The sequence below is a fragment of the Marinomonas pollencensis genome (assembly GCF_003387375.1).
GTDB lineage: Bacteria > Pseudomonadota > Gammaproteobacteria > Pseudomonadales > Marinomonadaceae > Marinomonas > Marinomonas pollencensis.
In genome coordinates, this window is sequence record NZ_QUNG01000001.1 from 266,181 (window position 1) to 323,851 (window position 57,671).

Below are 57,671 nucleotides of genomic sequence, written 5' to 3' on the forward strand. Positions count from 1 at the left end.
CACATGACGTATAAATTGCTGCACCTCAAACGGGGTTAGGTCGAGCTTGTATTCCCAAATATCACGGCTTTCAAGAAAGTTGTATTCTTTTACTTTTTGGTAATAAGGCATCACAGACACCACACCAGGATAGCCACCTGTCAGCCCTTTGTAACTAAATACCAACTGGTTATCATCAGGATCCGCATTGGCAGCATAATTTACTGCATAATCTAATAAAGGGGCATCGTTGCCTTTCTTTTTGACGCGAAACAGAGTGTGCCCATACATGGATGAAGGGCTATTCAAATAGGCTGCTGGAAAAATCAAATAAACACTTTCACCATTAATTTGAGCAAACCAAGGGTCGAAATCTGGGCATTCAATTTGCTGCAACGGCAAATCTGGCCTTTGTTTTTTCAACCAAAAAAAACGTGCTGGGTATCGGCATTGGGCGGCTTGATTAGTATCCGCCAACGTTGGCCCTTGGATAAACCCGGCTAACGTTGCCTTAAGCTCTGCCGCTGGGCTTTGGTTGCCCTGTTGTGACATAAAGAAATTTGGGTCATCGATCTGACTACCGCTTCCTTTAATCGCACCTACACCATGGTAGTGCAATAAGTCTCGCCATTCTTTTTTACCAGCAAGAGCATCGATTTCACTATCAGACAAGGGCAAAGCAATGGCTGCAAACAAAGAGGATGATAGGGAAGAAAGTACTAAAAAGATTAAAAAGCGCATATAAATAAAAGCTACCAACAAAAAATGAGGGCAATGGATGCCCTCATTTGGTCAAGGTCAATTAGGGATTAACCTAGGTATTTAGACAACTCTTTTGAGTCAGACATAACGGACATGATTCCGTCATACGCTGTTGTTGGAGTGGCTTGAGCATCAGCAAAAACCGTGTCGAAATGAGACTGCATTTGCTCATTAAAGATGGCTTTATCCGCCCCTTCAACGCCCATTAGATCAGCCAATGCATTCAATGTTTCGCCATCACCTTTCGCCATATCTGTCGCCAGAGGCTCTAGGTTCTCGTTTAGGAACATAGCAATGCCATCAGCCAGTGGGCCGTTCGCATCTTCACAACCCAAGGTACCAGAGGTCATACCAAATGTTTGGTTACCAGAAGTCGCATTGGTCGTCGCCGCCATAACGTGCTCGTACCACTCATTGGCGTCTTGGAAAACAACCGCCGTACCCAGACCACAACCCGCAGGGCCATGAGAGGCAGCGAAAGATGAAACAGAGGCAGTAGCAATGACTGCAGATAAGATAAGTTTTTTCATAATGATTACCTATAATTCCATTAATAAGTTCTAACCAGTATTCCCAGATAACACTGTTTATAACAACCACTTCCGTAGGCCGAGCTTCTTCTCCTAGTGAGTGGTTACTCAAGTGAAACAGCTACTAGCAGGTTATAGGAAGGCCTCTATGGATGTAAAGAAAAGGTCATTATTAAGCACAAAAAAGTAGGGTTTTATTAAAACACAACACTTTATTTGAACAATTTTCCTTCTATTCTTGAGAAATTTTCACCATTAATAAAGGAAGGCCAAAAAGCACATGATAGAAATGACTTTTACCTGCCTGTAGCCACAGAAAACGACATCTATCATGGAAACCGCCTAGGCACATGGACGCCGCCAGTCAGACTACGTACTATTACTTACAAACCATTACAATCTGCAATGCACCAAAGGCTTACTTCCATGACCCGTTTTTCAGCGACCAGCGTTCAACCTTGTCACTATTTACGCCAAGAGGATACGCGACAAGAAAGCGTGCTATTGGTTGAAGAAGCGCCTCTCGCAATCAGCATTAACGACATAACTCATGCGGTCATGATGGTGACACCCACTTCCCTTGATGCCTTTGCTATCGGATTTGCCTTTAGCGAAGGATTAATCGAAAACGCTCAAGAGATGCGCGATATTAGCCTCGAAAAGACTTCCACTCAGCATCCTGAAATTGATGGTTTTGCAATTAATTTAATCGTTAGTCAGCGACGTTTTGCTGACTTTAAAAAAGGCCGCATCGCTCGTTTAGGAGCTACCGGATGTGGCTTGTGTGGTGTTGAATCATTAGATTATGCGCTGCCTCAATTAACGCCGCTTATACCCAGCGATATTTTGTCAGACTCAGTATTACGTGGTTTAAAAAGCCAACTTTTTGAGCATCAAATTATTGGTAAAGAAAGCGGCGCTATCCACGCGGCGCTGTTGGTTTCTCCACAAGGCGAGCCATTGATTGCCATGGAAGACATTGGTCGTCACAACGCACTGGATAAAGTACTAGGCTATGCGTTACAACATAATATAAATCTTCATAATCACAGTGTGGTCATGTCGAGCCGATGCAGCACAGAACTAATACAAAAAGCGGTTCGTTCTGGTTTATCCTGCTTGATTCATCTTGCTTCGCCCAGTACCTTGGCGGTTAAACTTGCACGGCAGTATGGTTTGACTCTTATTCATTTACCCAAGCAAGACGCTCCAAGAATTTTTGCGTCGTCTTATCAACTTAAAGGCAACTAATCATGTCTAAAAATAGCTTCTACACTCCTTACAAAGGACCTGCCGGCGGCTGGGGAGCATTACAAAGCACCACAAAACACTGGCTTAAAAGTGATAATGCGGTTCGCAATGTGTTCACCATGCTCAAGACCAACCAACCAAATGGTTTTGATTGCCCGGGCTGTGCTTGGGGCGAAAAACACGACCCTGCCAAGATACGCTTTTGTGAAAACGGCGCCAAAGCCGTTAACTGGGAAGCAACGTCCCGTCGTGTCGACGCCGACTTTTTTAAGCAACACAGCGTCAGTTGGCTAAACACGCAAAGTGACTACTTCCTTGAGTACCAAGGTCGCCTGACTGAACCAATGCGCTATAACGCACAAACAGATCACTATGAGCCCATCTCGTGGGAGCAAGCGTTTGCGCAAATCGCCGAGTCTTTGAAGGCTCAAGAAGATCCAAATCAAGTGGCTTTTTATACTTCAGGTCGTGCCAGTAACGAAGCGGCTTTCCTCTATCAATTATTTGCCCGCGCTTACGGCACCAACAACTTCCCAGACTGCTCCAACATGTGTCATGAAGCCAGTGGTTATGCCTTGATCAGCAGTTTAGGCATAGGCAAAGGGTCCGTTGAAATCGATGACTTTGAACGCGCCGATGCAGTTTTTGTATTTGGTCAAAACCCAGGGACTAACCACCCTCGGATGCTTGAAACATTGCGTGAGGTGGTGTCTCGTGGCGCCCAGCTACTGACTTTCAACACTCTACGTGAGCGTGGTCTAGAGCGCTTCCAAAACCCTCAAAACCCAATTGAAATGCTCACCAATGGCTCTAAGCCAACCCACACTAACTACTATTGCCCTAAAATTGGCGGCGATATGGCAGTGGTTCGCGGCATAGTCAAAGTCTTGATCGAAATGGAAAACGCGGCGCAAAAAGAAGGCAAAGCGATTTTTGATCACGAGTTTATTGAGCAACATACGCAAGGTATGGACGCTTACTTGGCAAAAGTGGAACAAACGTCTTGGGATGATATCCTGCCTCAGTCTGGTCTCAGCAAAGAAGAGATTTACCATTGCGCTGAAGTGTATGCCAACGCCAACAGTGTGATATGCACTTGGGCAATGGGCATCACTCAACATCACCATTCGGTGGCAACCATCCATGAGATAGTTAACCTACTTGCGCTACGTGGCAACATTGGTAAACCTGGGGCCGGCACCTGTCCTGTCCGTGGCCACAGTAATGTACAAGGCGACCGCACTATGGGCATTAACGAAGCCCCATCGAAAGCCTTTTTAGACTCAATGGAAAAGCACTTTGGCTTCCCTCAGCCTCAAGATCACGGTTTAAACGTGGTACAAACCATTCAAGCCATGCAAGCAGAGAAGGTAAAAGTCTTTATTGCTCTTGGTGGTAATTTTGCGGCGGCCACACCAGATACCCAAGCGACCCAAGAAGCACTTAAAAGCTGTGATTTGATTGTGCAAATCAGCACCAAGCTAAACCGTTCTCACCTCACCATTGGTGACAATGCTTTGATCTTACCTTGCTTTGGACGTACCGACATTGACCAGCAAGCCACTGGCGTGCAGCGCGTCACCGTGGAGGATTCATTTAGCATGGTCCATGCCTCTGGCGGCGTAATGGAGCCACTTAGCCCTGAGCAACGCTCGGAGCCTGCTATTATTGCCGGTATGGCACAAGCAACACTGGGTGACTTCCCTCTTAACTGGGAAGAATTAGCAGGCGATTACAGCCTTATTCGACAACATATCGAAGCGGTAATACCTGGCTTTAAAGACTTCAATCAACGAATTGAACATAAAGGTGGGTTTTATTTAGGCAACAGTGCAAGAGAGCGCAACTGGGCTACTCCAGGGGGTAAAGCCATTGTTCACACTCATTCTCTGCCAGAATCTATCTTGCCTAAAAAGGCACAAGACCTAGCCTCTGACAGCACCCTGGTGCTGCAGACCTTGCGCTCACATGACCAGTACAACACGACCATCTATGGCATGGATGACCGCTATCGTGGCATTAAGGGCGAACGCCAAGTGTTGTTCATTAACCCTGCGGATATTAAACGCTTAGGCTATCAAGAAGGCGACACCGTCACCCTTCGTTCATTATGGGACGATGGTGTAGAGCGTAAAGTCAGCGGTTTTAAGTTGGTTCCTTACAGTATTCCTGCCGGCAATATTGCAGCATACTACCCTGAAACCAACCCATTGGTACCGCTCAATAGCCATGGCGAGTTCAGCTACACTCCAACCTCAAAAAGCATCGCGATTGAGCTAGAACCCTACCAAGAGCCAGCCTCTAAAATTGCTTCGGTAGCGAACTAAAATCAATATAACAAGGCAATAAAAAAAGCCTCACGCCAGATAAAAGTCTGGTATGAGGCTAATTAATCAACGGAGTAAATAGGATTAATTTAAAAGAGTTTTCATAAAAACTCGATTAAACCTTGGTTTCATTGTTAACTAAACACTCTTCTTTTTTGTGTAATACAACAGTTGTATTACTATCATATTTCCACATATTACCGGTTGCCCAATCAATGCCAAATCCATATATATTCAGGATATTAGCCCAGTAAGATGGGGTAACATGTTTCTTTATAGTCGTTACAGTTCTGTCATAACATTTGTCTGTTACAGTCACTTTAACACCTTCATTTGAAGGAGAAGCAACGACTGTCGCTGGAAGTCTTGTAGGGTATAGCCCATCACTAGATTGGACCTCAACTTTGACGCCTTCTTGACTATCAGATCCTCTTACCATCATTGTCTGACTGCCATTATTAAACATAGTAGAACAACCCGAAAGTAATACTATCGATGAAAGTAGCGCCAGCTTGATTTTAAGTTTTGACATTTCATATATCCCTAAAAAATCCATATTAAAAAAGACCAAATTAAAAGTAAATAAGTCACAAAAATACAATTATAAACAACAGCCTACTAATTCATACTCCCTTATTATTAACACCTAAGTTATTTTATAGCGTTCAATCCAATTTATAAAATTCATTTTTTAGCACCCACTAACTTTCCAGCTAACAAATAAACAATACTAATGACGCCAAAGCACCGGAAAAAACAACACCAGCACAGTAAAGTACTCTAAACGCCCTAAAATCATCGCAAAGCTCATCATCCAAGTGCCGGTGTCAGTGAGCGGCGCAAAGCTACTGCCGAGCTCAGCAAAGCCTGGCCCAAGCACATTTAAACAAGCTGCAGTAGCGCTCAATGCCGCCACGAAACTGACGCCTGTGGTCATCAACAAGATGGTAAATAGCATGGTAGTGAGCGCGGCTAAACACATGAACCCCATTACCGAATGACGCACATCCGCACTGATGGTTCGACCCTGAAACTTCATCGCAAACACCCCATTAGGATGCACCAAACGTTTTAGCTCCAACCCCACTGACTTTAACGAGATTATATTTCGAATCACCTTGTTGCCTCCGGCAGTGGATCCTGCACAGCCACCAATGTAACCAACAAAGATCAACACCACCGCGGTTAACGCAGGCCACGCACTTAAGTCAGTGGCGGCAAATCCGGTACTAGTGATAAACGAAATAACATGAAAAAACGACTCGGTAAACGCGCCACCAAGCGTGGCGTCTGCACCTTTTTGGTAGAGATAAAAAGCCAACAAACAAGCAATCACAAAGACGATCAGCAAAAACGCTCGCATCTCTTCATCACGCCAATACAAGCGTATATTTTTTGCTAAATAGACCCGATAATGCAACGCAAAATTGGTCGCCCCTAAGAGCATAAACACATTACAAATCCACAATAATAAGGTGCTATGAAAATACCCCATACTGGCGTCATGGGTTGAAAAACCACCCGTAGAAACGGTTGAAAGACTGTGCCCTATGGCATCAAACACAGACATGCCTGCAAGGTAATAACACAACGCACACAGGACAGTAATTGTCAGGTATACAAGCCATAAATAGTGGGTCGTGCTGGCAACTCGAGGCGAGAGTTTTTCATCTTTAATTGGCCCTGGCGTTTCTGCTTTCAATAGCCGCATACCACCAATGTTAAGCATGGGCAGAATCGCTACCACAAAAATCACCACACCTAACCCACCCATCCATTGTAAAAACTGGCGATACATCAAAAAGCTAGGCGGCATATCATCCAAACCAGATAGCACAGTAGCGCCCGTAGTGGTTAATGCACTAATGGACTCAAACACGCCATCAGTAAAAGTCACATGGGCGATGGTAATGATAGGAATGGCGCCAAGCACACCGACAGCTAACCAAGTTAAGCTCGCGAACAACATGGCTTCACGGGAAGAAACGGACGGCAGCTGGTACTTTTTAAAAGCAACAAGTAGCACTAAGGAAACGCCTAATGTGATGGACGCAGGCATGACAAAATTATTGGCTACATGGTCTTTGAACAACATAAAAGACAGCTCGCCAAACACCAACTGCACTAACCCCATCCACAAACAAGGCATGGTCAATAATCTCAGGACTAATAGAGGCCGAATCATGGGCGGCAAACTCTCCTATTAAAACGCAGGCATATCGTATCGAAACCCTGTTGCGGCATAGCGCCATCCTTAACGCAAAAAAATCGGCATTAACGACAAAGGAAATGAAAACAGCCTTATCTGGCCACAGGATAAAGCTCGGTATAGTACGCCATCAGCGTGCTTTAGAGAAGATTGATCAGATGTGTACGGTAGCGACCTTTCTCATCCCCCTCTTTCCCATTGCATTATTAATTTTATCGATTCAATCATAATCTCAGCCGATACCGATCATTAGATTTTGTAATCCTTATAGCCCTTATTTCAAAATCTCCGCTTAATAAAGCGTATGCATAATCATGGCACCAACCCATCAATTTATGCGTAGAAAAAGTCAATAATAAATTTAAAAAGAGACTAACTTATGTCAACTCATATAAAAAAAATTGTCAAAATAGGACTGATAACCCTTATTGCGGGTTCTCTCTCGATTCAGGCTGCCAGCACTTTAGCTAGTACAAACTTTCGCCTTTCACATTCCGCGCCTCCAGGATCGGATCGAGATATCTGGGCTAAAGAGTTTGCTAAGCAAGTCAAAATCCAGACAGAAGACCGCGTCACTTTTAGGGTCTACCCTGCTAACCAGTTGGGAGACTGGGAAGAAACCTATGACCAACTATCTCAAGGCTCAATTGATGCTGCAGTCCAATCACTATCAACTAAATACGATAAACGTATAGGGATATCTTGGTTTCCATACTCTGTTAGTGATTATAAGTCAGCTGAGCAAGCTTGGAATGTTGGGGGCTTTCTCTTTGACGTTATGAATGGTCTGTTACAAAAGCAAAATTTAACGCTGCTTGCACCTTATGCGAATGGTATGGGCGGCATGGCAGTAAGTTCTAATGTTGAGCAAGCCGATAATCCAAATGCGGATCACAAAAATCTTAAAATTCGTGTGTGGCCATCCGGTGCAGCAACTCATCGCCCGGTTCTTGAACGCTTAGGTTACAACACAACAACAATGCCTTGGGCAGAGCTCTATACTGGCGTTCAAACTGGCGTTATTGACGGAATGATAGGCGGTACACCTGAAAACGCAGTTCGAGATTGGAATGGGATTGTAAAAACATGGGTCCAACTCAATGATCATTTTGAAGTAAATTGGTTAGTAATGAACCAATACTCCATGAGTCGCATATCAGAAAACGACCGTCAGACCATTCAAAACATTGCTAAAGAGCTAGCTACCGAGCGATTCCAACAGGTCGCTAAATCAGATGAATCATACCGTCAAGAGCTAAAAGACAGCGGCGTTACTGTTATTACCTTTAATGAGCAGGAGCTAGCCTCTATATCTGATGCGGTCCGTAAAGATGTCTGGCCACACATCAAAGACGAGCTAGGCGATGACCTCTACCAATTAATGGTAAATCACTACAACGAATAAATTTCACCAGACTGAGTCATTCCATAAAAGTTGGAATGGCTTAGTGTTAGTTTAAAAACTGACGCTTAGGATTTTATATATTAGAGGTCAAAATCATGACAACTATTAAGACATCGATTTCCTTTTTCATCGCTCTATGGCATCTTAAATTACGTCTACAGCAATGGGTTATGTTCAGTACCAGCATTGCTTTTACCTTACTTGTATTTATACAAGTAATCTCTCGATACATATTCGACTATTCTTTTTTTGGTATTGAAGAAGCCGCAAGTTATCTAGCCATCATTTTATATTTTATTGGCGCAGCCTATGGAACACACGCAAAAGGGCATATATCGGCTAGCATTGTCGATTCACTTTGCCACCCTGGACGCTTTGTTAATGCCAGCCATGTAATCACATGCTTAATCTCTACATTTCTATGTATCTATTTATGTACAGAAACATGGGAACTAGTGCAATTCAATTTAAAAATGGACGTTCGCTCTGTCGAGTTACGCATACCAATAGCTTGGATTTATATAGGTATGCTTACAGGTATGATTCTAATGGCATTCTATTTTTTCATCGAGATGATCGAAGCTTTCTGCCACTTATTAAAACGCCATATTAGCTGAGGATATTACCATGAGCTCTATTGTTTTATGGGACGTTGCATTATTAATAACACTGATGATGATTGGTGTTCCTGTTGCATTAACCTTTGTCGCTGCAGCACTATTTCTAATCGTTATGGGAGATTATGGGAATACCTCATTTATGATTACTGCAGGATTCGCTAAAACCTCTTCTATGGTTTTACTGGCGATTCCTCTTTATATCCTTGCTGGCTCTATTATGACGAATGGAGGGATAGCCAAACGCTTACTTGATGTGGCGGACAGCCTTTTTGGACACTATCGTGGAGGCCTTGGGGTTGTTACGGTTGTCACTACCGCCGTTTTTGGTGCGATTTCAGGGATGGCATCTTCCGCTGTCGCAGCTATTGGCTCAATTATGATTCCACGAATGGTGGAGAAAGGTTACGATCGAGGTTACGCCACTTCTCTAGTCGCTTGCTCCGCTGTTCTTGCGCTACTCATTCCACCTAGCGCCACGATGATTTTATATGGCTGGGTCACCAGCACATCAATCACAGCGGTGTTTCTTGCCCCTGTCTTACCGGCTTTGTTATTAATTTCTCTATTTTGCTTTTGGAATTTCGTGTTAACTCGAAAAATGCCTCTGGTGATTGAGAAAAAAGTCAGCTTTAAAGAAGCAAAAGAAAATATCTTCTTAAAAACCCGCAAAGCTGGTTTTGGCCTGGCCATGCCAGTCATCATCTTGGGCTTTATTTATGGTGGCGTCACTACACCGACTGAAGCTGCGGCCGTCGCTGTTATGTACGCTGTACCTGTAGCTTTTTGGGTGTACAAAGATATGACATGGGGGTCCTTTTATGAAGCTGTTTGGAAAGCAGCGCAAGTTACTGCGGTACTTATGCTAGTCATATTTTGTGCCACTATGTTAGCCCGAGTACTTACCTTTGAAGATGTCCCTCAGCAAATACTGACCACGTTATTATCGATTACTGAAAATAAAATTCTGCTACTTCTCTTAGTCAATTTATTTTTACTAATGGTTGGTATGTTTATGGAAGATGTTTCAGGAATATTATTAGCAGCACCTTTACTGATGCCCGTCATGAATGAAATTGGTGTTCACCCTGTGCATTTTGCAGCAATAATTGGCACAAACTTAGGAATGGGATTAATAACACCGCCTACCGCACCAATACTATATTTTGGAACATTAGTAGGGGGAGTAAAACTGCCACAAGTTATTAAACCAACACTTGTGTTTGTATTTCTCGCTTATCTCCCTGTTGTTTTGTTGACCACTTTCATTCCAGAGCTTGCCTTATGGCTTCCTCGCCTAGTCACCGGACTTTAATTAATAAAATAAAAAAGCCATTAATAACGGCTCCTCATATAATTTTTTAGTAACACTATTATTAAAAAAGTAACTTATAGATTAGCTTGGAGATTCACGATGCGCATTGAAAATGATGCTTTAGGTAAACGAGAAATAAAAAATGAACTGTATTATGGGATTCAAACACTTCGCGCTAAAGAAAACTTCTCTGTATCAGGTAAAACAATTTTCGACATTCCTTACTTTGTAGAAAGTATTGTTCAGATTAAAAAGGCTGCCGCTCTTGCAAATCATCAAATAGGAGCATTAGATAACTCTGTGTGTAAGGCTATCTGTCAGGCAGCCGATGATGTTTTAACACAGCCGGATCGCCAAGATTTTATTATAGATATTTACCATGGCGGAGGCGGTACCTCTGCCAACATGAATGTGAATGAAGTACTAGCAAACCGAGCTAATGAAATACTTACTGGTAGCAAAGGGTATGACAATGTACACCCAAACACCCATGTCAATATGGGACAATCAACAAATGATGTGATCCCTGCTGCAATGAAAATGGCGGTATATCATTCATTATTCCAACTCTGCCAGGCTTTGCAACATTGCATTACATCATTAGAGAAAAAAGAGGCTGAATTTAACGAGATCGTCAAACTGGGGCGTACATGCTTCCAAGATGCGTTACCAATTACTCTCGGACAACAATTCAGCGGCTATCGAAATGCATTTGTTAGAATGCTTAAGGATGTTCAACAGGCTCAATTACTCTGTCTAGAACTTCCTTTATCTGCAACCGCAGTAGGGACTGAATTTGGGACTTTCCCTGGCTACAAAGAATGGGTTTACCGAACCCTAGAAGAAACCACTTCTATTCAGTGGAGAGCAGAAAAGAACCTTTTCGATGGATTACAAAATGCGGATCTATGGCTAAAAATCTCAGCAACTCTAAAAGCTGTTGCACTTAACCTACATAAGCTTGCTGGAGACCTGCGCCTCATGTCTTCTGGGCCTCGCGCTGGTTTAGGTGAAATAACACTACCTGCAGTACAACCCGGTTCATCTATTATGCCAGGTAAAGTAAATCCAGTTGTTCCCGAAATGGCAATGCAGGTATATTTTCGTGTTTTAGGCAATGACGTCGCCATTAGCCGTGCTTGCGAAGGGGAGTTAGACCTTAATGTTTGGGAGTCTCTTATTCTTAATTGTACAACGGAATCTTGTAATCTCTTAACTTCTTGCATTCCTCTGCTTATGGAAAAGTGCGTCGATGGCATTATCGCTAATAAAGAAAAGTGCCTAACAGATGCGGAACAATCGTTAGCGCTATCGACCGTTATCGCAACGCTGTTTGATTATCAAACAGCGTCAAGACTGGCGAAACAAGCAGAAGCTGAAAGTAAGACAATTAAACAAGTAGTTATCGAAAATAAGCTCATGTCTAAATCAGAAGCTGAAACATATTTAGACCCATTAATGATGACCTCGCCCCACCGCTTCAATCAATTATTTAGCAAAAAACGGAGCACCAAAGATGGCCACTAACACCCCTATATTGAATCAGGCCGCTAATTTTCTAGCCAACCTAGAATACGAAAAGCTACCAGTGGACGTAACCGAATCTGCTAAACGCGCTATTCTAGACTATATCGGCGTTTCCATTCCCGGTAGTCAACAGCCTGTTGCACAAAATCTATTTGCTTGGGCAGAAAAAAGAAACTGGGGGAAAACTGCTACAGTGATTGGCCGTAAGATTAAAATGGCCCCAGAAAATGCCGCATTAATTAATGCGGCATCAGGACACGCTTTGGACTTTGACGACACAAGTTGGTCAACTATAGGACATCCCACAACCGTTATTTTCCCAGCAATTTTAAGTTTGGCGGAAGAATATAACTGCACGGGTAAGCAAACACTACTTGCCTACATTGCAGGCTTAGAAGTTGCTCATAAAATAGCCGACCTTATGATGCCAGAAGCGTCTGAAAATGGCTGGCATACAACCGGAATTTTTTACACACTTGGCACTGCAGCAGCAGCCTGCCAACTACTACAATTAGCGAAGGAGCAATCCGCTTTATGTATGGCACTTGCACTTTCTAAGTCGAGCGGTATAAGAAGTAACTTTGGCACTCAAGCTAAGCCTTATCACGCAGGGATGTCTGCTAAAGCAGGGCTTGAAGCCGTCAGCCTCACATTAAGCGGCATAAACTCTTCACCTACCGCACTAGAAGATGAAGATGGTTTTATTCAATGCTATGCAAGCAGTGAACTAGCAAAAATCGTAAAAAACATGGCAAAGCCCGTTTTATTCGGATCCCCTTGGGATATAACACATAGAGGTTACGCCTTTAAAAAATACCCTAATTGCAGTGGCAATCACCCTGCTTGTGACGCCATATTAGAATGGCTTAATAAAAACCCTACCCCTATAGAGGATATTGCCTCTATACATTGTGGTGTAAGCTTGCTTGGCCCTAAAGAACTTGTTTGTGATCAGCCTAAAACTCCTACCGAGGCAAGGTTTTCAATTCAGTTTTCTTTGGCCTGCGCCCTAACCTATGGAAAAATTACTCTTTCTGAGTTTACAGATGAGATTATTCTATCACCTCATATACAAGAGCTTATGTCTCGCATTACCATGGGAGTAGACCAAGATTTAGCAAGGCTGGGTTTTATTGGAACCGCACCTGTCAAAATATGGATTACAAAAGTATCCGGTGAGGAAATTTATCTCGAAAACAATTTAGCCCATGGGAATCCTGAGAAGCCATTTTCTGATAATGAGTTTAATGCAAAGTTTCTGAGTTGCTGTCATGAACTAATAACAAGAGAGCAAGCGGAATTACTATTAAAAGACATTTACCAACTTGACAAAGTAAAAGATATAAAAAAAATAACCAACCAGCTTTGTTTTTAATCCAGACAAAATTAACTAGAAAGCTTTTACTTTTACAAATAAAGGGGGAAGTAACCCCCTATTTCATCACTTTATCTTATCGATCAACTCTATTGCATTATTGTCAATAACAATCTCATTATTGATGGAAGAAAATTTTTTCATTATTTCAGGAAGCAATACAGTTTTCAGCTGAAACGCACATTGCGCTAGTATTGACTCAACTAATGGCTGATATTCATTCTTTCGAGTAATCACGTAAATTTCCCGAGTATAAGATGGCTGCGGTGCTGCTTGAATATGAATTTTTTCCAGTTTATTAGAACACTGCATCAAGCATAGAGGAGAACAAAGCCCCCACCCTAAACCATCTTCTATCATTGATAACACAACACTGGTCGTATCCGCTTCTGCTCGACTTGGTACAGTCATCCTCATTCTAGAAAAGTGTGTTTCCGCAATACGCCCTGAAGAAGAACGCGTTGAGTACTTTACAAATGATAAATCCGAATTTATTAGTTTTTGCCAGCTTATTTTTTCACCTACTAATTCTGATTTTTTTGGCAATACTAATAAATGAGGCTCTTGACATAAAAAATATCGACTTAAACCATTCACACCATCCAAAGAATCACAGGTTATAATTATATCTACTTCTTTATTAATTAAATCATTTGCAATATTAGGAGAAATACCACTCAACACTGAGACCTGACGAGTTTGCCCAGAGAGCATTCGAATCAACGCTGGAGCAATATTCGAAGACAGCGAATCAATCACCCCAATTTTCACAATAGGCTTTAACTCATTCCTTTCACGTATTTCTTCCACAGCTTGTTCGATATCAAAAAACTGTTTCTCCAAAAGCTCTTGTAATATGATTGCCTCAGGCTTTGGTGTAATTGGTCTTACATCTCTATCAAACAATAAAACCTCAAGGCTCTCTTCTAACTTCTGAATATTTTGAGACACTGAAGACTGACTTAAATTAAGTACTTTAGCCGCTTTAGTAAAGCTCCTATATTGGCAGACAGCAAGAAACACATTTAATGTCGAACTATATAAAACTGAATGGATTTCATCTCGTGAATTTAAAGGCATAAACACTCTCAAATAAGATATTATTACAAATAATACAACACCCTATCGATATCGTCTTGCAGTCTTACTTAAGTGATGCATTTAAATGGATCAAGTCTCTAAAAAAAGTGAAACAGAACGACCTGCGATAAGACCTACAAGAAACCACCTCAATAATCATTTTATTGATTTCCTAAAAAAACACCCATCACATTCTGTTCTTACAGGAAATAACTGCTAATATTCACCAGTTTCCTACCTCCACCCCCAGCAATCGCTTACTGGGGGTGTTTGTGATTACCATGAATTAATAACAGGCTCACCATGGGCTATTTATTGCCCGGTTTTGACCTGCATCCATAAACGCGTCATTAGCCGGTCAATTTTAGGACCACGTAGCTTTTGCGTGAACAAGCGCTTTTTCACTTCTGCGGAAGGGTAAATACTTGGGTTGTTTGAGATTTCTTGGTCTTGTAGTTCCGTCGCTTTTAGATTCGGGTTCGCATACGCGACATAGTTGGTCACTTCAGCAATAACCTCCGGCTCCATTAAATAATTAATGAAGGCCAAAGCGGCATCTGTGTTCTTAGCCCCTTTTGGAATGCCCAACATATCAAACCAAATTTGCGTACCTTCTTTTGGAATGCTGTACTCAACCTCGACGCCATTATCTGCCTCAGCAGCACGATCTTGCGCTTGAATTACATCGCCAGACCAACCAATGGCGACGCAGATATCACCATTTGCCAGCGCGCTAATATAAGCCGAAGAATGGAACTGGCTTACATAAGGGCGAACCGAATCAAGCAGTTTTACCGCTGGGCTATCGAGGGCGTAATCTTTCGGATTACGGGTATTTGGGTCCATGCCAAGATAGTTTAGCGCCAGTGGATAAAGCTCATCAGGCGAGTCCAAGAACATGACACCACATTGCTGTAATTTCTTCATGTTTTCAGGTTTAAATACCAAGTCCCAGCTGTCTACCGGGGCGTCTTTGCCCAACACTTCTTCGACTTTTTTCTTGTTATAACCAATGCCGGTCGTGCCCCATAAATAAGGCACACCGTATTGGTTGCCCGGATCAGCATTTTGTAAATATGAGAGCAATTCTGGATCGATATTTTTCAAGTTAGGCAGCTTAGATTTATCCAGTTTTTGAAACGCCCCAGCTTGAATCTGACGCCCCATAAAAGAAGCGGTTGGCACCACTAGATCATAGCCAGAGCTGCCAGCCAGCAACTTGGCTTCGAGCACTTCATTACTATCAAACACATCCGCCACCACCTTGATGCCAGTTTGCTTCTCGAAATTCTCAATCGTATGCTCACCAATGTAATCTGACCAGTTAAAGAATTTCAGTTCTTCTTGTGCCAAACCTGTTATAGGCGTGGCCACGGCGGCCATCATAGCCAATGGCGATATAATACGTTTAAACGAATGGGATAAAGCGCTTTTCATACCTGTATGCCTCACTTTGTGGTGGTAGAGTGTCTGTCTTTGCTATCTCAATATCAATTCACGATGACAACTATACATTCAATAAAAGGTGCTCACGTTCCCAAGAACTGATCACTTTATTGAACGTTTCAAACTCACTGCGTTTAACGCCAATATAGGCATCCACGAATTGCTGACCCATGATGTTGCAGATTTCAGGGCAGTCTTCTAGTAAGCGCAGTGCTTCTTCCAAGGTTCGTGCCAACTCAATTTCCTCGATTTCAATGGCAGCTTCTTCACCCGATGGTTCTGTCGGACGAAGCTTTTCCTTAATGCCCAAATAGCCGCACGCCAAGCTTGTCGCAATCGCCAAATAAGGGTTGCAATCGGAACCAGGAAAACGGTTTTCAATACGAAAGGCTTCTGGCGATGATGCTGGTATGCGCAACCCTGCGGTGCGATCATCAATGCCCCATTTCATGTTTACCGGTGCCGCCATTTCGGGCGCAAAACGACGGTATGAATTCACATTCGGTGCAAAGAAGCTAATCGCATTAGGCGTGTATTTTTGCAGTCCGCCTAGGTAGTTATAGAAGGCTTCGCTGTATTTACCATTATCATTGAAGATATTTTTGCCCGTTTTAATATCAATCAAACTTTGGTGAATATGCATTGCGCTGCCAGGCTCATTTTGCATTGGCTTGGCCATAAAGGTAGCGTGAATATCATGCTTAATTGCTGTTTCGCGCATCGTTCGTTTAAACACAAAAACCTGATCAGCCAAATCCAGCGGATCGCCGTGCAAAAAGTTAATTTCCATTTGCGCGGCACCGGACTCGTGGATCAAAGTGTCTACATCCAAGTTTTGCGCTTCACAATAGGCGTATAAGGTATCAATCACTGGGTTAAATTCGTTCGCCGCATCGATACTGTAAGAACGGCGTGCCGTTTCCCTGCGACCAGAACGCCCCGCTGCTGGCTTTAATTCATAATCGGGGTCGTTGTTTTTTTGGATCAGATAAAACTCCATTTCCGGCGCAATAACAGGCCGCAATCCCTCTTTTTCAAACAAACTTAAGACATGTCGTAAAATGGTTCTGCTGGCCAATGGGTGTGGTTTGCCATCCGTGTCATAGCAATCATTTATCACTTGCGCCGTCGGCTCATCGGCCCAAGGAACAATGCGCAAGGTATTGGTATCAGGGACTAAGATCATATCTCGATCGCGAGCATCGACAATGTCATAATGGTTATAAGCCCAATCCCCTGTCACACTTTGCACCAGAACCGTTTCAGGTAAGCGCCCCTCTTCCTCGGATAAAAACTTACGCGTAGGATAAAACTTACCCCTCGCATTCCCCGTCATATCAGGCAGCGTAGACTCAATTTCTGTAATCCCATTTGCTTTAAGGAAATCCTCTAGGACACCCATACATCACCTTTTGTAGAAATTAACCGTGAATTTATCAATGAAAAACTCTGCACGTTCTTCTTTTAGGGTTAACAAACGCAACCCAAAAGTCGTCAGAGTGTTTCTCCTTTTGTGTGATCAACTAACAAACAAAAAACCGAATCATCACTCGAATTAAACCCTATTTAATGATGATCAAAAAATCAACAAAAATTTAATAAAAAGCCTGTATATCACATAATATGGTTTTTTTAATTGAATTATTATTCGGTTTTAATTAAGTTCTAGCGAACATCGGTATATTTGAAAATTCAGCAAAATTTGCTTACTTAAATTGGGGATAGGCTATGAAGAACCATGGTTTTGAAGCGTCATATTACGCTAGCAGCGCGAATCAAACCCTTAGTTTTCCATCATTAGGCGGCGATATTGAAACCGACGTATGTATTATCGGCGGTGGTTATACTGGGCTGTCTGCCGCCCTTCATTTGGCTGAAAAAGGCTTTCAAGTCACTCTTTTAGAAGGTCATGTCATTGCTTCAGGGGCATCTGGCCGCAATGGCGGACAAGTTTGCCAAGGGCATAATATGAGCCATGCTGAGCTAACAAAGAAAGCAGGACAAGACGCGGCAGACTTGCTCTGGCGGTTATCACTCGAGTCGGTAGAATTAGTCAAAGCCTTGATCAAAGAATATCGTATAGACTGTGACTATAAACCTGGCGTACTGCACGTTGCCTCAAAAGCCTCTCATGTGGACGATATCCGCAATGCGGTGGACTACAAAAGAAACCATCTAGGATACGATAAAGTTGACTATCTTGATGCCCAAGCGGTGGCAGAAAAGCTCGGCACCACGCACTTTCATGGTGGTGAATATTATCGTGACGCGGGCCATCTTCACCCACTCAATTATGCTCTTGGGCTAGCCAAAGCAGCGCTAGAGAAAGGTGCAACCTTGTATGAAAGAACCCAAGTTATTGATTATAAAGCGGGCGACAACCCATCGGTACGCACATCAAAAGGCACTGTAAAGGCGAAATATCTTTTATTTGCTTGCAATGGATACCTTGGCAACTTGAATCAAAATGCCGCAAAGAAAATAATGCCAATCAATAACTTCATGATAGCAACCGAACCTTTACCTGAGGCAGTGTATAGCCGCATAAACCCACAAGACGTGGCCATTGCAGACTCCAAGTTTGTGATTAACTACTTTCGCCTTTCTGCGGACAAACGCATGTTGTGGGGGGGAGGTGAAAACTACAGCTCGCGCTTTCCTAAAGACATAGGCGCCTTTGTTCAAAAGCACATGGTGAGTATTTACCCCGAACTAAAAAGTGCCAATATTGATTTTAGTTGGGGAGGCACTCTGGCGATAACGCTCAACCGCATGCCGTACTTTGGCCATCAAGAAAAAAATGTCTTTTTAGCACAAGGCTATTCAGGTCATGGTGTTGCTCTGGCCACATTAGGCGGCAAACTGATGGCAGAAGCGGTAAGTGGAACCGCCGAAAGGTTCGATGTTTTTTCCAAGGTACCTAGCGCAAATTTCCCTGGCGGGACCCTGCTACGCTGGCCTGGACTCGTGGCCGGTATGCTCTATTACTCATTGCGAGATCGCTTATCCTAATCCTGCGACTAAGGTACAATAGCAGCGCCCTGCACCCATAAAGGTTAGACTATGCCGAACAAAAGCAGCAAAAACACAGTGATGCCAGATGACGGTCAAAAACAAGATCTAGCACCACGTAATGAACCGGTGCAAAGTCGCTCAATTCGCCGCTCAAAACAAATTATTGATGTGACCGGTGAGCTCTTAGAGCGGGTTGGTTTAGATGATTTAAATACCATTATCATAGCAAAAGAAGTCGGCATATCTATTGGCTCTCTCTATCACTATTTTCCTAATAAATACGCTATTTTGTATGCCATGGGTAGTCGCTGGCTAGAAAGTATCGATGCCGTCTTTATGGAAGTGCTGCGCTGGCCCTTAGAGGAGTTAGCACTCAGCGAGCTGATCGACAAAATTCTCGCTATTCATCTAAAAACCTACAAAAAGCAAAAAGCCATTTTGACCTTGGTTCAAGCTATGTTTTCTGTGAAGGAGCTGCGCGAACTGGACGCACAACACGACGACCTAGTGATTCGTCAGATGTCTGAAGTTTTCAAGCGTATTGGCCTACAGCGACATATTCGTGAAAGAGAGCGTATTGCCCGCCTCTACCTTGAAGTGACACACAGTACTTTTCTCGTGGTTGTTAACCAAAATGAAAACCGCGCAAAGCGCACTCTCAATGATCTAAAAAGAATGATTGAAAGCCTTTTAGCCCACCATCTTAGCAACTCGCAAGAGCGCTAAGATGGCCGTTTTTCTGCGTTAAAAAACAGCTGTTTGTTTTATATACAACACATTCTATATTTTTTCTTATTCTTATTTATGCCACATTTCTATTTTTTAACCCTGAAATAGTTTTTAAACCAATGATTTATCGCAAAAAATAAGGAATAAAGAGACAAAAAGCGTCGTCCTATTTATGAGATTTTGAATCTCATTTTTCGAGATTGCCCTCCCCAACCAATCCTTTTACTCTAGGCGCCCTTACCCTCTTCTAGACTATATTCCACGAGCACAAAGAGCGCATGACCAAGATCGAAAAACACACCCTTAAAAAGAAAAATACACTCGTTCTATTATCCTTTTTGAGCATCATAAGCGGTGTCGGGCTATATTTTTGGTGGTCATTACTAGGCCAATTTCACGAAACAACAGAAGATGCTTATGTTGCTGGAGATATCGTTAGCGTGATGTCTCAGGTATCCGGGACTGTCACAGATATCATGGCGGACAATACCCGCCAAGTACATCAAGCCGACACCCTAGTCCAGATCAATCCACTGGATGCCCAATTAACGCTGCAGCAGTCGCAAGCAAATCTTGCCAGCACCATCCGTACGGTGCGTAATGAATTTGCCACATTAGAAGAAGAAAAAGCCAATGTCGATGTTGCTTATGAAGCCTTGAACAAGGCTAAACATGATTACCAGCGCCGCATTCAACTGCGTAAAGACAATCTTATTTCTGCCGAAGATTTAAGCCACTATAAAAGCACCTTTACCAGTGCTAAAGCCTCCTATCACGCTGCGCTAAAAGCGTATGATGCAGGCAAAACACAAGTAGACAACACCACGGTACTCACTCACCCTGATGTATTAAAGGCGGAGTCTGCATTACGTACCGCATGGCTTACCTTACACAGAACAAAAATCCTCGCACCAGTAGAGGGTTATATCGCACAACGTAGCGTGCAAGTTGGTCAGTACGTTAGCGCAGGTAGCAATTTAATGTCGGTCATCCCGCTCAAAGGCGTTTGGGTTACCGCGAACTTCAAAGAAACTCAAATTGGGAATATTCGCGCAGGTCAAGATGTCATTCTACAGTCGGATGTCTATGGTTCCCATGTTGTCTACCATGGAAAAGTGCTGGGCATTGAGCCCGGAACGGGTAGCGCCTTTTCCTTACTGCCATCATCTAATGCAACGGGAAATTGGATAAAGGTTGTACAGCGCGTTCCTGTCAGAATCGTATTAAACGAAACAGAGCTTGAACAACACCCACTTCGCCCTGGGCTTTCAATGCATGTGGACGTCAATACAGAAAATGCTGGTAAGCCAGCATTAGGTACGCTTTCTGGCAACCCCCAACCATGGCGTACGAATGTCTTTGATCATAACGATAAGGAAGTCGACGCTATTATCCAAAAGATCATTAAAGACAACGTTTAACCATGATTAGACGCATTGCTCAGCACAGATACGTACCCGATTTGTCCCATGAGTGGTTAATGGTTACGACTATTTTCCTGCTTATGATCATTAACTTCTTGCAAGTGGGAATGATCGCCTTTGCGGCGTCTCCTCTGATGGGAGAGTTAGGAGTATCACCTCAAGAGTACAGTCTAACGTCTGCAGCTTATGCTGCAGTGGCGATTGTGACTATTTCCAAACAACGCTGGTTAGTTGAGAGAATGGGATGGAAGCGTTACATATTAACTTCAATCCTCATCTTTTTTCTGGGTTGTAGCGTCTGCTTTAGTAGCCGAAATTTTAGTCAGTTTTTGATTGGGCATGTCACTATGGGGGTTGGGGGTGCGGCCTTTATGAGTGGCGCTCGCACTATGATCACTCTGTTACCTGCAGGCCCTTTACGCTTTAAAGGCTTAAAAGGCTATGTCTATGGCTTAACCATTGGGATGGCGCTGTCGCCTTTTCTGTCAGCCTGTTTGTTTATTTACGCTTCTTGGAATTATCTGTTTCTTGTTCTATTGGGGCTCTGTATTTTAGCGGCTGCGAGTGCATCATTTTGCCTTCCTGGCATTCCCCCTAAGGAAGCATTGCGTAGCCAATCTCACCCTTATTTTTTGATGGCACTTGCCACTGGCTCATTTTTAACCCTCTACGCATTAGACTCAGGCAGCTATGAGTTTTACAGCAATACCATCCTAGTCAGCGTCATTTTACTCTTGGGGTTAACCAGTATTTATTATTTTTTTCGTAGCATGATACGCCACCAGCATGCAGCACCACTGCTTTCTATGAAGCCGCTACTGGATAATAAAAGATTCCGTTCTGGCATATTAGTATTTTTTCTTTGCTACTTAATCATGGGATCTAATAGCTATTTTTTGCCCCAGGTATTGGAAAAAGGATTAGGCTTTGGTTGGGGCACTGTTGGCACTTGGTATAGCCTGGGGTTAACATCCATGGTGATTGGCGCCTGGGTTCAGTTAAAATGCCTTCCTAAAAGCCCCAATGGCAAAAAGTACTTCCTCATTGGTTTTTCCTGTATCTGTGCATACGGCTACCTGATGTCACGGCTATCTTCTAGCACAGACATTCAAACCTATATCCTGCCATGTATTGTGCTATACGGTGTGTTCGGCATTTTTCTGCAAGCAACTGCCGCTGCGAAAACATTTGGCGAATTAGAAAACAATGAAGTGATGTTTTCACACGGCCAACAATTTAAAAATATGATCTCCCAAATCGGCCAATCTATGGGGGTTGCGCTGGCCAGTATTGGGTTACAATGGCGCACTACCGTTCATTATGATTTGCTCAATGATCGCGTTACCAGCCACAACCCCATTTACCAAAAAACCTTAGCACAAGTCGCTGACCAATATGCCAAGCACACGGATTCAGTGGTGGCGCAAAAAATAGCCTTTAGCTGGATCGAAAGTTTACTCAATGAACAATCTATATTGTTAGCTGGGATTGATTATTTCACTTTGCTGTTTTTTGTTGGCATCATTGGTTTTGTGATTATGCTCATTCAAAAACGACTTAATTAACTTCTTTTTTATCAGGTAAAACATGGATTTTAATGACATCTACTACTTTTACCTTACCGCAGAAAACCGTGGTTTCACCGCAGCAGAACGCGCTTCAGGTATTACTAAATCACTGCTAAGTCGACGTGTGGCCCAGCTTGAAGAAAAAGTCGGTGTGCAATTAATTCAACGTAATAGCCGTCAATTTTCCCTCACTGAAGCGGGTCGACAGCTATACGAAGGTGCCATTAACATGGTGTCAGAAGGCCAGTCTGCGTATGACTCTGTGGCGCTTTTACGCTCCGAGCCATCGGGTATAGTAAAGGTCAGTTGCCCCACCGTTTTAGCACAACATCATTTATCTCTATTGCTGCCTGATTTTATGCGGCAATATCCTAAAATTTCTGTCTCTCTTGATGCCACAGATCGACACGTTCAAGTGATTGAAGAAGGGATCGATATTGCACTACGCTCAACAAAATCAATTGATAACGAGCCTGGTTTAATCACAAGAGCATTAGCAACGACCAAAATGATTCTGGTGGCAAGTCCTAGTTTTATCGAGCAATACGGCACTCCGACTCACCCTAATCAATTGGTACGAATGCCAACTCTCTGCAACGAGATAGAGCGGCGAGAAAGTGAATATAAGTGGGAATTATTCGGTCCTGAAGGCAGTCATTGTATTATCAAGCATCATCCTAGACTGTTCTGCTTTAATCGCTGGGTGCAATTAGAATCCGCAGTTCAAGGCATTGGTTTAGGCTTGCTGCCAAACCCAGTGGCCGCGCACAGTTTAGAAAACGGCAAGCTGCTCCATGTACTGCCTGAGTGGACTACGAAAGCTCAGGTTATCTACGCTGTGTTTTCAAAAAGAAAAGGAATGAACCCAGCTTCACGCGCTTTTCTTGATTACCTTATCCTGCACCTACCTGAGATACTAACCGCCCCCTCCTTTGACAATAATTTTTTCACATAAGCTTGGTTACACTGTGTCTTCTATTTGTATATTTGTGTAAAAAATGTGGATTATCAACAAATTACGTGGTTTAGTGTATTCCAGCACTAAAAACAATACTGAGGAGAGCTGAGATGGAAAACTTTATATTAGATGACGCATTAAACCTAACGGCACTGGCTATTATTCTTGGCAGTTTTTCTGTATTGGCCGTCACCAATCTCGTGCAAACGATCAAGAAAAACCTTGCTTAACCTTTTCTGTCCATAAATACCCTCGTAAGCTCTTTCGTAACAAAATGAAAGAGCTTTATTTTTTTGCGCAGCCAACATTATGCACAGCTAGATAGCTCCAATAACACTTTCTCTAAATCTTCTTTTACTTGCTGACGATACTCCGCAAGGTCCAAGGTTACTGTAATTTTCTCTAGTACATTATCATTCGTTGATTTTTTAAGCTCTGCTTCAACTTGTGCGATTTCATCAGAACAAGCTTTAAGCCCCATGGTGCCAGTGGAGCCTTTTAATGTATGTGAAATTTTCTGTAATTGCGTCACATCGCCTTCTGCTAACGCCAGCTCAAACGTATTCAGTAAGCCTTCTGTCTCCTGTAAAAAACTATCCCTTAAGCTTTGGTAAAGTTCACGATTCTCAGCAAATCGCGTCAAAATAGAGCGGCTATCTTCAACCCGATCTTGTGTCTCTACCGTCTGACAAGACGGCTCATTGGGTGTTTCTTGAAGATGAAGCTCAGGGGGATTTTCTGCCCCTAAACAGCCCACATTTTTTCTAATCACGGCTATCATCAATTCAATATCTAGCGGCTTACCAAGGTGATCGTTCATACCGGCATGCAAACAAGCCGCTTGATCTGCTTTCGACACATTGGCCGTCATAGCAACAATAGGAAGCTGGGTGAAACGTACGTCACGTCGTATTCTTCGCGTCGCTTCTAAACCATCTACATTGGGCATTTGCATATCCATCAACACCAAATCAAACGCCTTTGCTCCAGCTTCATCAAGCATGGCAACCCCTTCTTCTCCGCCTTCAGCCATGGTCACACGTGCTCCCTCAGCTTCTAACAACTCCTTAGCAACTTGTCGATTTAACGCGTTATCTTCAACGACAAGAAGGCTCATCCCTTGCAATCGATGTGTGCCCACCAATGAAGCTACAGCACTGAGGCGCTGATGAATCGCCTTGCTTTCTTTTTCGTCTACTTTGGGTAATGCCAAAGAAAAATAAAAATGACTGCCTTCTCCTAGCACGCTTTCAACCATCAGCTCGCCGCCCATTAAACGCACTAGACGGCGGGAGATTACCAAACCAAGACCCGATCCTCCGAAGCGACGAGCGGTAGATGATTCTGCCTGAGAAAACACCTCAAAGATGCTTTCCTTTTGACTAATATCAATCCCTATACCTGTATCTCTCACACTGAATTGCAAATACGCGGCATCAGCGCGAGCAGAAATTTGAGAGATAACAATGTCTACAGACCCTTCTAAAGTAAATTTCAATGCGTTACTGCATAAGTTGGTCAACACCTGCAATAACCGCAAATGATCACCGACTAGGTAGTCCGGTATATTGTTATCAATTTCATAGCGAAGCGTGACATTTTTATTGATGACTAGACCTGAAAGCAGCGTATCCAACTGAGAGATAAGCTTCTTCATTTCAAACGGTGCGTGTTCGATTTCCAGCTTGCCGGCATCTACTTTGGAATAATCCAAAATATCATTAATCAAGCTTAAAAGAGATGTGGCTGCCACATGGGCTTTAGTAATGTAGTCTTCTTGCTGAGAATCCAATGCGGTGCGCTGCACTAATTGCAACATACCTAACACAGCGTTCATTGGTGTACGAATTTCATGGCTCATATTGGCTAAGAATTCTGATTTCGACAAACTGGCTGCATCGGCTTCCTCTTTAGCTCGTCTTAACCAAGTTTCAAGTTCATATTCTTGCGTAATATCCCGGTTAATACCGGTGACGGCTATCACATTTCCTTGCCTATCTCGCTCCATATAAGCCCTTGCCTGGATATAGCGCACCCTTTGTTCAGGCAAAACAATGCGAAACATATGATCAATCTTGCCACCACCAACAATGGCTTCTTGCAGCACCTCCTCAAAGAATATTTTGTCATCTATATGCAAACGCTCAACCCAATGCTGGTACATCAGGCCTTCTTGGTTCAGGCTTAACGGCTGTTGGTAAATTTGAAACATCATGTCGTTCCACTCCAACTCATCCGTTTTTACATTCCATGTCCAAATACCTAACTGCGCCACATTGGCCGCCATTAATAATTGGTCTCGCACCGATACAATTTCAGCGTTGGCTTTTTTCTGCTTGGTAATATCAATCGCCATGTTCAAAAAGCCGATCACCGCGCCTTTGTTATCGTGCATTGGTGTGATCACAACAGAGACATCAAGCTGCTTGCCATATTTATCAATATAGGTCCATTCTCGACTGTCGGACTCCTGATGCAGCGCATGATAGAAAAGCGAAGCGGAATCAGAGTCTATCGTTTCTTGAATATTGTCACTCAAACTGTCTCTTAATTGCGCCAACTCTTCAGGTAAATGAAAATGAACAGGCGTTAAGTGACCTACGACCTCATCGGCAGTGTATTTCAACATGCGTTGTGCGCCGGAATTAAATAAGCTGATCGTGCCATTAATATCCGTAGCGATAATGGCGATCTCAGAAGAGGCATTCAATACGTCATTGAGAACAAGGTTTAGCTTTTGTAACTCAGATGTTCGTTCTTTTACTTGAGTTTCTAGGGTACTGTTTAGTTCATGGATTTTCGCTTCTGCGGCTTTTTGTAGGGAAATATCTCGAATCGATTTTGATGCGCCTACCACATAACCACTGGAGCCATAAATAGGTGAGATTGCGACAGAGACCGCGACTTTCCCTCCCCCTTTTACCTTTCTTAAGGTATCAAAGTGCGATACTTCTTCACCTTTTTTGATTCGCTCAAAGAGTTTACGTTCCTCTTTATAGAAAGCTTCAGGTATTAATAGCTGATATACCGACTCCCCCAAAACTTCGCTTTGCGGATAACCAAAGATTTTCTCAGCACCTTGGTTCCAGCTGGTTATTATCCCTTCTAAAGTAATTCCTATAATACCGTCAGAAGAGCTTTCAACAATGGCGGCAATCTTCGCTTGCTGTGAGATCACCTCTTTTCTATGCTGGCGACTGACACCAAAAACCCCTAACAAGGCGGCACTCAAAAAACTAATCAACACCCCAATGGCAAAGATATCTCGCGGTTTTGGTAGGTTAAGATTTTCAATAAAGGAAGGGTAGACAGAAAACTGGCTTTCCCAAGAGCGACCATAAATAGAAAGCACTTTAGTTTGCCGATACAGACCGTGAGGTTGGCTGAAATCACTGTTATAAAAGCGCTCTCGTTTGCCTGGATCAGTAATATCAAAGAGCTCTAAATGCACTTGGTTGGTGTCTAAACCTAAGTCTGCCATCACCTCTTGCATCAATAATGGCGCATAACTCCAGCCAAACGCTCGGTCTTGGCGATCTTGTAAAGTACTAGGAACTGAGCCGCTGTTATAAATCGGCATTAGAATCAAAAAAGACTGCTGAGGGTTACCCGTTGCTTGCACTAGAGTGATGGGACCTGTGAGATGCACTTTGCCTGTCTCTATAGCGGCTTTAGCGGCGCTTCTGCGATTAACCTCAGAGGCAATATCTAACCCAACAGCCTGTAAATTTCGGGCCACTGGCTCAATATATTGAATCACATAACGCTCACCAGAGTTCGGCGCTAACTCTTTGATGTGGAAGTCCAACCAGCCATCTTGTTGAGCACGAGCAACAAATCGATCCACTTCAAAAGGTTGAACACGGCGAATAAAACCAAAGCCACGAGCGCCAGGAAACTCTTGGTCTGTGTCTCGGCTCAAGCTATAGCGCATAAACACTCGCCGCGACAAACTGTATTCTCCCGCCGTTAAAATAGCCCCCCTCGCACCGCGTAAGCCATACTGATAAAGCCTGATACGATCATTTACCGTTTTCACTGCTTGGTCTGACGCTTGCTGAACCGCCTTAGTAATAAAAACTTCATTGTTTGTCTTGATCTGTTCTGTCACCAAAATAGTAAGGCACAGACCGACAAGTAGAGTCGCTAAAACCCACTGACTATTGATCGAATACAAGAACTTCCATTTCTTCATCCTAAGCATCACCTTATTTGCCCCAATAATGGGCTATCTGTGAAATCACCACATCTCTTACTTTGCAAGAAAAGAGACAACGTCAGTTAGGGAGGGTACCAACAAGCCCTTCGGGGCTGAGACGACTTATTCGCACCTTACTTGGATCAAAGACAAAGTCACGCTCTGCCTCTTAATTAGCCTTTACTATAAAAAGCGATACTCAAGCTTTGACTTAATTGGTTACAAAAACAAACATTCAAAAAACGGGGCTTTACCCATCTGGCTATACCGTTAAGCGCTAACTATAGACGAAATCTACCCTTTTAAATCCCTTATCAAGCGCATGGTTACAATAAAAAACATTTACAATACAGTGGATTCAATTCACTAACACAATAGTGACCTTATGTCATAATGCACCATACACAATTCAATCTGGAGGCAGTATGCGATTGATTTTTACCCTATTCATAGCCACGTTAATAACCAGTTGCAGTTTGATTAATCAAAAGGCACTGAGCTTACAAGTCGGCATGGGCAAAACCGAGGTGTCAGAGATCATGGGGACACCTGAAAGGCGATCATTTAATGGCACCACAGAAGCCTGGCAATATGCAGATTTCATCAGCAAGGACCAGTGCAGCTACATCACCGCCTGGTTTAAAGGAGAGAGCTTAGCCGCCCTTACTTCGCGAGAAGAAACGCGAATGAGAGATTGCAGTAAAGGCATTTTAGATATTGATTGGACACAAATACCCATGGGCGTAAATTAGAAAAGATTGCGCAAATGAGTAGTATTCACGTCGCTAATGGTTACTTTTTAACCACAGATAGGCCTATTCTGTCGAAAGGTGCATAGCATCTAGTCTCTCATAACAATAAGTACAGGATGTCGATATGAATAATCATGCAAACCGTGGTGTTGTCTATCAAGGTAACGGCACCGTCAAAGTAGAAGCCATTCCTTTCCCCGAACTTGCCATTGGCCAACGTCGTTGTGATCACGGCGTTATTCTTAAGGTCGTCACGACCAATATTTGCGGCAGCGACCAACACATGGTTCGAGGCCGCACTACCGCTCCAAATGGTCTAGTGCTTGGGCATGAGATTACCGGCGAAGTCATCGAATGTGGCCGCGATGTAGAGTTTATACAGGTTGGTGATTTAGTTTCTGTGCCTTTTAACATTGCCTGTGGCCGCTGCCGCCATTGTAAAGAAGGCAAAACAGGCATCTGCCTGAACGTTAACCCTGCCCGTCCCGGTGCAGCTTATGGCTATGTAGACATGGGCGGCTGGGTGGGTGGACAAGCCGATTACGTCATGGTGCCTTATGCTGATTTCAACTTATTAAAGTTCCCTAACGCAGACCAAGCCCGCGAAAAAATTCAGGATTTAACACTCTTATCTGATATTTTCCCAACTGGATTCCATGGCTGTATCACTGCTGGTGTTGGTCCAGGTTCAACCGTCTATATTGCTGGAGCTGGCCCTGTTGGATTGGCCGCTGCGGCCTCAGCAAAACTGCTAGGCGCCGCCTGTATTATCGTTGGCGATATGGTAGAAGACAGATTAAACCAAGCTCGCTCTTTTGGTTGTGAAACCATCGACCTGAAACAAGAAGGCGACATGCAAGACAAAATTGAAGCCATACTTGGCGAACGCGAAGTGGATGCGTTTGTCGATTGTGTCGGCTTTGAAGCGCACGCTTGCGGTTGCAACCATCACCAAGAATCTCCCGCTGTAGTGTTAAATTCAGCAATGCAAATTACCCGTGCAGGGGGGCAAATTGGCATACCTGGCTTGTATGTAACAGAAGATCCGGGAGCGGCCGACGTGGCTGCACAGCAAGGCAGCTTGAGTATGCGCTTCGGCCTTGGCTGGGCCAAATCTCACTCACTGCAAACCGGCCAATGCCCTGTGATGAAATACCATCGCCAACTGATGCAAGCCATTTTGTTCGACAAGATTGAAATCGCTAAAGCCGTCAATGTACAAATGATCTCCTTAGATCAAGCACCGCAAGGCTATGCTGATTTTGATGGCGGAGCGGCTAAAAAGTTCGTTATCGACCCGCATAAAATGGTGAGCTAAACGCTCTCCGTGCACAGAAAAACAACAACCTCAGGCTCACTCACACGAGAACAGCGCTTTCCTTAGGGAAAGCGCTTTTTATTTTTCTCCCCCTCTAAGCAACCACTCGCTCAGCAGCATTATTCAGCGCACGACCTCAGCATGGAAAATCAATAAAGGAACGAAGAAATTTCGTAATTGCTGGCTTTTTAAAAAACATCAAAGATAAAGGCATCATTAAAACAATAACAAGCTAGGAGTTCAGCATGAGCCAGTATTTTGAAAACGTCCCTTTTATCAAGTATGAAGGGAAAACGTCCTCTAACCCATTCGCCTTCAAACATTATGACGCCAATAAAATGCTAATGGGAAAGACCATGGCTGAACACTTACGCATGTCAGCATGTTATTGGCATAACTTCTGTTGGCAAGGCAGCGATGTGTTTGGCGCCAATACTTTTGATCGAGCTTGGCACAAACCAACAAATGAAATGGAAGCGGCTAAAATGAAAGCGGATGCGGCATTCGAATTTTTCAGCAAACTGGGAATTCCATACTACAGCTTCCACGATGTGGATGTTTGCCCAGAAGGGCATTCCATAAAAGAATACATAGCAAACTTTTCGGCCATGATTGATGTACTAGAAGCCAAGCAAGAAGAGACCGGCACTCAATTATTATGGGGCACCGCAAACGCCTTCTCGAACCCACGCTATATGTCGGGCGCCGCGTCCAACCCAGACCCTGAAATTTTCACCTACGCCGCAACTCAAGTGTTTCATGCAATGAATGCGACCAAAAGATTAAAAGGAGCTAACTATGTACTTTGGGGAGGCCGCGAAGGCTATGAGACTCTGCTCAACACTGACCTAAAACGCGAACGGGCGCAGCTAGGTCGCTTTATGCAAATGGTGGTTGACCATAAATACAAAATTGGTTTCACAGGCTCCCTATTAATTGAGCCAAAACCCGCTGAGCCCACCAAGCATCAATACGACTATGACACTGCCACTGTCTATGGTTTCTTAAAAGAATTTGGCTTAGAGAATGAAATCAGGGTAAATATTGAAGCCAACCACGCCACTTTAGCAGGCCATAGTTTTCATCATGAAATTGCCACCGCCTGCTCACTAGGTATATTAGGCTCTGTTGACGCCAACCAAGGGGACGCGCAACTTGGTTGGGATACCGACCAATTCCCAAGCAGCGTAGAAGAATACACGCTAGTCACATACGAGATCTTAAAAGCAGGCGGTTTTAAAACCGGCGGCTATATGTTTGATACTAAATTACGTCGCCAATCCATTGATCTTGAGGACATGTTCCATGCCCATATTGGTGCCATGGACACACTCGCCTTATCGCTAGAGCGAGCGGTAAAAATGCTTGAGGACGACCAATTAGCGGCACTGGTAGAGCAACGTTACGCCCGCTGGGGGCATACCCTCGGCCAAGATATTTTAGCAGGAAAGCACTCATTACAAGACCTTGCTGACTACGCATTACGAAACAACATTAACCCAAGTCCAATTTCTGGTCGTCAGGAAATGCTAGAAAACATCGTAAATGGGTATATTTATCGGTAAAGCGACACGCCTCAATGCCCACTTGTGAAGACAGTTGGCATTGAGGCCTACTAAAAACGCACCTAGCAGTGCCTCTTACATAGTTTCGCTGTCGATATTGGGGAAGCTTTATTGAGTTAAAATTCTTTGCCTTGCTCTTTGCCAAGACGCGACGAAATTCGGTACTCTTTAGGTGTCATTCCGACATTTTTTCGCATCACTGTGTACATGTATTGCACCGATGGATAACCACAAGTACGAGCAATCTCATCAAAGGCAAGATTCGTAGCCGTAACCAACTCACAAGCACGGGAGAACTTCGTCATATGCAATTGCTCATGCATCGAACAACCGATTTCTTCTACAAACCGAGTTTCTAAATTAGTCCGAGACAAACCGACATAATCCACCACTTGGGCTACCTTCACCCCTCGACACGCATTGTGGCGAATAAAGTGCATCGCCTGAATAACATAAGGGTCATTTAATGCCGATAATCGCGATTTCTTCTGGCACCATAATATTCAAGTGATCACAGGCCTGCAATAAATGCCTCGCCCGTGAATCCGTCACCGCAACAATACCAATGGGTTTAGGCAAACTGTTTAACCAGCTGGCTAAATCATGTTGCGCCGTTTGCCAAGATTCTGCACTCGTTGGAAGACCAAGGTTCACATAAGGTTGGTAGCCATCAGATCGCACTTGCTCAACAAAGGCGCTCTCTCTTTCACCCGCCCAACGACTGTAAGGCGTACTGGGTACACCATAAAAAGCAAACTCTGTTAGCCCCTTTTTTTTCAGATGATCATAAGCAAGCTCGACCAAAGCCGCGTTATCCGTCGCCACATATGGCAACCATGGATAATCACTCTTGTGTGTGTATGAGCCACCAACCGCAACCGTTGGTATGGTCGACTCTTTTAGAATTGCCTCCACCTCTGGATTATCAAAGTCGGCGATAATACCGTCACCTTGCCAGTGCATCAGACCCTCTAATCGGGAACGAAAATCGTCCTCAAAATAAACATCCCAGTCACATTGAGCCGCTTGTAAATACTCACCAATGCCTTCTACTACTTGACGGTCATAGACTTTATTTGCATTAAAGACGAGATTAAGCCGATATCGTTTTTCGAACATACACATTCATCTCTTTTTTTATTGCTATCAATGATGGTGTTTTATCATACACAGGTACTTACTTGAGATTATGCCAGATCATAAAAAAAGAAAAGCGGGGGCAGTGCATCACTAAAGCCCTTTTACCCGCTGATACAAAGACTGATATTGCTGACGCTTTTCCTGATAATAATCCTGATAAGTCAAATCCGCCTCAAAGCGAGCGATTCGGTTAGGCTTACGGCAAATATCCTCTAACCCACTCGCCCCCTGTACGGCAAGCGCTGCAAGTCGCGCCGCACCTAATGATGGCCCTACCTCTCCACCTTCTCGATAGTCCATCGGCACTGCCAATACGTTAGCCAGTAATTGCAGCCAATAATGACTTCGCGCACCGCCGCCTATCACATCAATACTGTCACTTACCTGCTGCACAGACTTCACCGCATCAAGCCCATCAAGTAATGCAAATGAAACCCCTTCAAGTACTGCACGAAACAGATCAAGCGGCTGAGTATCATGGCTTAATCCATAAAAAACCCCTTTTGCATTTGGGTCGTTATGGGGGGTTCTTTCACCGCTTAAATAAGGTAAAAAAACCACCTTGCAATATGGCTCAAATTGGCTTTTCTTAGGCTGTTTTTCTAGCGCCTGAAAAGCTTCTGCGACGCTACTAAATCGAGTCAGCCGCACGACCCAATCCACACAACTTGCCGCACTTAAAATCACCGACATGGTGTGCCAAGTATTAGGCAGCGCATGACCAAAGCTATGCAGAGCCGCGTCAGGGTTTGCAGTGAAGCCATCACTGACTGAAAAAATCACTCCAGACGTGCCTAGCGACAACATAGTTTCTTCTTTGTGGATAACGCCCATACCAACTGCGCCGGCTGCATTATCACCGCCACCAGCAGCAATTGGCACACAAGGCAGGGACCAACGCTTGGCCACGGCGGCACTTAGCTCACCGGTGATTTCACTGCCTTCATAAACCCTTGGCATCTGCGCCATTGTCAGCCCTGTTGCCTGTAGCATTCGCTCACTCCAGGCTCGTTCTTCCATATCAAGCCATAGGGTGCCTGACGCATCTGAAACGTCCGTCGCAAAATCGCCACTCATGCGCCAGCGCAGATAATCTTTTGGCAATAATACTTTTGCAATGCGCTGAAAAGTTTCTGGTTCATTTTCTTTTACCCACAATAGCTTGGGCGCAGTAAAACCTGGCATCACCAAATTGCCGGTTATTGCCTGTACTTCTGGACACTGGAGCTGCAACTGTTGGCAGGCTTGAAAAGCACGACCATCGTTCCACAACATAGCAGGCCTTAGCGCCTGGTGTTGCTTATCTAACAATGTCGCTCCATGCATTTGCCCAGATAAACCAATTGCTTTGACCGCCTTCAGATCATGTTGCGCCGCTAACGCTAACATGGCTTTATCTGTGGCTTGCCACCAGCTTTCAGGGTCTTGTTCTGACCACAAAGGGTGAGGCCTAGAAACGCTAAGCGGTGCCGTTTGGCTAGCGATCACTTGCCCATCTTCTGCCAGCAGAATAACTTTTACCCCAGAAGTACCAAGATCAATTCCTAAATACATACGATGTCCTTTTGAAGCTATGCGATGAATGCTCGTATTACTGGGCTTTTTTCGTTTTCACATCCAACCACACCGCCAGCAGCAAGATGCCACCTTTGACGATCAGCTGCCAAAACGTCGGCACATCGAGCATACTCATGCCATTGTCCAGACTCGACATAATCAAGGCGCCCATAATGGCACCAAACACAGTACCAACACCGCCAGCAAGACTGGTGCCCCCGATGACACATGCAGCAATCGCATCCAACTCCGCCATATTGCCAGCTGCAGGCGAGCCAGCACCTAAACGTGAGGTTAAAATCAACGCCGCCACCGCCACCATCATGCCGTTGAAGCCAAACACAAACATCTTGTTTCGCTCAACATTAACACCTGACATTCTCGTCGCTTCAATGTTGCCACCAATGGCATACACACGACGTCCAAAAGCGGTTCTTTTAGCGATATAAGCCGCCACCAAAATCAGCACACCCATGATCAGAATCGGTGTCGGAATGCCTCGATACCCTTCTAATATCGCCAGTAAACTGAGTAAAACAGCAATCGACACTAAGGCTTTAAGGTATTCGAATTTAGCAGAATCATTGACCACACCATGTTTCTGCTTGGCCTGACGACGACGGTATACTTTTGCAATGACCCCAAGGCACAATAACAACACCAAACTCACACCCCATCCAGTGGGCACATAACTCTGGCCAATCACCCCCAATGCACTGGTAGTAGGCGCCACGGTGGCACCATCAGTTAACCCTACTAAAATGCCACGAAACGCGAGCATGCCTGCCAAAGTCACAATAAAAGAAGGCACCTTCTGATACGCAACCCACCAGCCGTTAAATAATCCCAGCAACAAGCCTGTGCCAATGGTAATTAGGATGGTGAGCATAATAGGAAAATGCAGCCAGACGTCTAATACCGCCGCGATACCACCTAATAGGCCCATCATAGAGCCAACTGAGAGGTCGATCTCTGCACTGATAATGACAAATACCATACCGATCGCGAGCACCCCGACTATGGCAGTTTGGCGAAATAAATTAGACACGTTACGAGGTGAAATAAACGCACCATCGGTCGCAAAAGAAAAGAACAGCACAATAAGAAGCATTGCGGTTAACATCGCCAACAGCTGCAATTGATTGGTTTTTATTGTTTTTAACATATCAGATACTTCCTTAAGCTGATTCGGCTTCTTTAATAGCACAGTTCATAATTTTTTCTTGAGTAAGACCTTGATGGTCAAATTCCCCTTTTAAACGCCCCTCATGCATCACCAGTACCCGGTCGCTAATACCAATCACTTCAGGCAATTCGGATGACACCATAATGATGGAAACGCCTTCTTTGACGAGGGCAAACATCAGCTTATAAATTTCGTATTTGGCGCCCACATCGATACCACGAGTCGGTTCGTCCAAGATCAAAATTTTGGGTTTGGTTAACAGAAAACGAGCGATAATGGCTTTTTGCTGGTTGCCACCACTGAGGTTTTTAATGGCTAGCTCTGACGTGGCGGTTTTGACCTTGAGACGCGCAATGGCGTCATGGATATCATGGGATTCTTGCTCTTCATCAATCGCACCGAACCAAGCCGTGTATCGATCCAGAATAGATAAGGTGATATTGCGCCCTACTCCCATAATTGGAACTATGCCATGACGTTTACGGTCTTCTGGCACCATGGCAATACCTGCTTTTAACGCCGCTCGCTGAGAACGTATTTGCAGCGTTTGACCAGACAGTTCAATGGTCGCTTGATAATCCCCATCGTAACAACCATATAAACACTGCATAAGCTCCGTTCGGCCAGAGCCAATCAAGCCTGCGACACCGAGAATTTCTCCTTTGCGAAGCGAGAAACTCACATCCTCTACTTGGCAGCGCGAAGCCCCCGGCTGACTGGCCTTGGCATGAGTGACTTGCAAAATAGTCTCGCCAATTTGATGGTTTTCCCTTGGAAACAACTCATCCAGCTGGCGCCCCACCATCATGCTAATAATGTCATTTTGGGTCAGCTCGGCGGCGGCTTTTGTCGCAATATGATTACCATCTCGAATCACCGCGACCCAGTTTGATAATGCAAGCACTTCGTCCAATTTATGGGAAATGTACACACAAGCAATGCCCTGCCCTTTTAGCTCCTGCACAATACCCAATAGAATATCAATCTCGTTATTGGTCAAAGACGAGGTTGGCTCATCTAAAATCAACAACTTGACGTTTTTATTCAGCGCTTTAGCAATTTCTACAAGCTGCTGCTGACCTACCCCCAACTCTCGAATTAAGGTATCCGGGGAAATATTAAGCTTTACTTGGGCCAATAACTCACGCGTTCGGCTGTGCATCATTTCATCGTTTAAACTCACACAAGAGCCAAGTTCGTTGCCAAGAAAGATATTTTCCATTACAGAAAGCTCTTTCACCAAGGCTAACTCCTGATGAATAATCACAATGCCTAAGGCTTCTGTATCGCGAATACCACTCGCCTTAACTTGTTGACCTTGAAAGTAAATCTCACCATCGTAGGAGCCATAAGGCCAAACTCCACTCAGCACCTTCATCAAGGTAGATTTCCCTGAGCCATTTTCACCACAGAGCGACAACACTTCACCGTCACCTAAAGTAATGCTGACACCATTTAAAGCACGCACACCGGAAAAACTTTTTACGATATTGCGCATATCTAATAGGGGTTGCTTCATACCGACACCTCTATGAAAAGCAAAAGCGCCCTAACGAGCGCCTTATCATCAATAATTTAAGGGTTATAAACGTCTTTATGGGTATGGAAGCCATCGGCAATAATAGTGCTATCGATGTTGTCTTTAGAGACCGCAATTGGCGTCAGCAAAACAGAAGGCACCTCTTTTTTATCATTGTTCACCGTATCATTCGTGGTTATTTTTTCACCACGAGCTAACTTCACCGCCAGCTCAGCACTGGTTGTGGCTAGCTTTGAAATCGGTTTGTAGACGGTCATGGTTTGGGTACCCGCCACAATTCGTCGAATCGCGGCTAAGTCCGCATCTTGGCCAGAAATAGCCACCTTGCCAGCCAATCCTTGAGCGTTCAGCGCTTGAATCGCACCTCCAGCCGTAGAGTCATTAGATGCCACCACCGCATCAATTTTATTCTGATTCGCCGTCAGACCATTTTCCATAATGTTCAATGCTGCTTCGGCCGACCAGCCGGTGGCCCATTGATCACCGACAACCTTAATGTCACCACGGTCAATAGCAGGTTTTAGCACCTTCATCTGTCCTGCTCGAAACATTTTGGCGTTGTTATCCGTTGGCGCACCGCCTAACAAGAAGTAATTACCTTTCGGTACGCGCTTCATCAAGGCTTGCGCCTGCATTTCACCGACACGGACATTGTCAAACGACACATAAAGGTCAATATCTGCAAACTTAATCAAACGGTCATAGGCCAGCACCTTAATGCCTTCTGCCTTTGCTTCAGCCAGCACATTACCCAACACTTCGCCGTTTTCTGAAACAATGACGAGCACATCAACGCCTCGAGAGATCATGTTTTCAATTTGAGAGATTTGTGTGCTTGCGTCCCCATTAGCGGATTGGGTATAAACCTTTGCACCTAAAGCTTCGGCGGCATGGGTAAAAAGGTCACTGTCTTTTTGCCAACGCTCAAGACGTAAATCAGACATCAACAAACCAATTTTTTCACCGGCGGCCATGACTGGGCTGGCGGAGACAATTGCAGCCAACAGCCCAAGAGAAATGAGTTTCTTCATGTTACATTCCTTTTATTTTTATTAAGTGAACGCTCTCCTGAAGGAGTCATTAAAAGGTAAGCAAATGAGCGAGATAGGGACATTATCTTTTTTTGTAAGTGTGTAGCGTTTTTTATAAAACAAAAAAAAGCCACGCCCCACTGTTATCAGTGGGAAGTGGCTCAAACATTACCATTTTATAGACGGTCAAAAGACCCGCTTTAACAATAGAGTATTCTCTTTGTTTAAAGCTCAATAACAGCAAAAGCACCCTTTCTAATACGGGGAGGCCGCTGTTTAGCTGCCATTAAAAAGCATGCGCCTGCTGATTCTTTTAGTAGCCATAAAGCGCTACTTTTTTATAACTCGACTTAAAAGATTAGGAAACCCAGTGAAATAATCACCCCTGAACCCAACAAGGCCATGATGCAATACCCCATCACGTCTTTCGCACCAAGACCAGCAATTGCCAAGGCAGGCAGAGCCCAGAAAGGCTGAATCATATTTGTCCAAGCATCACCCCAAGCAATGGCCATGGCGGTTTTCGCAGCATCAACTCCAAGAGCAGCACCCGCAGGCATCATCACTGGCGCTTGAACCGCCCACTGACCACCGCCTGATGGCACAAAGAAGTTCACGATACCGGCACTTAAGAAGGTGAATAATGGGAAAGTAGTTTCATTAGAAATCGACACAAACCACTGGGAAATAACGCCTGCCAATGAAGCACCATTGTCACCTGTTGCTGTCATCATCCCCATAATGCCCGCATAAAAAGGAAATTGCAGTAGGATTCCTGAACAATTACGCGCCCCTTGAGAGACCGAATTTAACAGGCTTTTTGGCGTACCATGAAGCAAAATAGCAGTGAACAAAAAAGTAAAGTTCACTATGTTCAGGTTCAAAGCAAAACCGTTCGTAATGAAGTAATAAATAATATAAGCAAAACCCATCGCCCCTAATAATAAAGATAGAGTACGACTGTTTTCCATACGCTCCGCTGGCGTCATCTTCTCTGTTTTCGGCGCTTCCACAACCTCTTCTTCCAGCAAGGAAGCATCAATTGTAACCGTGTCTTGCGCCGCAGGATGCATCAGTCGGTTTAGTAACGGAATCGCCACCAACATAACTGCCAAAATGGTTAAGTTCATTGGAGAAAAAATGGTTGCTGAAGTAGGAATCGCTGAGGTCACCGCACCATTAGTCACAGTACTAATGTTGGCACCACCGGCAATCGCTAACGGAATCGAGCCAGACAAGCCCGCATGCCAAAATAAGAAGCCGCTGTACGCAGAAGCAATCAACAGACGGTAATCAACACCTTTTACTTTGGAAGCCAATTCGCGAGCAAAAATAGCACCCACAACCAAGCCAAAGCCCCAGTTAACCCAGCAAGCAATGGCACTGATCGCCGTGACTAATAAAATCGCCTGACCCGGTGTTTTAGCAATGCCGGCCAGCATAGCGAGCTTACGCTTAAACGCTGGCGCACTGGCCATCGCATGACCAGTCACCACCACCATAGCCATCTGCATTGAGAAGCTAAGCAACTTCCAAAAGCCACCAGCCCACGCTTCTACGACCTGCATTGGCCCTTGGCTAGTACTTGGCATGACTAAGACAAACACCACCAAGGTGAGCACGATCGCAAAGATAAATGGGTCCGGTAGATAGCGTTGAAGAAGGGTAACGAAAAATTTACTCAAGCGCTGCAAAGCAGTCTGTTTTACTGCGTAATTAGTCATTGGTTTTCCCTAATATTATAGTTATTTTAGGTGAAAGCCAGCGCGCTTGATGTGCGCACTGGCTTCATTTTTTATGATTTATATTTCGGTCATCTCGACCTTTTATCGTGACACTAACATGGCAATTCCCATGCCTCCGCCAATACAAAGCGTCGCCAATCCCTTATGACGCTCCTGACGTTTCATTTCATGCAATAAGGTAATCAGTATGCGACAACCAGATGCACCAATAGGATGACCTAAGGCGACCGCACCACCATTTACATTGACCTTGCTGGCATCCAAAGCAAGCTCTTGATTCACACACAGTGCCTGGACTGCAAAAGCTTCATTGGCTTCAATTAAATCCAAATCATCCATCGACCAATCGGCTTTTTGCAATACTTTCTTAGTGGCTGCAATAGGGCCTGTGCCCATGATTTCAGGGTCAACGCCCGCACTACTGGCCGCTTCTATTACCGCTAAAACGGGCAAACCTAGACGCTTTGCTTCCTCATCAGAAGTAACAATCACCATAGCCGCGCCATCATTTAATGTGGAAGCATTTCCCGCGGTAACTGAACCCTCTCGATTAAAAACAGGACGTAATTTAGCTAGGGCTTCTTCAGTGGCATTGGAGCGAATTTGTTCGTCGTGTTCGACAACAACTGGATCCCCTTTTCGCTGAGGAATAACCACAGGGATGATTTCTTCAACAAAATGTCCGGCCGATTGCGCCCGTGCGGCTTTTTGCTGAGACTGCACAGCAAAGGCATCTTGCTGTTCACGGCTGATATTCCAGCGCGACGCAATGTTTTCTGCGGTTTGGCCCATATGGTAATCATTAAAGGCATCCCACAGACCATCGGTCACCATGCTGTCTAGCATTTCCCAATTGCCCATTTTTTTACCTGAGCGACTGTTGGGCAATACATGGGCCGCTTGGCTCATGCTTTCTTGACCGCCTGCGACCACCATTTTAGCGTCGCCATTTAAGACGGCTTGCGCCGCCAGCTGAACCGCTTTTAAACCAGAACCACAGACCTTATTAATGGTCATCGCCGATACTTGTTTCGCAAGACCTGCGTGAATCGCAGTTTGACGAGCCGGGTTTTGACCGCAGCCTGCGGCCAACACTTGGCCTAAGATCACTTCATCTATGTGTTCTTTAAGAGCTGGCTCTTTGGCTAACAAACCGGTTAATAGCTGAGTACCTATTTCTACCGCACTCAAGGAAGACAAAGCCCCATTAAAGGCACCAATCGGCGTTCTTCCTGCGGCAACAATGACTGCTTTCATGATTCTATTCTCCATTAACATAGGTCGGATTAAGCAAACACCATCTCAGGTACATGATCCGGAACGATCAGCTTACCCTGTGTTTTCTCTTGGATTTCCTCTATAGAAACACCCGGAGCGCGCTCTTTCAAAATAAAAGCCCCCTCTTCGATTTCTAACCAAGCCAAATCTGTTAAGACCTTCTTAATACAACCTTTGCCAGTTAATGGTAAAGCACATTCAGTTAATAATTTTGATTCACCCGATTTCGACGCATGAGTCATGGTAACAATAATATTATCCGCACCAGCAACCAAATCCATCGCGCCGCCCATGCCTTTAACCAGTTTATTAGGGATCATCCAAGACGCAATATTGCCATTTACATCAACCTCAAAAGCACCTAAAACAGTCAGATCCACATGGCCGCCTCGGATCATCGCGAACGACTCGGCGGACGAAAATATCGATGCCCCCTTCACCGCGGTGACCGTTTGTTTGCCGGCATTGATCATATCCGCATCCACCGTCTCTTCAGTGGGAAACTCTCCCATACCAAGCAGACCATTTTCCGACTGCAGCATCACTTCCATGCCCTCAGGAATAAAGTTCGCCACCAAGGTAGGAATACCAATCCCTAGGTTCACGTAAAAACCATCTTGCATTTCTCTGGCGACACGCTGCGCCATTTGTTCTCTAGTAAGTGCCATTTTGCGCCTCTTATTATTTGTCTATTTTATTCGTCAATATGACAGGGCAATTTAGTCAGTAGATCGGACCGTGCGTTTTTCGATGCGTTTTTCAAACGAACCTTGGATGATGCGATCAACATAAATACCAGGCGTGTGAATCTGAGCAGGGTCAAGCTCGTCAACTTCGACAATTTCTTCCACTTCAACCACAGTAATTTTGCCCGCTGTTGCCGCTAGAGGATTAAAATTTTGCGCCGTATGGCGATAAATCACATTGCCATAACGGTCTGCTTTCCAGCCTTTCACTATGGCAAAATCACCTGTAATGGCTTCTTCCATCAGGTATTCACGGCCATTAAAGATTCGCGTTTCTTTGCCTTCGCCAACCGGTGTACCAACGCCAGTTGCCGTAAAGAAGGCAGGAATACCCGCGCCACCGGCACGCATTTTCTCGGCAAGAGTGCCTTGAGGAGTGAGTTCGACTTCTAACTCACCTTGGAGGAGTTGTTTCTCGAAAAGGGCGTTTTCACCCACATAGGAAGAAATCATTTTGCGGACTTGCTTGTCTTCAAGCAATACTCCCAAGCCAAAGCCATCTACGCCGCAATTGTTCGACACTATGGTTAAATCACGTGTCTGTCGTCGTTTGATTTCTTGAATCAGATTTTCAGGGATACCACATAAACCAAAGCCACCGGCCAATACGGTCATGCCGTCTTCTAGCCCAGCCATGGCGTCTGCATAGGACGTGACTACTTTGTCAAAACCCGCCATTACTTTCTCCTAATTATTATTGTGTGAGCGTATTTTTATTAATGCTAAAAATAGTGTGTAACCATTCGAGTTAATATCAGTTTGACTCAGGACGATAAATAAATTAATTTTATTTTTTATATTTATTAATAAGAATTACAAATAAATGAATTTAAAACAGATTCGCGCTTTCCTCGCTGTCGCCGACGCCATGAGTTTTGCCAGCGCAGCAAACCAATTGCATTTGTCGCAACCGGCACTTAGCTTATCCATCAAGAGCCTTGAAGAAAGCTTAGGGGGCAAGCTGCTTACGCGCACCACCCGAACCCTTTCCCTCACCCCAGAAGGGGAAGCTCTAGTGCCCATTGCTCGGCGAATTTTAGCCCAATGGGAAAATGCAGAAGACGAGATGAAACAACGCTTTGCTCTGCAATTAGGCAAAATATCCATTGCTTCTATGCCCTCTTTCGCCGCATCCTTGCTGCCCAGAGCCATTCATAATTACCATCAATATTATCCTCACATACAAGTAGCGATAGACGATGTTTTATCGGATATTGTCGTCGACATGGTAGGCAACAATCAGGTGGAACTAGGGATTTGCTTTGAACCAAGCAACTTGTTGGAATTGGCTTTTTACCCGCTTTACGAAGACAGCTTTATTGCTATTTTTCCCGAGGAGCACCCACTCAACACAGCTAAAGAAGTCACTTGGCAATCTTTGTTAGAGTACGATTTCATTACCTTACAACGCCCATCTAGTGTACGCGCCATGATCGAAACGTCTCTTCAAGAAGCAGGGATAGAGCTTAAGGTTGCGTTTGATGCTCATCAGTTAACCACCGTGGTGAGAATGGTCAGTGAAGGTATGGGAGTGGCGGTAGTACCGGTTATTTGTCGCCAACAAGCCAACGAGCAACACCTCATTTGTCGCCCTATTGTTAAACCAGAAATCGGTCGCCGAGTGGGGGTTGTCTGCAAACCCAGATCGAGCCTTTCCATTGCAGCAGCGGCCATGCTCGATGTTCTTATTGATACCTATGCCACCATTGGCGAAGTCATACCCGCAAAAAAAACCATCGTTCGTCCATAACATAGGTATGAATAGCAGGTTTTAGATCCTTGTATTTTGCCCTCTTGCCGTTTGTTTAAGGTAAAGGCTATGCTCTTAATAAAGCATAACGGGGCAAAAATAATAGCTCATCTAATTTGGCCATTGCATGGAGTCGACAATGCCACTGAAGAAAACAGAAAAGCTCACGCAAGCCGCAAACACTTATAAATCAATTTTAAATGCCATGGAAGAATGGGTGGTGATCGTCGACCATCAGTCAAAAATCTTTTTTATTAATCGACCTTATGCGCGCTTTTTAGGCGTTAAAGCCGAAGACGTCAAAGGCAAAAAAGTCACCGATGTGATCGAAAATACCCGTATGCACATCACGGTTCAAACAGGCAAAGCAGAACGTCTTTCCTTACAGAAAATCCTCGGCAGTAACATGATTGCCAGCCGCTTTCCGATCATCGAACAAGGGGAAGTCATCGGTGCTATTGGCACGGTCATTTTCCACGACACTCACGAGTGGAAGCAGATCAACACACACATTAAAGCCCTACTAACCGAACAGGACTTTAATCATCAAAAGCAACTAACATCCGATAAAGCACTCTCTGGTGCTAGCTTCCACCTGAATGATGTGATTGGTGACAGTCAAATCATGAAGGCTTTGAGCGCTAAGGTGAAGCAGGTCTCATCTGGGGATGTCACTGTGTTAATTCGTGGGGAATCTGGTACCGGAAAGGAGCTTTACGCTCATGCTATTCATCAACTATCAGACCGAGCAGAATCTCCTTTTATTAAAGTAAATTGCGCGGCCATTCCTGAAAACCTATTAGAAAGTGAGCTGTTTGGTTACGAAGAAGGGGCCTTTACTGGTGCCAAACGGGGCGGCAAAGCTGGAAAGTTTCAACTCGCGAACGGTGGCACCTTATTTCTCGACGAGATCGGTGACATGCCACTGCCAATGCAAGCCAAGCTACTGCGTGTATTACAAGACAGAGAAGTCGAATCGGTCGGTGGAACTCATGCCACTCCGCTCAATATTCGCTTAATTACCGCGACTCATCGCCCTCTCGAGAACTTGATCGCCTCGGGGGCGTTTCGTGCAGATCTGTATTACCGGATCAATGTGGTGTCGATTGCTCTGCCCCCGTTGCGAGAACGTCGTGAGGACATTGCCAAGCTGGCCGACTTTTTTCTTCAAAAGTTGTCACGCCGCACCGGAAGGCGCGCCCCAAAACTCACTGTGCAAGCGCTAACTGCAATGCTTGCCTATGATTGGCCTGGTAACATTCGCGAACTAGAAAATGTCATGGAAGCGGCGTTTTACACCAGTCATGATAGAAAAATCCCCTTGTCGCTGCTGCCTGCTCAGCTGTCACAAACTCCCACTAACGTAGCACCAACAGCAACCGATATAACGGCCAGCCAAACGTCAGGCAGTTTAAAGGAACAGTTGAACGCCGCAGAAAGAAACATCATTAAAGCCGCACTGATTGAATGTGGAGACAATCGCACCAAAGCCGCCCAAAAATTGGGAATAAGCAAGTCCACTTTTTATGAAAAGATCGACAAATATGGGATAAGCTAATCACCTTCTTTACAATAAAGCCACAAAACAACAAAAAAACGTCCGGAAAATCGGTCGCAGTCTGGAAAATCGGACTTCTTTTAGGGATTTTTGGCCCTTTATTTTGACTAATCGTCCGATTTTTCGGAAAGATCACAAAAAGCACTCAACACTTTATTAAACTGAAATATAACCAACTGAAATATAAGAATAATATTTTTGTGGCATCATTTTTGATAGAAGATTTTACAGTGCGGCCGTCGTCTTGGGTTTCATTCACACCCATCACGTCTGCAAAGGATGCACCACAATGAAAGACAATAAAAATAATAGGATTACACTCATGAAAAAAGCTCTGATTACCGCGACCTGTCTCACCGGACTTACCTTCGCCACCGCTTCTCATGCCGACTTCGATAAGATTCGCTGGCAAGTTCCCATGGCATTCTCTTCTTCTCTAATCGCCCTTGGCGACACCATGCCTGAAGTTTCTAAAATGGTAAAAGAAACCAGTGGCGGTAGAGTAAATTTACAAGTCTTTGAACCTGGTACATTAATCCCTGCACTGAGTATTTTTGATAATGTCAGTTCTGGCAACTTATCGGCGGGCTACTCTTGGATGGGGTATGAATGGGGACAAATTCCTGCAGCGGCACTGTTCGGAGCAACTCCATTTGGTCTAGAATCCAATGAGTTCACAGCTTGGATGTACTTCCACGGCGGCGACAAATTGCTGAAAAAGCTGTTTAAGCCTTATGATGTTTACCCTATTCTTTGTGGCACCATCAGCCCAGAAGCGGCAGGTTGGTTCCGTAAAGAAATTAAATCTGTGGATGATCTAAACGGTCTTAAATTCCGTGCCGCAGGCCTTGGCGGTGAAATCATGTCTGAATTTGGCATGTCGATTAACGTCTTCCCTGGCGGCGAACTCTACCAAGCATTGGAAACCGGCGTATTAGACGGCACCGAGTTCTCTATCCCTACCGTAGATGAGCAGCTTGGTTTCTATCAAGTGGCGAAACATTATTATCTGCCTGGCTGGCATCAGCCTTCTACCAATCAGTTCCTTTACATCAACACCAATGACTGGCAGAAGCTGAATAAGCAAACCCAATCATTGATCGAAAACAGCTGTATGGCGGCCAATACCCTTGCAATTTCGAAGTCCGAAGCACTGCAAGGCGGCATATTAGCTAAGTTCGAAGAGAAGGGTGTGAATTTACATCAGTATTCTCCTGAAATTCTCAAAGCGTTCGAAGCGGCAACCGATAAAGTCATGGCGAAACACTCCCAAGAAGACCCTCAATTTGCAGAAATTTATACGTCAATGAAGGCCTTCCAGAAAGAGCATCGCCCATGGAAAAAATTGGGCTACTTGCCACGTGATTGGGATACAAAATAACTCTATTTGACACTCTGTTTAGTGAGTCGGCATGGAAGCACCTTCCATGCCGACGTTTTTCACTGGGTGCTTGCGCCTAGAATCAAAGGAGAAAAGTATGCCTGATCATACTAACGAGCTGGATTTGGCGGAAATTGAAGCCTCTTTATCAAACTCTAACCTAAACCAGTTACCACACACAAAACTCTCAAGACAGATCGAATCTATCATCGAAAAAATCGGCCAATACTCCTCTTGGTTATGGTTGATACTGATGTTGCTTATCGTCGGCAACGCACTGATGCGCTACTGCTTTAACACCACTTTTGTCGCCTTAGAAGAACTTCAATGGCATCTCTATGCGGTGGGCTTCATGCTCGGCCTTTCTTACTGTTTTATCCATGACGGTCACGTTCGTGTTGATGCCCTAGCAGAGCACTGGTCACTTAGAAAAAGAGCTTGGATAGAGGTCTTCGGACTGACTTTTTTACTGCTGCCTTTTTGCATTGTTATGTTCAGTTACGCCCTACCATTTGTAGAGCGAGCGTATCGAATGAACGAGGTTTCCCCTTCTTTTGACGGGCTTCCTATGCGCTGGGTGATCAAATCTTTCATCCTTATTGCCTTAGCCTTATTAATGATCGCGGCAACATCCCGCTGGCTGCGCTGCGTCTCTTTTCTGCTCAAGGCGCCTAGCAATCAAAGCCAAACAACACACTAGTTTTTTAGGGGTAGAATGTGTTCGAAACATATGAGTTTTTAGTCCTTGCCATGCTCGGCAGCTTCATCTTACTGATTTTCTCAGGCTTTCCTGTTGCTTGGGTGTTGGCTGGTTTGGCCATCGTCTTTAGCGTGATTGGTGTTTTATCGTCTCAATACCTGGATTGGGACACCTACTATATGAATGATTGGCGTATTTACGGCACCATAATACAAAGGATCTATGCTCAAATGAGCAATTGGGTTCTGGTCGCCTTGCCCATGTTTATCTTTATGGGGTTGATGCTGGAACGCTCTGGTGTCGCGGAACGCTTAATGGTCAATTTTGTAAACCTATTTGGCCGCTTTCGCGGTGGACTAGGCGTGGCGGTTATTCTGATTGGTATCTTGTTTGCTGCCTCTACCGGGATCGTGGGCGCCTCTGTGGTACTGTTGGCCATGCTGTCTATGCCAGTTATGCTTGAACAAAAGTACTCGCCTTCGTTTGCCAGTGGTATTGTTGCTTCTTCTGGCACCTTAGGTATTTTGATTCCACCCAGCATCATGCTAATCATCATGGCAGATCAACTGTCACTGTCCGTTGGTAACCTTTTCATGGGCGCGTTAATGCCCGGTTTATTACTCGGCTCCTTGTATATTGTTTATGTGATTTTAACCGCAATTTTTAACCCAAAAGTTTGTCATCCCCCATTGGATTTACCGCCGATCAGTAAAGAACTGGTTTGGTCAACAGTGAAAGCTGTATTCCCACCTTTAGCACTGATTCTGTCTGTTTTAGGATCTATCTTTATGGGCATAGTCTCGCCAACAGAAGCCGCTGGGGTGGGCGCATTTGGTGCGACTTTATTAGCGATTATTAATAAACGTTTCAACCTCACTATGCTGGCAGAAGTGTGCCGAAAAACCACTATCACTACCTCATTTGTGTTTGGTATTTTTCTTGGTGCTACCGCCTTTGCCGTGGTGTTAAGAACATTAGGCGGCGATGAGTTTATTAGCAGTCTATTACAGAGCATTCCCCTGTCTCCGTCTGGCATCATCATTGTCATCCTCTTGATCGCTTTTGTCGCAGGCTTCTTCTTAGACTGGCTTGAAATCAGCCTAATTCTATTGCCTTTGGTTGGTCCTGTTGTGGTCGCTCTAGACTTTAATTTGGTGTGGTTTGTGGTGTTGTTTGCTCTGGCGTTACAAACATCATTTTTGACCCCTCCCGTCGGTTTTTCACTCTTCTATTTGAAAGGTGTCGCCCCTGCTGGTGTAACGACCATGCATATTTACAAAGGGGTTATCCCGTTCATTTTATTGCAATTATTAGCCGTATTTCTGGTCTTTGCCTTCCCAGATCTGGTGCTTTGGTTGCCTAAAGTCATCTATGGCTAAGCCTGACAGTCTTGTTTGAAGGGCGCTCATTGGGCGCCCTGGTTTGGAGAATAAAAATGAATAAAAAAACCGTTCTAATTACCGGCGCGGCGAGCGGCATTGGGCTAGAAATCGCCCATGCCTTTCTGGACGCAGGCATGCAAGTGGCTATTTTAGACTTTAGCCAACACGCCATTGATAACGCTAAAAGCCAAGTTTCTGACTTTTCAAATGAGTGTGCTTTTTTTATCTGTGACGTGACCAACGAAGACCAGTTTCTCGCCGCGATTGACGAGGCGGTAGCGAGGTTCGGCCACATTGATATCTTGATAAATAATGCTGGGGTACAGTACATAGCCCCAATCGAGGAGTTCCCTTCGGACACCTATCGAAAGCTTATTGATATCATGTTAATCGCCCCTTTCATCGCCATCAAAAAAATACTGCCTTTGATGAAGAAGAAAGGCGAAGGCCGAATTATTAACATGGCGTCCATTAACGGTTTAATTGGCTTTGCCGGTAAAGCAGGCTACAACTCGGCGAAACATGGTGTTATTGGCTTAACTAAGGTGTCGGCATTAGAAGCAGCGCCTTTTGGTGTTACCGTCAATGCCCTATGCCCAGGCTATGTAGACACTCCTTTAGTCAGAAACCAGTTAGAAGGACTTGCCAGCACTCGAAATGTGCCGCTTGATGATGTGTTAGAAGAAGTAATATGGCCGTTGGTGCCTCAAAAGCGCTTACTCAGTGTCAAAGAGATTTCCGACTATTGCTTATTTCTTGCCAGCCCATCCGCCAAAGGTGTAACAGGGCAAGCCATCGTGATTGACGGTGGTTATACTGCTCAATAATAGCAAAAGGAATAAATCGTAAAGTACATTGCGCTAGGCTTTTCAGGCCATGGGGTAAGCAGCGCAAAGTGTTGCTATACGCTGTTTCGTTAAGAGCGAGAAGAGCCAAGAAATACTTGTTTTGCCTCCACTTGGCTAATGGAGAAAATCGGTTGCTGCAATACTCCTTCCCTGTCGATAATATCATCAGACAGAGAAGGAGAGATCAGCCTTTTTGATCCATTAGTCAATCAATACTAGAGTACAAACTTACTCACCAGCTCTTTCATTCGCCCTGAATAAGATTCAAGTTGCTGGCTGGTCTCATTTGATTGCGTGGCACCAGAAGCCGTTTGACTTGCTACCGCAGTAATATTATTGACATTAACACTGATACTGTCTGTCACACTGCGCTGTTGCTCAGCTGCACTGGATACTTGGATAATAAGATCATTAAGCTCATCGATATTATCTAAGATTTCTTTTAGCTTCTGGTTGGCATCAAGGGTTTTCGACTCGGACTCTTCTGCTTTTTCACTGCCCTGCTTCATAGCCTCTACCGCCTCTAGGGCGCTCGCTTGTAAACGCTCTATTTGATCTTGTATAGCAGAAGTCGATTCTTGTGTTCGTTTTGCCAGTGAGCGAACTTCGTCCGCTACCACAGCAAAGCCACGCCCTTGTTCCCCCGCACGAGCGGCCTCAATAGCGGCGTTCAGGGCCAATAAGTTGGTTTGCTCTGCAATCTCTCGGATAACATCCATAACAGTTTGAATTTCTTGACTATCACGGCTGACACGATTGATCACATCGCTAGAGTACTTAACGTTCTGCGATAAGGCTTGCATCGCCCCATTGGATTCATTGAGTACTTCTTGCCCTTGACCGGCAATGCTCTTCATCTCTTGAGTAGATTGCGCAGCGGTAATCGTATTATCCGCCACATTCTGTGCCGTCGCACTCAGCTCTGTTAACGCCGATGCCAATTGAATAACATCCTCTTGTTGCTGACTCGCACCTTGTAATGTTTCTGCTGAGATAGCGGCAGATTGACTCGCAAACGAAGTAATCTGGTTACTTGAATCAACCACTTGCTTTAATAACGGTTGAATTTGATCTAAGAACTGATTGCATGCCTTACTTAATTGCCCAACTTCATCAGCTGATTGATGATCTATTCGTTGTCGAAAGTCTCCCTTCGCAACAAGGCTCATAAATTGGGTCAACTTTTTAATCGGTTTCGATATTTTTCCCGATAACCACCAAATGATAACGATGGAAAGTAAGGTAATAAGCAAACCAGCAGCAACAAACCATACAGTTTGAGTAAATTGCTTTTCGTTGGTTGCTTTATTAAGAGCCAAGAAGTCCGCCATCACAACGTCTTTTGGTACACGAACCCATAACGCCCAGTTTTCAACCCCTTTGCCAACTTTAATACTGCTAACCGCTTCAAAATACCCTTCATTGGCTGAACTAAGTAACTGAAACTTTTTCTGCGTCATGGTAGCAAGGAGACTATCCGCTCTATTGTTAAAGGCGGCAGAGAGTTTTTTCCCTGAATACTCTCCATTACTATCCGACACAATGGTGCCATTACGGCTAATAATCATGACTTGACTCTGACCATGATATAACTCATTGCTTAATTCACTAGAGATAGTATCGAAGCTCTTAAGGGAGATATCTAACCCTGAAATCCCCATAAACTGACCCTTTACCATAATCGGATGGATAATAGAGGTCATCATAGTGTCGACGCCATTTACCGGATAAGAATATGGGTCCAAAACACAAGCTCGCTGGGTTTGCTTTGGGCAGAGGTAATATGCCTCAGCACTGACGTTACTTTGTGTATCGTCATAACCTTCCATAAGCTCCACAACCCCCCCACCATCTTTAGAGTTGGTCCAATAAGGAACCAAACGCCCGTTGCGATCATTGCCTGTTGCCGTTTTGCCACGATACTCAGCGTCTCGCCCATCCAAAGCATTTGGCTCCCAACCAGTATAAACCCCTAAAAGGTCAGGCTGTTCAATGATTGTATTTTTAAGAACCGCATTTATCCCATCTCTTAAATTCGAGTAATTAGCTTGAGAATCCGCTGTTTCCTTTAAGCTACGAAATGTATTCGCCATGCTTTCACTTAAGACAAACGACTGCTGCATTAAATTACTAATATGCTGCGCGCTATTATCTAAGCGACCTTCCAACTGCTTTTCAAAGAGGTCATTTACTAAACGACCTGTATTTTCTTGCACATTCTCATGCAGCTGTTTATTGGACAAAAACGAAAACACAGATAGAAAGAAAATTGCACATAATGTGGATAAACCTGAGAATGTGGCAATTTTTAATTGGATTGACTTCACTAATTACTCCTTTTTATTTTAGGGATTACAAGTCGCTTATTTAATGCTTGAAACGCCATTCTTATGTAACACAGTGTAACTGTGGCGCGGATTGTAATCTGCTTTTCCTATTCTGACTATGGCACTTTCATAAATTATTATTTTTTACTTAAATTCAATTTTTTCTACTTTATAAATCAAAATTAATCAAAATAGCCAATAGTTTGTTAAGCGTAGCCACTCAAAAAATGCGAGAAGCCCTAGCCGACAGAGCTAGCAGGTTGCGTTCAGAACGCTCAATCCATTACCCATCCACAGCCTAGCTAACGAGAATAATTACTTTATTTTCAATAACTTAAAAAACAACTCACCAAGATATCGCCTTTGTGGCTTTTCTATTACGAATAGAAAAAGACACTCTTGGCAAGAGTATTATCCATCGCCCTTGTTACATTCAAAATATCGATGCTTAATACCCCCCATTACCAAGAAAGTAAAAAAACAACGTTTTTTTCTATAATACGATGAGGTAGAGAGTTACTTCTTATTCAATCGAAGCAAGATATTAAACTAATTAAGACATCTGTACGGAACGTCAAACTGTTGAATGAGTTCATCTCGACACAGAATGGTGTGTATGATGCTTATGCACTTTTTATGGAGATAATCCCCCACCTCAGCCTCATACGCGGTTACATAACCGTTAAAGCAGAGCAAAAGATATAGGCATAATGCTATGTCTCATTTTCTGAGCCTATTCCATTAAATAGAAGTCTTTACGCTTCACCATATGAAAGCTGCTCAGCGCTGATACGTTTTTTCGATTTGATCTATCCAGCTGTCTAGTATGAAGAGTTTGATTGGCCGCCAGCAGAAAGGTTTTCCCCTATCACCACTGAATACCTCCCCTTCCTTGTCTAATGAGCTAGTCTCAATGAGCAAGGAACACCGTTAGAAGGCAGTGCTATTTTGAAAAAAAACCCCAATGTCGGCTTACCAACGATTGGGGTCTTCGCTTAATAAAAGCATTAAGGCTATAGAAGGTACGAGTTAAGGCACCCTACCTTTTCAAAGTTTCGCTATATCTTAAATTTGTCTAAAGATCTTGCCTGATCTATCGTAATTTGAACCATATCTTCTGACAATTTAGACTGATTTTGAGCGGTTTCTGAAACAGATTGGCTAATATCACGAATATTCGTGGTGTTGCGATTGATTTCATTAGAAGTTGCACTCTGCTCTTCCGCTGCTGCCGCTATCTGCACCGTCATATCATTAATCTCATGAATTCTGGTACGAATTTCTGCTAACGACTGTTTCGCTTGATTCGCTACTTCTTGAGTCTGATTAGCGCTCTCTTGGCTTTCATGAATCACACTTTCTGCATCTCGCACACCGCTCTGTAACTGTTGAATCATACCTTGGATCTGCTCAGTAGACTCTTGAGTTTTCGATGCCAGTGTACGCACTTCATCCGCCACCACAGCAAAGCCTCGTCCATGCTCACCTGCACGAGCGGCCTCAATCGCGGCATTCAAAGCCAACAAGTTAGTTTGATCCGCAATGGCGGTAATAACCGTTAAGATAGACTCAATATTGTCGCTGTAAGTCACCAGATCGTTAATCGTTGTGACCACTCCGCCCATTTGATCAGCCAACTGGGTAATAGACTCGGTAGTACGATCAACAATGGCTTCCCCTTGTGCCGCCGACACATCTGCTTGACTCGCACGATCAGCGGTAGCTTGCGCATTATCCGCTACATCATGAGCCGTGGCAGACATTTCATGCATGGCCGTTGCTAGCTGGTCCAGCTCTCCTAGCTGAGTATAGAGCTGCTGTGCCGCTTGTTGGGAAGAAATAGCCGCTTCATCGGTGTTTTCGCGCACATGCTGAGAACGCGCTTTTACTTCACCAATTAGCTGCTGTAGATAATTAATAAAAGTATTAAATTCAGTAGAAACTTGGCCAAACTCATCGTTTGTAGTGACCGTCAAACGCTTAGTCAGATCGCCATCCCCACTATTAATATCCTGCAAAGACTCTTGCAACGCACGCAGCGGCTGTAATAATCGAGTGACCACCAAATAAAGAACCACAGACACCAACAGTGCTGCAATTAAGGTACTCCAAAACGCTATCCAACCAAAATCATGCGCGCTTGCAAACAGCTTGTCTTTATCCAGCACAACACCAATATACCAATCTGCCCCGTTAAGGTTCGGTACCGAACTATATGACACGTACACAGGTGTGCCATCTAACAAATGCTGCTCTTCAAGCTGATCACTAAGACCATGCTCACCTTCGCGCAGCAACTTAGTTACCTCTTCACCATTAAAATCCGCGTTCGGGTGGGAAATGATTTTCCCCCCCTTGGTCATTAAGAACGCGTACCCCATACCATTGAAATTCAGGGTATTCACCGCATCAGAAACGGTTTTTAAACTTATATCCCCACCGAATCCTCCTTTAAACTGACCATGGTCAGAGAATCGCGAAACAACCGAAATCAGCAATTCCCCTTTGGTAGACAAATAAGGTTCCGTTAACGCCGCTTGAGAATATTTTTTCGCTGTCGGATACCAAGGACGCTGACGGGCATCCCAGCCTGGCGGATTCCAAGAAGGGGTGTTACTCATTCCTTTACCATCTGTGTCTAAACCACCAAACAGCAACAGAAACTCATCTTTATAAATAGGCAGATCGAAAGCCTGCTGGATGGTTTGCTTACTGAAATTTTCATCCACCCTTTGCCGAATAACGTCAATCAACGCCATCTTGCTTTTCAACCAATGATTTACTTGTAAAGCCAATACCTTACTGCTTTCTTGAGTGCTGGTTGTTGCGCTCTGATATAAGGCATTTTTCGCACTATTATACTGAAACCACGAATACATCGAGAATGCGAGAAGCACAACTGTGCAGGCGCACAAAACAACCTTATGAGATACCTTCACTATTTCACTATCCTTAATTAACAAATAAAGTAAAACTACTCACTATAGGGAGCCAGCGTTGCTCTTTAGTAACACCAAATTATGACAAATAAAAGAAATGGGATAACAAACAAGCCAACGCAGTGTCTATATTGAGCAAGGTAATTATCTCATAGGAGCGGCAACACTTGAGAGATCAATCTGTGCAAAAAAGAAAATTTACAATACGCTGTTCAGGAAGGTCCATTCAGCCCTTCCTACACTTGTTACTTAAAGTCAGAGAATAATCTGATCTCTACCCGTATTTTTAGCTTGATAAAGCTTTTTGTCGGCTTGTTCTATGAGCGCTTCCATGCTGATAACTTCTCCTTCACAGACATGCACCACACCAAAACTCATTGTGATATGCTCCCCCTTCACCACAGGGTTTTGCGCAAAGCCTCGTCGAATACGGTTCAGCCTTAGCAACACTTGCTCTATATCAGCATTCAAAAACACCAAAGCAAATTCCTCCCCGCCATAACGAGCCACAATATCTGAAGCAAAACGTACATGGTGCTTAAGATTCATCGCCACAGAAACCAAAGCAAGGTCACCAACACTGTGGCCAAATTCATCATTAACGCGTTTAAAATGATCAATATCGCACAACACAAAGGTCAATTGCTGACCTTTTTCTTGACTGTAGACCAATGCTTCTTCGATAGCCTGATTAAAGCCACGCCGATTGTACAATCCGGTTAACTCATCGGTCAGGGCGCTTTCTAGAAGGTGCTCATTCTCCCCTTGTAAATAAGAGGTTCTTTCTGCGACCTTATCTTCTAGGTTTTGCATGATGTCTGAGAGGTTATCTGCCATTGAGCTTAAGCCTTGGCTGAGGGCATTAATCTCACGAACGCCACTCATTGCCGTGGGCAGCTGCTGAATACTTTTCAAATTATTCCCCTTCGCCGCCTGACTAAGACGGTGAATCGGCTTACCAATATACCAAGCAACTAAAGAACCTACCCCAGCAATACAGATAAACAGAAGTAATGTGATGACAATCACACTTTGTGTGTAGCTATCAAGAAAACCTTGCTGGTATGAACGCGGAATCAGGATACCTATCTGCCACTGTTTTCCGTATTTAAGGTCAATAGAGCGCTGATAATAAAGGTAATTTTCCCCTTCAACCGCTATTTCTTGCATGCCTTCTTTTGCGCTTTGGCTGGCTAATTGAAAGGCTTTATTTGAATGGTCATTTAAATTCGAACGTGTGATCACACCATTTTCCGTTTGATACAAGGCACCTTGCCCTGAGGTTGCGATTAAGTCACCGTTATTCTCGGCCAAAAAAAGGTAAGCCCCTTCCACCAGCTCCAAAGACGCTAGATACTTATCCAACTCGACCAAAGCAATACTGGTCGCGGTTACCCCAAGCAAAGTGCCGTTTTCATCGTATATCGGTGCTGACAAATCAATGCCAAGGGTTGGAAAGCCATAATAAGGCTCGATATTTCCCCAGGTAATTTGTTTGTTATTGACTGCCCGCCGGTAGAACGGGCGCTCTCTAGGGTCATAAAGAAAGGTCGGATCCGCTTCAATTTTAGGGCCAATAAAAGTTTTCGGATCGTATTCAAAGCCAGCCATAACAAAGGGCTCATAGACAAAATTTGCCGCAATATTATGCTGACCGCTTTTCATCGGGCTTTGTGTGGAGTTCACATAACGTCCATCTGCCGTTGCAACCGATATAAACGTCATTTGAGAATAAGGTAATGCCTGCTCATAAAAGCGCCCCGCAACTGCGGGCAAATCATTCAACAGCTCAGGCCGGTGAGTAAAAGCCGCAAGGTTCACTTCCGCTATACTAATGAAAGGCGTGACAAAATCTTGCACCCTATCATAGATACGACCTTCCACTTCTTTAATATATTGCTTGCCTATCTTATCGGCAATATCCGCTATGGTAACACTGGAGAGCAAATACATCGCCGCTCCCAAAACAACAGCAAGCACAACAAACGGAATAACAATTAACCAACGTAACGGAACCGTTTTCACTTATTAGTTACTCTTCTTATCCATGAAACCCTAAAACTAGCCAATTATTGAGAATAAACTCAATTCTTTACAATACTATACTATGAAGCCAGCAAACTGTGTAAATTATGTGCACAAAAAAGCTTAAATTAGCACTGACGAGCCAGCAGCAAGACGTAATAGTTATAGAGTGTAAGCAAGTAGCCGTAGTGGCAAGACGGGTGTGTGTCTCTGGCACAACACAAGAAACACACCCTAAGAAGTCATTCGTAAAACGAGAGAAAAGCTTTACTGATTTTTAACAACAATTATTCAAAGTAGTAATTCATGCTGACAAACAATAACTGTGACTTTTGATCCGCTGAATGTTTTTCTCCAGCATCACATATAAAGGCATCAGATCCCTCACAATTATCATCGGTGCTAATTTCTCCTGCATCGGTGTAACGATACCCAAAACCAACCATTAATGTTTCAGCCATACTATAGTTAGCCCCTATTACGACACTCCACATGAAGTTTGTATCAGAGGCCTCTGCAAAAGAAGCCGATCTACTGGTTGCAGGCTCATCCGACTGAGTTGCACTCACCTTGGATCTGAGCACACCCACACCAGCACCTATATAGGGTTTAAAAACGTTACTTTTGATATCAATATCGTACAAGAGGTTAAACATGAGTGATTCTTGTTTGATGTTTGTAGTTGTTCGCTCATTTCCAGAACTAGTAAAAACTGTGTCTTCTATAAAACTCTGATCTCCAAATGAACTGTATACGATCTCGGATCTAAGGGGGCTATTTTCCCAATTGATACCAACCCCAACACTAAAATAAGAAGAGCTGTCTGAGTCGTCAACAACCTCAGTTGTCGTGTTTGCTTCAGGGGTAGATGCTTCTAAATTACTGAAATCACTATGTGAAAGACCCATCTCTAAAACACCATAATATTGAGGTGCAGCGACTAGGTTCGTGGAAATATACAAAAGGCTGGAAGCTAGAATAGCTTTATTCATACACCTTAAAATCATACAGGGCCTACTTTGTTGTCTATTTTAGATGGTTTTACCTAATAATAAATAAAATTTACTAATCGTTAAATATTATTTTCAAGTAATTATGAGAAATATAGAAATCACTTTAATTTAGAATACATCATCTAGCGAACTTCCATAGATAATGCAATGGGGGTAGAAATGGCATTGAATTTCG

43 protein-coding genes (1 of these 43 only partly in view) are annotated in these 57,671 nt (G+C 44.1%); 21 read left to right on the forward strand and 22 right to left on the reverse strand.

Going from position 1 to position 57,671, the window contains the following annotated elements:
- Positions 1–720, reverse strand: the start of a protein-coding gene (locus DFP81_RS01240) for an Lnb N-terminal periplasmic domain-containing protein (protein WP_147299428.1). Its footprint begins 1,140 nt before the window's first position; only the first 720 of its 1,860 coding nucleotides appear in the window; its start codon is at positions 718–720; its stop codon lies off the left edge, out of view.
- 68 nt (positions 721–788) lie between these two features.
- Entirely contained in the window at positions 789–1,271 is a 483-nt protein-coding gene (locus tag DFP81_RS01245) for a DUF3015 domain-containing protein (protein ID WP_115895939.1), read from the reverse strand.
- A 426-nt stretch (positions 1,272–1,697) separates the two neighbouring features.
- On the opposite strand from DFP81_RS01245, the gene fdhD reads away from it, so the two are divergent.
- Positions 1,698–2,522, forward strand: a complete 825-nt coding sequence (gene fdhD, locus DFP81_RS01250; protein WP_115895940.1) for a formate dehydrogenase accessory sulfurtransferase FdhD — start codon at positions 1,698–1,700, stop codon at positions 2,520–2,522.
- Between the two features lie 2 nt (positions 2,523–2,524).
- The gene (locus DFP81_RS01255) at positions 2,525–4,849 is read left to right on the forward strand and encodes an FdhF/YdeP family oxidoreductase (RefSeq protein ID WP_115895941.1); all 2,325 of its coding nucleotides are present in this window, start codon (positions 2,525–2,527) and stop codon (positions 4,847–4,849) included.
- Between the two features lie 115 nt (positions 4,850–4,964).
- On the opposite strand, the gene DFP81_RS01260 is transcribed toward DFP81_RS01255, so the two are convergent.
- Positions 4,965–5,381, reverse strand: coding sequence for a hypothetical protein (locus tag DFP81_RS01260; protein WP_115895942.1), 417 nt, complete (start codon positions 5,379–5,381; stop codon positions 4,965–4,967).
- A gap of 198 nt (positions 5,382–5,579) precedes the next feature.
- Complete coding sequence (locus DFP81_RS01265; RefSeq protein WP_115895943.1) at positions 5,580–7,034, reverse strand: TrkH family potassium uptake protein; 1,455 nt, start codon at positions 7,032–7,034, stop codon at positions 5,580–5,582.
- Between the two features lie 403 nt (positions 7,035–7,437).
- Between DFP81_RS01265 and dctP the strand changes: the two genes are divergently transcribed.
- The 5 genes from dctP (at position 7,438) to DFP81_RS01290 (ending at position 13,297) form a co-directional block, all read left to right on the forward strand.
- On the forward strand, positions 7,438–8,463 hold the full coding sequence (gene dctP / locus DFP81_RS01270) for a TRAP transporter substrate-binding protein DctP (protein ID WP_115895944.1): 1,026 nt from the start codon (positions 7,438–7,440) through the stop codon (positions 8,461–8,463).
- 95 nt (positions 8,464–8,558) lie between these two features.
- Positions 8,559–9,080 carry a TRAP transporter small permease gene (locus tag DFP81_RS01275; protein ID WP_115895945.1) on the forward strand — a complete coding sequence of 174 codons (522 nt, stop codon included), beginning with the start codon at positions 8,559–8,561 and terminating at the stop codon, positions 9,078–9,080.
- 10 nt (positions 9,081–9,090) lie between these two features.
- Entirely contained in the window at positions 9,091–10,395 is a 1,305-nt protein-coding gene (locus DFP81_RS01280; RefSeq protein ID WP_115895946.1) for a TRAP transporter large permease, read from the forward strand.
- 99 nt (positions 10,396–10,494) lie between these two features.
- Positions 10,495–11,922 carry an aspartate ammonia-lyase gene (locus tag DFP81_RS01285; protein ID WP_115895947.1) on the forward strand — a complete coding sequence of 476 codons (1,428 nt, stop codon included), beginning with the start codon at positions 10,495–10,497 and terminating at the stop codon, positions 11,920–11,922.
- Entirely contained in the window at positions 11,912–13,297 is a 1,386-nt protein-coding gene (locus DFP81_RS01290) for an MmgE/PrpD family protein (RefSeq protein WP_115895948.1), read from the forward strand. Before DFP81_RS01285 ends, DFP81_RS01290 begins: the two co-directional genes overlap by 11 nt.
- A 66-nt stretch (positions 13,298–13,363) precedes the next feature.
- Here the strand turns inward: DFP81_RS01290 and DFP81_RS01295 are convergent, their stop codons facing one another.
- From DFP81_RS01295 to DFP81_RS01305, 3 genes are all read right to left on the reverse strand, one after another.
- Positions 13,364–14,377, reverse strand: coding sequence for a LysR family transcriptional regulator (locus DFP81_RS01295; RefSeq protein ID WP_115895949.1), 1,014 nt, complete (start codon positions 14,375–14,377; stop codon positions 13,364–13,366).
- Between the two features lie 312 nt (positions 14,378–14,689).
- Positions 14,690–15,814, reverse strand: a complete 1,125-nt coding sequence (locus DFP81_RS01300) for an extracellular solute-binding protein (protein WP_115895950.1) — start codon at positions 15,812–15,814, stop codon at positions 14,690–14,692.
- Between the two features lie 70 nt (positions 15,815–15,884).
- A complete protein-coding gene (locus DFP81_RS01305) occupies positions 15,885–17,225 on the reverse strand; it encodes a glutamine synthetase family protein (RefSeq protein ID WP_115895951.1) in 1,341 nt (446 codons plus the stop codon).
- 326 nt (positions 17,226–17,551) lie between these two features.
- Between DFP81_RS01305 and DFP81_RS01310 the strand changes: the two genes are divergently transcribed.
- From DFP81_RS01310 to DFP81_RS01330, 5 genes are all read left to right on the forward strand, one after another.
- Positions 17,552–18,835: an NAD(P)/FAD-dependent oxidoreductase gene (locus tag DFP81_RS01310; protein ID WP_115895952.1), complete on the forward strand. Its 1,284-nt coding sequence runs from the start codon at positions 17,552–17,554 to the stop codon at positions 18,833–18,835.
- Between the two features lie 51 nt (positions 18,836–18,886).
- Complete coding sequence (locus DFP81_RS01315; RefSeq protein ID WP_245959050.1) at positions 18,887–19,564, forward strand: TetR/AcrR family transcriptional regulator; 678 nt, start codon at positions 18,887–18,889, stop codon at positions 19,562–19,564.
- A gap of 281 nt (positions 19,565–19,845) precedes the next feature.
- Positions 19,846–20,988, forward strand: coding sequence for an HlyD/EmrA/EmrK family protein (locus DFP81_RS01320; RefSeq protein WP_115895953.1), 1,143 nt, complete (start codon positions 19,846–19,848; stop codon positions 20,986–20,988).
- Positions 20,989–20,990: 2 nt separating this feature from the next.
- Positions 20,991–22,556 (forward strand): MFS transporter, encoded by a 1,566-nt coding sequence (locus DFP81_RS01325; protein WP_115895954.1) that lies wholly within the window; start codon positions 20,991–20,993, stop codon positions 22,554–22,556.
- A gap of 22 nt (positions 22,557–22,578) precedes the next feature.
- On the forward strand, positions 22,579–23,514 hold the full coding sequence (locus DFP81_RS01330) for a LysR substrate-binding domain-containing protein (RefSeq protein WP_115895955.1): 936 nt from the start codon (positions 22,579–22,581) through the stop codon (positions 23,512–23,514).
- A 310-nt stretch (positions 23,515–23,824) separates the two neighbouring features.
- On the opposite strand, the gene DFP81_RS01335 is transcribed toward DFP81_RS01330, so the two are convergent.
- Complete coding sequence (locus DFP81_RS01335) at positions 23,825–27,712, reverse strand: CHASE domain-containing protein (RefSeq protein WP_115895956.1); 3,888 nt, start codon at positions 27,710–27,712, stop codon at positions 23,825–23,827.
- Between the two features lie 428 nt (positions 27,713–28,140).
- Between DFP81_RS01335 and DFP81_RS01340 the strand changes: the two genes are divergently transcribed.
- From DFP81_RS01340 to xylA, 3 genes are all read left to right on the forward strand, one after another.
- Positions 28,141–28,467 carry a hypothetical protein gene (locus DFP81_RS01340; protein ID WP_115895957.1) on the forward strand — a complete coding sequence of 109 codons (327 nt, stop codon included), beginning with the start codon at positions 28,141–28,143 and terminating at the stop codon, positions 28,465–28,467.
- A gap of 124 nt (positions 28,468–28,591) precedes the next feature.
- Positions 28,592–29,785: a formaldehyde dehydrogenase, glutathione-independent gene (gene fdhA / locus DFP81_RS01345; protein WP_115895958.1), complete on the forward strand. Its 1,194-nt coding sequence runs from the start codon at positions 28,592–28,594 to the stop codon at positions 29,783–29,785.
- Between the two features lie 245 nt (positions 29,786–30,030).
- Positions 30,031–31,350 carry a xylose isomerase gene (gene xylA, locus DFP81_RS01350; RefSeq protein ID WP_115895959.1) on the forward strand — a complete coding sequence of 440 codons (1,320 nt, stop codon included), beginning with the start codon at positions 30,031–30,033 and terminating at the stop codon, positions 31,348–31,350.
- A gap of 116 nt (positions 31,351–31,466) precedes the next feature.
- On the opposite strand, the gene DFP81_RS18420 is transcribed toward xylA, so the two are convergent.
- The 10 genes from DFP81_RS18420 to DFP81_RS01395 all read right to left on the reverse strand — a co-directional run bounded on the left by DFP81_RS18420 (position 31,467) and on the right by DFP81_RS01395 (position 42,251).
- The gene (locus DFP81_RS18420; protein ID WP_245959051.1) at positions 31,467–31,790 is read right to left on the reverse strand and encodes a helix-turn-helix transcriptional regulator; all 324 of its coding nucleotides are present in this window, start codon (positions 31,788–31,790) and stop codon (positions 31,467–31,469) included.
- Between the two features lie 19 nt (positions 31,791–31,809).
- Positions 31,810–32,469, reverse strand: a complete 660-nt coding sequence (locus DFP81_RS01355) for a substrate-binding domain-containing protein (protein WP_245959052.1) — start codon at positions 32,467–32,469, stop codon at positions 31,810–31,812.
- Positions 32,470–32,580: 111 nt separating this feature from the next.
- Positions 32,581–34,044, reverse strand: coding sequence for a xylulokinase (xylB, locus tag DFP81_RS01360; protein WP_115895960.1), 1,464 nt, complete (start codon positions 34,042–34,044; stop codon positions 32,581–32,583).
- A 37-nt stretch (positions 34,045–34,081) separates the two neighbouring features.
- Entirely contained in the window at positions 34,082–35,212 is a 1,131-nt protein-coding gene (locus DFP81_RS01365; protein WP_115895961.1) for a sugar ABC transporter permease, read from the reverse strand.
- 13 nt (positions 35,213–35,225) lie between these two features.
- Entirely contained in the window at positions 35,226–36,752 is a 1,527-nt protein-coding gene (locus DFP81_RS01370; protein ID WP_115895962.1) for a xylose ABC transporter ATP-binding protein, read from the reverse strand.
- A gap of 56 nt (positions 36,753–36,808) precedes the next feature.
- Positions 36,809–37,804: a D-xylose ABC transporter substrate-binding protein gene (gene xylF, locus DFP81_RS01375; protein ID WP_115895963.1), complete on the reverse strand. Its 996-nt coding sequence runs from the start codon at positions 37,802–37,804 to the stop codon at positions 36,809–36,811.
- 350 nt (positions 37,805–38,154) lie between these two features.
- Positions 38,155–39,528: a short-chain fatty acid transporter gene (locus tag DFP81_RS01380; protein ID WP_115895964.1), complete on the reverse strand. Its 1,374-nt coding sequence runs from the start codon at positions 39,526–39,528 to the stop codon at positions 38,155–38,157.
- A gap of 102 nt (positions 39,529–39,630) precedes the next feature.
- Complete coding sequence (locus DFP81_RS01385; protein WP_115895965.1) at positions 39,631–40,806, reverse strand: acetyl-CoA C-acetyltransferase; 1,176 nt, start codon at positions 40,804–40,806, stop codon at positions 39,631–39,633.
- A 29-nt stretch (positions 40,807–40,835) separates the two neighbouring features.
- Entirely contained in the window at positions 40,836–41,495 is a 660-nt protein-coding gene (locus DFP81_RS01390) for a CoA transferase subunit B (RefSeq protein WP_115895966.1), read from the reverse strand.
- 51 nt (positions 41,496–41,546) lie between these two features.
- Complete coding sequence (locus tag DFP81_RS01395) at positions 41,547–42,251, reverse strand: CoA transferase subunit A (RefSeq protein ID WP_115895967.1); 705 nt, start codon at positions 42,249–42,251, stop codon at positions 41,547–41,549.
- Between the two features lie 145 nt (positions 42,252–42,396).
- Between DFP81_RS01395 and DFP81_RS01400 the strand changes: the two genes are divergently transcribed.
- From DFP81_RS01400 to DFP81_RS01425, 6 genes are all read left to right on the forward strand, one after another.
- Positions 42,397–43,323, forward strand: coding sequence for a LysR family transcriptional regulator (locus tag DFP81_RS01400; protein WP_115895968.1), 927 nt, complete (start codon positions 42,397–42,399; stop codon positions 43,321–43,323).
- A gap of 139 nt (positions 43,324–43,462) precedes the next feature.
- Positions 43,463–44,881, forward strand: a complete 1,419-nt coding sequence (locus tag DFP81_RS01405) for a sigma-54 interaction domain-containing protein (protein ID WP_115895969.1) — start codon at positions 43,463–43,465, stop codon at positions 44,879–44,881.
- Between the two features lie 322 nt (positions 44,882–45,203).
- Positions 45,204–46,262 carry a TRAP transporter substrate-binding protein gene (locus DFP81_RS01410; RefSeq protein WP_115895970.1) on the forward strand — a complete coding sequence of 353 codons (1,059 nt, stop codon included), beginning with the start codon at positions 45,204–45,206 and terminating at the stop codon, positions 46,260–46,262.
- 97 nt (positions 46,263–46,359) lie between these two features.
- A complete protein-coding gene (locus tag DFP81_RS01415; protein ID WP_115895971.1) occupies positions 46,360–46,962 on the forward strand; it encodes a TRAP transporter small permease subunit in 603 nt (200 codons plus the stop codon).
- A gap of 17 nt (positions 46,963–46,979) precedes the next feature.
- Positions 46,980–48,341: a TRAP transporter large permease gene (locus tag DFP81_RS01420; RefSeq protein ID WP_115895972.1), complete on the forward strand. Its 1,362-nt coding sequence runs from the start codon at positions 46,980–46,982 to the stop codon at positions 48,339–48,341.
- 56 nt (positions 48,342–48,397) lie between these two features.
- On the forward strand, positions 48,398–49,171 hold the full coding sequence (locus DFP81_RS01425; protein ID WP_115895973.1) for a 3-hydroxybutyrate dehydrogenase: 774 nt from the start codon (positions 48,398–48,400) through the stop codon (positions 49,169–49,171).
- 236 nt (positions 49,172–49,407) lie between these two features.
- On the opposite strand, the gene DFP81_RS01430 is transcribed toward DFP81_RS01425, so the two are convergent.
- From DFP81_RS01430 to DFP81_RS01445, 4 genes are all read right to left on the reverse strand, one after another.
- Positions 49,408–51,519, reverse strand: coding sequence for a methyl-accepting chemotaxis protein (locus tag DFP81_RS01430; protein WP_115895974.1), 2,112 nt, complete (start codon positions 51,517–51,519; stop codon positions 49,408–49,410).
- A 1,058-nt stretch (positions 51,520–52,577) separates the two neighbouring features.
- Complete coding sequence (locus DFP81_RS01435) at positions 52,578–54,398, reverse strand: methyl-accepting chemotaxis protein (RefSeq protein ID WP_147299429.1); 1,821 nt, start codon at positions 54,396–54,398, stop codon at positions 52,578–52,580.
- A gap of 315 nt (positions 54,399–54,713) precedes the next feature.
- A complete protein-coding gene (locus tag DFP81_RS01440) occupies positions 54,714–56,483 on the reverse strand; it encodes a sensor domain-containing diguanylate cyclase (RefSeq protein WP_115895976.1) in 1,770 nt (589 codons plus the stop codon).
- Positions 56,484–56,770: 287 nt separating this feature from the next.
- Positions 56,771–57,475, reverse strand: a complete 705-nt coding sequence (locus tag DFP81_RS01445) for an outer membrane protein (RefSeq protein ID WP_181903019.1) — start codon at positions 57,473–57,475, stop codon at positions 56,771–56,773.
- Between the last annotated feature and the right edge of the window lie 196 nt (positions 57,476–57,671).

What these genes read in the sequence shown, in the direction of transcription:
- DFP81_RS01245 (WP_115895939.1), bottom strand. Translation starts at nt 1,271, where the DNA reads ATGAAAAAACTTATCTTATCTGCAGTCATTGCTACTGCCTCTGTTTCA.
- fdhD (WP_115895940.1), top strand. Translation starts at nt 1,698, where the DNA reads ATGACCCGTTTTTCAGCGACCAGCGTTCAACCTTGTCACTATTTACGC.
- DFP81_RS01255 (WP_115895941.1), top strand. Translation starts at nt 2,525, where the DNA reads ATGTCTAAAAATAGCTTCTACACTCCTTACAAAGGACCTGCCGGCGGC.
- DFP81_RS01260 (WP_115895942.1), bottom strand. Translation starts at nt 5,381, where the DNA reads ATGTCAAAACTTAAAATCAAGCTGGCGCTACTTTCATCGATAGTATTA.
- DFP81_RS01265 (WP_115895943.1), bottom strand. Translation starts at nt 7,034, where the DNA reads ATGATTCGGCCTCTATTAGTCCTGAGATTATTGACCATGCCTTGTTTG.
- dctP (WP_115895944.1), top strand. Translation starts at nt 7,438, where the DNA reads ATGTCAACTCATATAAAAAAAATTGTCAAAATAGGACTGATAACCCTT.
- DFP81_RS01275 (WP_115895945.1), top strand. Translation starts at nt 8,559, where the DNA reads ATGACAACTATTAAGACATCGATTTCCTTTTTCATCGCTCTATGGCAT.
- DFP81_RS01280 (WP_115895946.1), top strand. Translation starts at nt 9,091, where the DNA reads ATGAGCTCTATTGTTTTATGGGACGTTGCATTATTAATAACACTGATG.
- DFP81_RS01285 (WP_115895947.1), top strand. Translation starts at nt 10,495, where the DNA reads ATGCGCATTGAAAATGATGCTTTAGGTAAACGAGAAATAAAAAATGAA.
- DFP81_RS01290 (WP_115895948.1), top strand. Translation starts at nt 11,912, where the DNA reads ATGGCCACTAACACCCCTATATTGAATCAGGCCGCTAATTTTCTAGCC.
- DFP81_RS01295 (WP_115895949.1), bottom strand. Translation starts at nt 14,377, where the DNA reads ATGCCTTTAAATTCACGAGATGAAATCCATTCAGTTTTATATAGTTCG.
- DFP81_RS01300 (WP_115895950.1), bottom strand. Translation starts at nt 15,814, where the DNA reads ATGAAAAGCGCTTTATCCCATTCGTTTAAACGTATTATATCGCCATTG.
- DFP81_RS01305 (WP_115895951.1), bottom strand. Translation starts at nt 17,225, where the DNA reads ATGGGTGTCCTAGAGGATTTCCTTAAAGCAAATGGGATTACAGAAATT.
- DFP81_RS01310 (WP_115895952.1), top strand. Translation starts at nt 17,552, where the DNA reads ATGAAGAACCATGGTTTTGAAGCGTCATATTACGCTAGCAGCGCGAAT.
- DFP81_RS01315 (WP_245959050.1), top strand. Translation starts at nt 18,887, where the DNA reads ATGCCGAACAAAAGCAGCAAAAACACAGTGATGCCAGATGACGGTCAA.
- DFP81_RS01320 (WP_115895953.1), top strand. Translation starts at nt 19,846, where the DNA reads ATGACCAAGATCGAAAAACACACCCTTAAAAAGAAAAATACACTCGTT.
- DFP81_RS01325 (WP_115895954.1), top strand. Translation starts at nt 20,991, where the DNA reads ATGATTAGACGCATTGCTCAGCACAGATACGTACCCGATTTGTCCCAT.
- DFP81_RS01330 (WP_115895955.1), top strand. Translation starts at nt 22,579, where the DNA reads ATGGATTTTAATGACATCTACTACTTTTACCTTACCGCAGAAAACCGT.
- DFP81_RS01335 (WP_115895956.1), bottom strand. Translation starts at nt 27,712, where the DNA reads ATGAAGAAATGGAAGTTCTTGTATTCGATCAATAGTCAGTGGGTTTTA.
- DFP81_RS01340 (WP_115895957.1), top strand. Translation starts at nt 28,141, where the DNA reads ATGCGATTGATTTTTACCCTATTCATAGCCACGTTAATAACCAGTTGC.
- fdhA (WP_115895958.1), top strand. Translation starts at nt 28,592, where the DNA reads ATGAATAATCATGCAAACCGTGGTGTTGTCTATCAAGGTAACGGCACC.
- xylA (WP_115895959.1), top strand. Translation starts at nt 30,031, where the DNA reads ATGAGCCAGTATTTTGAAAACGTCCCTTTTATCAAGTATGAAGGGAAA.
- DFP81_RS18420 (WP_245959051.1), bottom strand. Translation starts at nt 31,790, where the DNA reads ATGCACTTTATTCGCCACAATGCGTGTCGAGGGGTGAAGGTAGCCCAA.
- DFP81_RS01355 (WP_245959052.1), bottom strand. Translation starts at nt 32,469, where the DNA reads ATGTTCGAAAAACGATATCGGCTTAATCTCGTCTTTAATGCAAATAAA.
- xylB (WP_115895960.1), bottom strand. Translation starts at nt 34,044, where the DNA reads ATGTATTTAGGAATTGATCTTGGTACTTCTGGGGTAAAAGTTATTCTG.
- DFP81_RS01365 (WP_115895961.1), bottom strand. Translation starts at nt 35,212, where the DNA reads ATGTTAAAAACAATAAAAACCAATCAATTGCAGCTGTTGGCGATGTTA.
- DFP81_RS01370 (WP_115895962.1), bottom strand. Translation starts at nt 36,752, where the DNA reads ATGAAGCAACCCCTATTAGATATGCGCAATATCGTAAAAAGTTTTTCC.
- xylF (WP_115895963.1), bottom strand. Translation starts at nt 37,804, where the DNA reads ATGAAGAAACTCATTTCTCTTGGGCTGTTGGCTGCAATTGTCTCCGCC.
- DFP81_RS01380 (WP_115895964.1), bottom strand. Translation starts at nt 39,528, where the DNA reads ATGACTAATTACGCAGTAAAACAGACTGCTTTGCAGCGCTTGAGTAAA.
- DFP81_RS01385 (WP_115895965.1), bottom strand. Translation starts at nt 40,806, where the DNA reads ATGAAAGCAGTCATTGTTGCCGCAGGAAGAACGCCGATTGGTGCCTTT.
- DFP81_RS01390 (WP_115895966.1), bottom strand. Translation starts at nt 41,495, where the DNA reads ATGGCACTTACTAGAGAACAAATGGCGCAGCGTGTCGCCAGAGAAATG.
- DFP81_RS01395 (WP_115895967.1), bottom strand. Translation starts at nt 42,251, where the DNA reads ATGGCGGGTTTTGACAAAGTAGTCACGTCCTATGCAGACGCCATGGCT.
- DFP81_RS01400 (WP_115895968.1), top strand. Translation starts at nt 42,397, where the DNA reads ATGAATTTAAAACAGATTCGCGCTTTCCTCGCTGTCGCCGACGCCATG.
- DFP81_RS01405 (WP_115895969.1), top strand. Translation starts at nt 43,463, where the DNA reads ATGCCACTGAAGAAAACAGAAAAGCTCACGCAAGCCGCAAACACTTAT.
- DFP81_RS01410 (WP_115895970.1), top strand. Translation starts at nt 45,204, where the DNA reads ATGAAAAAAGCTCTGATTACCGCGACCTGTCTCACCGGACTTACCTTC.
- DFP81_RS01415 (WP_115895971.1), top strand. Translation starts at nt 46,360, where the DNA reads ATGCCTGATCATACTAACGAGCTGGATTTGGCGGAAATTGAAGCCTCT.
- DFP81_RS01425 (WP_115895973.1), top strand. Translation starts at nt 48,398, where the DNA reads ATGAATAAAAAAACCGTTCTAATTACCGGCGCGGCGAGCGGCATTGGG.
- DFP81_RS01435 (WP_147299429.1), bottom strand. Translation starts at nt 54,398, where the DNA reads ATGTATTCGTGGTTTCAGTATAATAGTGCGAAAAATGCCTTATATCAG.
- DFP81_RS01445 (WP_181903019.1), bottom strand. Translation starts at nt 57,475, where the DNA reads ATGAATAAAGCTATTCTAGCTTCCAGCCTTTTGTATATTTCCACGAAC.